This window comes from Flavonifractor sp. DFI.6.63, from assembly GCF_024462255.1.
Taxonomy (GTDB): Bacteria; Bacillota; Clostridia; order Oscillospirales; family Oscillospiraceae; genus Lawsonibacter_A; species Lawsonibacter_A hominis.
The window spans coordinates 1-57004 of record NZ_JANGBE010000017.1 but is presented as its reverse complement, the minus strand read 5'-3'; the positions used below and the strand labels follow the sequence as shown (position 1 = coordinate 57004).

Below are 57004 nucleotides of genomic sequence, written 5' to 3'. Positions count from 1 at the left end.
CAGTTGCCGTCCGCCGCCGCGGGCGCCGCATGCCCGGTCAGATAGTCGGAGATCAGCGCGCCCAGCGTCTGCCGGCTGGACCAGTCATATTCGCCGGAGATCAGAGACTGTCCCTTGAGCTGTACGGCATAGCGCTCGCTGCTTACGACCAGCTTCAGCTGCTGATCGTCGCTGAGGGGCGCGCCCCGGAAGCGGACGTTTTGCACCCGCTCGCCCGCGGGCTTGGACAGGTCCAGCTCGTAGTCCACGCCGGCAAACACGTCCCGGGTATGGGCGGGGCGCTCCGGTTGGAAGGAGATGCCGATATCGCCGCTTTTCCACTGGTTGTAGCACGCGGCGGCCCACTCCAGATAGGCCTTCAGCTCCGCCCCGGTGACGGTGACGCGCACCAGGGTATCGTTGGCGGAGCAGACGCCGGCCAGGTCGTCGGCGCTCAGGGACTGGGGCAGCGCGTCGCCGGTCAGGGCGGCGGCGGACACGTCCGCCCCGGCGGCGGAGAGCTGCACCTGGTTGATCAGGTCCAGCGCGGCGGTGTCGGTCAGGCTGGCCTGGGGCAGGCCGGGCACGTCCTCCCCCACGGCCAGGGCGGCGGGGGCCGTCAGCAGCGCCAGCGCCAGCAGAAGCGGCAGGAACCGGGAAACATGTTTGCGCATTGGAATCGCTCCTTTTCAAACGGTGTATAAGAGTATCATAGCACAGCTTGCCGGAAATGTCGATTCCCACTTGAAGCCCGGCCCATTCAGCGCGTCAGGGCCGCCAGACCGGCTTCCACGGCTTCGGTGACGGCCTCGGAAAAGGTGGGGTGCGGCCGTACCGGGCGCAGCAGCTGCTCCGCCGTCAGGCCCAGGGTCACCGCGAGGGTCAGCTCGGAAATCAGATCGGTGGCCCGGCAGCAGTACAGACAGGCCCCCAGCAGGGCGTGGGTCTGCGCGTGAAACACCAGCTTGAGAAAGGCCCGTTTGCCGCCCGCGATGAGGGTGCGGCCATTGCCGCCCATGACGCATTTGCCCGCAGCGAAAGGGATGCCCCGCGCCTTGCAGTCGTCGGCGGTCAGGCCCACCTGGGCGATCTCCGGATCGGTATACACGCAGGCGGGGACGGGAGACACGCCGCGGACGGGGGCCCGGCCCAGCAGCAGGTCGGCCGCCGCGCACCCCTCCGCCTCCGCCTTGTGGGCCAGCATGGCCCCGCCGATGGCGTCCCCGATGGCGTAGAGGGAGGGGATCGAGGTCTGGAAGCGCTCGTTGACCTGGAGGAAGCCCCGCTCCATGGCGGGCTCCACGCCTGCGAACAATCCCGCCGTGGCGGGGACGCGGCCCATGGCGGCCAGCACGGTCTCCGCCTGAGCGGTCTGCTCCGCGCCCTTGTGGGTAAAGTGCACGGTAAGGCCGGGGGAGATGCGCGTCACGTGCGCCCCGGTCAAAAGCTCCACACCGTCCCGTTTCAGCTGCAGGGTCAGGCTCTGGGACAGTTCCCGGTCCAGGTTGGCCAGGATGCGCTCCAGAGCTTCCAAAATGGTCACCCGGCACCCGGCGGCGGCCCACACGCAGGCCAGCTCCACCCCGATGACGCCGCCCCCCAGGATGATCATACGCTCCCGGGGGCGCAGGTCTTCCAGCAGCTCGTCGCTGGTGACCACGCCGGGCAGGTCCAGTCCGGGAATGGGCGGGCGGGCGGGAACAGAGCCAACGGCCGCGAGGATGGCTTCCCCCTCATAGCGCACGCCCCCCGCCGCGACGGTGTGGGCCCCGGTGACCGTCGCCGGGTGGGGGATGAGCGTTACCTTGGCGGAGGCGAGCTGGCGCTCCATGCCGGTGCGCAGGGTATCCACCACCCGCGCCTTCTCTGCGGCCAGGGCCGCGAAATCGCAGCCGGGCCCGGCGCCGTGGAGCAGCGCCTTGGTGGGGATGCACCCACGGTTCAGACAGGTGCCGCCGATGGCCCGGGGCTCGAAGAGGGCGACCGATTTGCCGGCCTGGGCCGCCCGGCGGGCGGCCGCCGCGCCGCCGGGGCCGCCGCCGAGGACCAACAGATCGTACATATCAGCCCTCCTCAAAGCCGTAACGCACCACCGGACGGCGGGCGGCGGCGGTCTCGTCCGGACGGCCGATCACAGTGGTGACCGGAGCGGCGTGGAGCGCCTGGGGATTTTCCCGGGCGGTCTTCAAAAGCGCTTCCAGAGCCTGGGCCGCCCGATCCAGCGTTTCGGGGGTCTCGGTCTCGGTGGGCTCGAACATCAGCGCCTCGTGGACAATGAGCGGGAAGTACATGGTGGGCGGGTGCATGCCCTGATCCAGCATGGCCTTGGCAAGGTCCAGAGCAGATACGCCGGTCTGCTTTTTCAGCTGCTCCAGGGTGAGCACGAATTCGTGCATGCAAAGCCCCGGATAGGCGGAGGAATAGCCCGCAGCCTCCAGCCGGTGCTTGAGGTAGTTGGCATTGAGCACCGCGCCCTCGGCGGCCTGGCGCACCCCGGTATTGCCCAGGGTGAGCAGGTAGGCCAGCGCCCGCACCACCACCAGGAAATTGGCGTGGAAGGCGCGCACCTGGCCGATGGACTGCGCCCCGCCGCCGCCGCCCAGCGCGGAGCCGGGCAGATAGGGCGCCAGAAGCGCCTTGCAGCCCACCGCGCCGCTGCCGGGGCCGCCGCCGCCGTGGGGGGTGGCGAAGGTTTTGTGCAGGTTCAGGTGGCACACGTCGAAGCCCATGTCGCCGGGCCGGGCCACCCCCATGATGGCGTTGAGGTTGGCCCCGTCATAGTACACCAGACCGCCCGCCGCATGGACGATCTCGGTCATAGCCAGGATATCCCGCTCGAAGAGGCCCACGGTGTTGGGATTGGTGAGCATCAGACCCGCGGTATCGGCGCCGCAGGCGGCGCGCAGCGCCTCCAGGTCCACCAGGCCCTCCGCGGTGGAGGGGATGCTCCTGACCGTGAAGCCGGCCATGGCGGCGGAGGCCGGGTTGGTGCCGTGGGCGGAGTCGGGCACCAGGATCACGGTGCGCCCGGTATCTCCGCGGTGGACATGGTAGGCCTTGATGAGCAGCAGCCCGGTAAACTCCCCATGGGCTCCGGCGGCGGGCTGAAAGGTCATTTCGTCCATGCCCGTGATCTGACACAGGTATGCGCCGGCACGGTCCAGCACCGAGCGGCAGCCCCGCGCCGTGTGCTCCGGCTGGAGCGGGTGGATCCCGGTAAAGCCGGGCAGGGCGGCCAGGTCTTCGCCCAGCTTGGGGTTATACTTCATGGTACAGGAGCCCAGAGGATAGAACCCGTCGCACACGCCGAAGGCATGGCGGGCCATGGCTTGATAGTGGCGGGACACCTCGCTCTCCGCCACCTCCGGCAGGCGGGGCGCGGCGGCGCGGCGGTGCGCCTCGGGCAGGGGGGAGGCGGGCACGTCCGGCGGGGGAAGAAGATCGCTGCCCCGGCCGGGACGACTGCGTTCAAAAATGAGTTCCATCAGCCCAGCACCTCCTTTACAATGGCGACGGCCTCATCCAGCTCAGACCTGCTGCACTTCTCGGTGACGCACCACAGCAGGCCGCCCTCCACGGGGAGGCCGCCCAGAATGCCCTTTGCCTCCAGGGCGGCGAGCACCTGAGGCGCGCGGGGCAGTTCCGTGACGAACTCGTGGAAGAAGGGACCGGGGAAGCGGAGCGAGACGCCGGGGAGCGCACACAGCGCCCCGGCCAGGTAGTGGGCCTTGGCGCAGCTCTGCTCGCCTACCTGCCGCAGGCCTTCCGGCCCCAGAAGAGACAGGTAGATCGAGGCGGTGAGCGCGCACAAAGCCTCATTGGAGCACACGTTGGACGAGGCCTTTTCCCGGCGGATGTGCTGTTCACGGGCCTGCATGGTGAGCACGAAGGCGCGTTTCCCCTGCGCATCGACCGTTTCCCCGACGATGCGGCCGGGCAGCTTGCGCATCAGGGGCGCAGTGGCGGCCATAAAGCCCAGGTAGGGCCCGCCCCAGGCCAGCGGGAGCCCCAGCGGCTGCCCCTCCCCCACGGCGATATCCGCACCGTAGTCGGCGGGGGCGCGCAGCACCCCCAGCGTGGCGGGGTTCACGCCCAGGATCAGCTTGGCCCCGGCGCCGTGGGCGGCTCCGGCCAGCTCGGAGCAGTCCTCCAGCTGGCCGTAGAAATTGGGGTGCTGCACGTAGACGCAGGCGGTGGTCTCGTCCAGCAGGCCGGTCAGGTCGGTGACGCCGTCCCGCACGGGGGCCACGGCCAGCTCCATCCCGGAGCCGAAACAATAGGTCCTGATTGTGGCGATCACGTCCGGATGGGCCGCGCCGGAAATCACCGCCCGCGTCCGCTTCCGGTCCCGGCACATGGCCAGCGCCTCGGCGGCGGCGGACGCGCCGTCGTATACCGAGGCGTTGGCGGCGTCCATGCCGGTCAGCTCGCAGATCATGGTCTGAAACTCGAAAATCGACTGCAGGATGCCCTGACTGATCTCCGCCTGATAGGGGGTGTAGGCGGTGACGAACTCCTCCTTGGCGGCGATGCGCCCCACGGCGGCGGGGATGTAGTGGTCATAGGCGCCCGCGCCCCGCAGAATGGTGGAAAACCGGGTGTTTTGCCCGGAGAGCGCCTCCAGGGTCCGGCGCACCTCCAGCTCGCTCATGGGGGCGGGCAGCTCCAGCGCTCCGCCGACGCGCACGGACGCAGGCACGTCGGCATACAGATCCGCCGGGCCGCTCAGACCGAGGGCGGCGTACAGACCGGCGCGCTCGGCCGCGGTGGAGGGCAGAAAGCTTCCCATGCCGGTCAGCCCTCCCCTGCGCAGTGGGCCTCATAGGCCCCGGCATCCAGCAGCGCTTCGGTATCGGTGACGGACTCCACCTGGATGAACCAGGCGCCGTAGGGATCGGCGTTCACCTGGGCGGGGTCGTCCAGCAGGGCGTCGTTGACCGCCTTTACCACGCCGGTGACGGGGGAAATGACGTCAGAGACGGCTTTGACGGACTCCACGTCCCCAAAGGCCTCCCCGGCGGTGACCGCGTCCCCCGCCTGGGGCAGGTTGACGAAGACGATGTCCCCCAGAGAATCCTGGGCAAAATCGGTGAGGCCTACGGTACAGACCCCGTCTTCCTCCTTCAGCCACTCGTGGCTCTTGGCATAGCGCAGCTCGGTGGGAATGTTCATAAGAATGACCTCCTGATGATAATATCGGATTGGAATACATACCGTATTGGGATCACGCTCGTTGATAAAACGGGGTTTTGACGACCTCGGCCTCTACCCGGCGGCCCCGTACGTCCACCTGGACCTTGGCGCCCGGTTCCTGGAAGGCCGCATCCACCAGAGCCATGGCCACGGCGTGGCCCAGATAGGGACAGTGGGTGCCGGAGGTGACCAGGCCGATCTGCCGGTCGCCGCCGTACACCGGGCACTGCTCCCGCGCGATGCCGCGGCCGGTCATCCGCAGGCCTACCCGGCGGCGGGACACGGGGCGGGCGGCCTGCAGGGCGGCTTTTCCGATGAAGTCCGGCTTATCCAGCTTCACAAAGATACCGAGCCCTGCCTCGTAGGGGTTGATCTCCGGGGAGAGCTCGTGGCCGTAGAGGGGCATGGCCGCCTCCAGCCGCAGGGTGTCCCGGGCGCCCAGACCACAGGGGATCAGGCCGTAGTCCGCGCCCGCTGAAAGCAGTTTATCCCATAGCAGGGGAGCGTCGCCGGAGGCGCAGTAGAGCTCGAAGCCATCCTCCCCGGTATAGCCGGTACGGGAGATGAGACAGGGGATGCCATCCACCGCGCCCTGAAGCACGGCCGAGTAACTTTTCTCCGGCAGCTCCCCGGCAAGAGGGCGCAGGATCGCCTGCGCGCGGGGGCCCTGGAGGGCCAGCTGGGCGATGGAGTCGGAGCGGTCCTCCATCGTACACGCCCCGGTAAGATGGGCGGCGATCCAGGCGGCGTCCTTGTCCTTGTTGGCGGCGTTGACCACGATGAGGTAGGCCGTATCGGTGCATTTGTAGACGATCAGGTCGTCCACCACGCCGCCGTTTTCGTAGCACATGGGGGAATAGCGGGCCTGACCGGCGTACATGCCGGTAAAGTCGTTGGTCATCAGGCGGTTCACGTTTGCCAGAGCGTCCGCGCCCCGGAGCACCAGCTCTCCCATATGGGATACGTCGAACAGTCCGCAGGCCTGGCGTACCGCCATATGCTCGGCAATCACGCCGGAATACTGCACCGGCAGCAGCCAGCCCGCGAAGGGCACGATCTTGCCGAGCGCCGTTACATGGCGGTCGTAGAGCGGGGTCTTTTTTTCCATCGGTTGCTCCTCCTTCGTCGTTCCGTGCCGCCGCATGCGGCGGCACGGAACGCTGTTTTGGACGCAAAAAAGCGCATGGCAAATAAGCCATGCGCCTCTGTCCCATAACCTGAAAGTTTTCCCCCAAGCGGTGCGGTACCTGCCGGAAATCAGGCGCCATACGCTGGGATTGCCTCTTCGGCGCGGAGCGGAACTCCGCTTTCCAGAGCTTCGTCGGGGGCCGATCCTGATGCCTGAGAGATCACTGCGCTTCCCCTTCGGCGGCGAATCAAATCGCACTCTCCCGGCCCCGTCATCCGACCATATTTTGTTATACCCACAGTATATGTGCCTGCAGCGGAAAAGTCAACCGCTATTTTTCCCCGGCACGGCGGCCGGCGCAACGGCATAGTATGGGACGGCGGAACCAGCGGTCCGTCAAGAAATGCCGCGCCAGGCGCGGCCACCACCAAGCGAAAGGAGCTTTTTGCCTCTTATGAATATTTATCGGCCCAACGACAGTGGGGACAACGGCTGCTGCTGCTGTTGCTGTTGTACGCAGTTCTGTCCTGTGCCGGGCCCCACGGGCCCCACCGGCCCCACCGGCCCCACCGGCCCCACCGGCCCCACTGGCCGCACGGGCCCCACCGGTCCCACGGGCCCCACGGGCCCCACGGGCCCCACTGGCCGCACGGGCCCCACCGGTCCCACGGGCCCCACGGGCCCCACCGGCCCCACCGGCCCCACGGGCCCCACGGGCCCCACGGGCCCCACCGGCCCCATGGGCCTCACCGGCCCCACTGCCCCGTCAATATATGCACAACAAGGAAAATGCCGTAACCATGCGGCTTTCAGCACATTAAAGACAATTAAACAACCCCTATAATTACACCTAAAACGCCGTAGCAAGGTTGGACAAGCCTTGATATGGCGTTTTTAAGTGAATAGGATATGTCGCCGCAGCTTGAAAAGAGTTGCGGTTTTTTATGCCCGAAAACAGGCGGTAACGTGGAACGTTAGGCGCGAAAAAGCCCTTGTAATACAAGGCTTTTCAGACGCAAAAACGGCAAAGGCATACTGCAATACCAAAACCGCCCAAAACGGCTTTCTAATATTCCACGCAAACCGAGAAAGGAAGTGATAAAAAATGGCAGTTTTCCGAGTTGAGAGAAATACGGGCTATACCGTTATGAGCAACCACCACTTGCGCAATAAGGAACTCACCTTAAAGGCAAAAGGCTTGCTTTCGCAAATGCTGTCCTTGCCCGAAGATTGGGATTATACCCTTGCGGGCTTATCTCACATCAACCGCGAGAAGATCGACGCAATCCGCGAAGCGGTCAAAGAACTTGAAAAAGCCGGATATATCGTCCGCAGCCGGGAACGCGACGAGAAAGGACGTTTGCGCGGCGCGGATTATGTCATATATGAGCAGCCGCAGCCCAAAGAGCCGGAAGCAGCTACCAGCAGCGAAAAGCCGCCTACATCGGATTTACCTACATTGGAAAATCCAACATTGGAAAATCCAACGTTGGAAAAACCTACGCAGGAAAAACCTACGTTGGAAAATCCAACGCAATTAAATAAAGATATATCAAGTAAAGAACAATCAATTACTGATCTATCAAGTACCCATTCCATTCCTTTCCATTCCCTAAATCCCTTGCCTTATGAGCAGGACGAAGCGGCTACGCCGCCGGAAAGGAAAAGAACGGAAGCGAAAACAAACAGTGCAATAGAGATTTATCGGGAAATCATCAAAGAAAACATCGACTATGACATTCTCATTCAAGACCCCAAAATGGATAAAGACCGTTTGGACGAGATTGTAGAAATCATGCTGGAAACCGTCTGCACAGCCCGAAAGACAATCCGTATCGCCGGGGACGACTACCCCGCCGAACTTGTCAAATCAAAGTTTATGAAGCTGAACAGCAGCCACGTTGAGTTTGTTTTGGACTGCATGAGGGAGAACACAACCAAAATCCGCAACATCAAGCAGTATCTAAAAGCGGTGCTGTTCAACGCGCCGAGTACCATTGACAGCTACTATACCGCCCTTGTCAATCACGACTTTTACGGCAGCAAATGAGCATAGCCGCAGTTTACCGGGAAAGGAGTTGATACCTTGCAGGAGGAAGTAACCCAAAAAACGATTGCCCTATCCGTCAACGTGGGAAAAGGCGCGGCAAGGCTTACCGAACAGGCGTTACAGAAAGCAATCAAGAAGTTTTTGGAGCAGAAAAGCAAAGCCCCGCATGGGAAACAGACCATGCGGCAGCTTATGAAGCAAAATGCGGGTGTTTCCAACATCGAGATCACCGACAGCAATATCAAAGCCTTTGAGAGTACCGCGAAGAAATACAACATAGATTTTTCGCTGAAAAAGGTTAAGGGCGAACAGACCCGTTACCTTGTGTTTTTCAAAGGCAGGGACGCGGACGTTATGACCGCAGCGTTTCAAGAGTTTTCCGCAAAGAAGCTGAACAGGGATAAAAAGCCCTCTATCCGCAAAGCCCTTGCCGCAGCAAAGGACAAGGCGAAGCAGCTTAACGCCGCCCGCGACAAGGTAAAGAAAATAGACAGGGGGCGCGAGATATGAAGCAGATAAACTACAAAAAGCTGATAATCTCGAATATCCCGTATGTGTTCTTTGTCTATCTCTTTGATAAGGTGGGACAGGCGGTGCGGCTTGCCCCCGGCGCGGATATTTCCGAAAAGATACTCAATATCACACAGGGATTTTCCGAAGCGTTTTCAAATGCCTTGCCGAGCGTTCACCCGTTGGATTTGCTTATTGGCATTGTGGGCGCGGTGGTTATCCGTCTGATTGTCTATTTCAAAGGGAAAAATGCCCGCAAATACCGCAAGGGCGCAGAATACGGCAGCGCACGTTGGGGCAACGCCGAAGATATAAAGCCCTATATCGACCCGGATTTTCAGAACAACATCATTTTGACGCAGACCGAACGCCTTACCATGAACAGCCGCCCGAAGCAGCCGAAATACGCGAGAAATAAAAACGTCGTGGTGATCGGCGGCAGCGGCAGCGGAAAAACAAGGTTTTTTGTAAAGCCTAATTTAATGCAGCTTCATTCTTCCTACGTCTTGACCGACCCGAAAGGCACCGTCCTAATCGAGTGCGGAAAGCTGCTGCAACGGGCAGGCTACCGCATTAAGGTACTGAACACGATAAACTTTCGGAAAAGTATGCACTATAACCCCTTTGTCTATATCCGCAGCGAAAAGGACGTGTTAAAGGTTGTCAATACCCTTATCGTGAATACCAAAGGCGAGGGAGAAAAAAGCGCGGAAGATTTTTGGGTGAAAGCCGAGAGATTATTATATTGTGCGCTGATCGGCTACATTTGGTATGAAGCCCCCGCCGAGGAAATGAACTTTACAACGCTGCTTGAACTTATCAATGCAAGCGAAGCACGCGAGGACGACGAGGAATACCAAAGCCCCGTTGATCTGCTCTTTGCCGATTTGGAAGAACGCAGCCCCGACCATTTCGCGGTAAAGCAATATAAAAAATACAAATTGGCGGCGGGTGTTGTATGCTCTAAAAGACTTCTTAATCAAGCGGTTGGGAAGTCTCTTAGAACACACAACCTAAAACCGAAGAAAGGAGCGCAAGTTATGAGAAAAAATGAGAAAATCACAGCTCTGTACGAACGACTGAGCCGTGATGACTTTGGCAAAGATGATGACCAACAGCGTGAGAGCAATTCCATATCCAATCAAAAGGCAATGTTGGAGGAGTTCGCCGCACGGCAGGGCTTTACAAACATTGTCCATTTCACGGACGATGGCATTAGTGGTACTTGCTTTGACCGTCCCGGATTTTTAGCAATGATGAAAGAAGTGGAAGCCGGGAATGTGGAGTATTTGTGCATCAAGGACATGAGCCGCATGGGTCGTGACTATCTGAAAGTCGGTCAGATTATGGAAATCCTGCGTCAGCGTGGCGTTCGCCTTATCGCCATCAATGACGGCGTGGACAGTGCCAGAGGGGACGATGATTTTACCCCTTTCCGCAACATTATGAACGAATACTACGCCAGAGACACCAGCCGTAAAATCCGTTCCACTTTCCAGTCCAAAGGCAAGTCCGGCAAGCACCTCACAGGCACGGTCATTTACGGCTATCTCTGGAATGAAGCCAGAGACCAATGGTTGGTTGACCCCGAAGCCGCCGAAGTGGTAAAGCGTATCTTTTCCATGACGATTGACGGCTACGGTCCGTATCAGATCGCCAGCAAACTGAAATCGGAAAAAGTCCTCATTCCGTCCGCTTACCTTGCCCGGCACGGCGAGGGCGTGAACAAAAATAAGACCTTCAAAGATGTGTACGGCTGGGGTTCTTCCACCATCTGCAACATTCTTGAAAAGCGTGAATATCTGGGACACACCATCAACTTCAAGACCCGAAAGCACTTCAAGGACAAGAAAAGCCATTATGTCCCGGAGGACGAATGGACGATTTTTGAGAATACGCACGAAGCCATTATTGACCAGCAGACCTTTGACCTTGTGCAGAAAATCCGTGGGAATGTCAGACGCTACCCGGACGGCTGGGGCGAAGCAGCTCCCCTCACAGGCTTGCTTTATTGTGCCGATTGCGGCGGCAAGATGTATGTCCACCGCACCAACAACGGCAAGCGCATTTCTCAATATACCTGTTCCCAATACAGCAAAGTCCCAGTTGGAAAGCTCTGCACGACACAGCACCGTATCAATGAAGATGTGGTACTGTCCCTTGTTTCCGAAATGCTCAAAGCTATTGCCGAGTATGCCAAGCATGACCGAGCTGAGTTTGTCCGTGTGGTGCAGGAAGCGCAGTCCAGCCAGCAGACGGCAGAGGTCAGAAAACAGCGCACACGCCTTGCCACAGCAAAGCAGAGAGTTTCCGAGCTGGAAGTCCTGCTCTGCAAAATCTATGAGGACAACATTTTAGGCAAGCTGTCCGACAGCAGATACGCCACTCTGGACGCTCAATACGAAAAGGAACAGTCCGAGCTTACCGCTGAAATCTCTGTTCTGGAAAAGGCTGTCAAGAGCTATGAGAAGCACGAAAAGGACGCTGATCGTTTTATCGCTCTGATTGACAAGTATGAGAACTTCGACAAGCTGACCATTGCTATGCTCAACGAGTTTATCGAGAAAATCCTTGTGCATGAGCGTGACCGTAAAGGCAGTATACAGACCACACAGGAGGTCGAGATTTACTTCAATTTTGTTGGGCGATTCGTTCCCCCGGCGTTTGGAGAAGCGGAGCTTACCCCGGAGGAATTAGAGGAAATCCGCAAGCGTGAGGAACGCAAGGACAGGCTTCATCAGAACTACTTGAAGCGGAAAGCCAGCGGAGCGCAGAAGCGATACGAGGACAAAATCAAGAAGCGGAAAAAGGCAGAAATTGAAGCTAAGAAAGCCGCCATTCGTGCGGAGGACATTGCAAAGGGCGTGTTCGTCCCTGTCAGCAGTTTACCGCAGAGAGAGCCGATGAAAGGAGTACAAACAGCATGAATATCACTTACACACAGAACGGAGATTATCTTATCCCGAACATCATTATCCGCAAGACAAAGCCCCTCGGACACTACGGCAGACTCCGCAAGGCGTATCTGGAAATGCACCGCCCGATACTGTTCAATGAGCTGGTGCTATCCGACAAGCTCTTTGAACATTGCGCCGAGATTGAAGAAGCGGCACGAAACCGCATGGAGCTGATCGTGCCGAAGCTGGCAAAGCAGTACGGCGTGACCGAGCAACTGAAAGCCGATAATCAAATGGAATGGGTGCGGCAGATGAACGCTTGCAAGGCACAGGCAGAGGAGATTGTGAAAGCAGAATTGATTTATGATTGAGCGAGGAAGTCCGGGCAGAAAACTGTTCGGACTTTTCTCATATATTCCAAAGTTGCGGTTGAATTGTTCATGGATTTTATGATATGATTTAAATACGAAAATTGAGCAACAAATCAGGATTTGAAAGGGGACTGACAGATGAAAAAAGTGATTGCTGCAATGGCTGCAATGTTTATTGCTGTGGTGCTATTAGGCGGGCTATGGGGAATCTTACTCAAACCAATCATGGGCGGTGGTGGTGCAGACCTAAGTTTTATTTACCCTATCTATATCGGGTTAATCCTTTTGGCAGGGCTGATTGTTGGTGCTGCGGTAGTGCTTTACGAGGAAATCAAAAAGCTTCAGGAAGAAATAAAAAATATCAGTGAAAAAACAACAGAGGAAAAACAAGAATAACTTACCAATTCCTGTTTACTGAACCAATAAAATCCCTTTAGGAACTAAAGGGCGCACTTCTATACTCTCTGTCGAGAGTAGTGCGTCCTGCGGAGCTTCATTCCCGGTCAGCAGAAGAAAACTGCCCGACCGAGCATGTTTCGTCACTTCGTTCCGTCAAGGTGGCTACACCCCCTTGCGCCGCTTATGCGGCTATCCCTTGTGGACTTGCCGTCTGCAAACAGCATAAAATGCTGTTCGCCGCCAGCAAGTAAAAACACAGCGTAAAGTTATGTTGCGGAAATGTAAACTTGAAGTGGTGGTGGCTGAAAGCGTTCATTGCTATAATGAAATCACCAAATCAAAGGAGGATTTCATTATGAAATTATCAGATAAGATTGTTAGGTTGAGAAAGTCCAATGGAATGTCACAGGAAGAGTTAGCTGATAAGCTGGGCGTATCAAGGCAAGCCATTTCCCGTTGGGAAATGGGAACGGCTATGCCAGATGCAACAAACATTCTTCAACTCAGTAGGCTGTTTCAGGTTACAACAGACTACTTGCTAAATGATGAATACCAAAGCGACAATGACCTGCCGAAAGTTAAGGAAGTCAAAACGGACGGCGTCCACCAGATCATGATTTTTTTGCTCACTCTTGAAGTGATGGTGTTGATCATTCAATTCATGTCTGTTGTTATCCTGCAAAACATTTTCTTTGGTGTCCTGAGTTTTATTCCTTTTATTGCTATGGTTGGAGGCTTTGAATACGCATATCAAAAAAAGGCAAATGAGCAGAATGAGAGAACAATACAATTCCGCAAGCGGTTTTATAAAGTCTCTGCATGGTTAGGCACATATTTCCCGATTAGACTGTTGGCAATGGCGTTAGTACATTTTTATCCTCGCCCTATCAATTCGCTTGCTTTGGAATGTGTCATAGCCGTCCTCTATCTAATGACTGCTACCCTCATAACATTAGAGATTGAAAAACGCCATCTTTCAAAGAACTGATTTTAGAACATAACGAATACCGAAAAACTGACCGTTGACTGGTCGCACTATGCGAAAAGTTGACGGTCTTTTTTTATCCCCAAAATCAAAAAAGGAGGTCAATCACAATGACAAAACCGAAAACCCTTGAACAGCTCCGAACCGAAAAGGAACGAGCCGAGACGCAGCTTGCACAGGAACAGCACAAGCTGGAGCGTCTGGAGAACAGAAAGAAGTATCTGGAGAAAGGCGAACGCACCAAGCGCACCCACCGCCTTTGCAATCTGGGCGGCACGATTGAGAGCCTTGCCCCGGAGGTCAAAGATCTCACACGCACCGAAATGACAGAGCTGATGGAACAAATCTTTTCTCTGTCCGAAGTCCAGCAAGCCGTCCGTCACATGGCGATTACCCATATCAGCCAAGCAAACAGAGAAAAGGAGTTGAAAGCCGATGGCACTATTTCATCTGAGCGTCACGCAGACTAAGCGAAGCGCAGGACAGTCCGCTATTGCTTCTGCCGCCTACCGTGCCGGGGAGCGATTGTATAGCGAGTATTACGGCGAATACAGCGACTACACCCGCAAGGGCGGCGTGATCTGCTCCGATATTCTCCTGCCGTCCCATGCACCGCCCGAATACGCAGACCGCCAGACCCTATGGAACGCCGTGGAAAAAGCCGAGCGTGGAAAGAACGCCCAGCTTGCATACAGCTTTGACATTGCCTTGCAGAATGAATTTTCCCTTGAGGAAAACATCGCTCTTGCAAGGCAATTTTTGTTGGAGAACTTTGTGAGCCGTGGCATGGTGGTTGACTTCGCCGTACACCAGCCAGACCGGGAGGACGGCGGCATACCAAACCCGCATTTTCATGTGCTTTGCCCCATCCGCCCCATCGAGCAGAACGGCAAATGGGGACTAAAGCAACGCCGGGTGTATGAGCTGGACGAGGACGGCAACCGTATCCGAGACGGAGACGGAAAGTTTGTGTTCAACGCCGTTCCCACTACCGACTGGGGCAGTCCCGAAACGCTGGAACATTGGCGGCAGACATGGGCGGAACTATGCAACGCCAAGTTTGCGGAGAAAGGGCTTGATGTTCGTATCGACCACCGAAGCTATGAGCGTCAGGGCGTGGAGCTTCTTCCCACCGTCCATGAGGGCGCAACCGTCCGGGCAATGGAGAAGAAAGGCATACGCACCGAGAAAGGCGAGTTCAACCGCTGGATCAGAGCCACCAATGCCGTTATCCGGGACATCAAGAAGAAAATCGCTCTCCTGTTTGATTGGATTGCCGAAGCAAAAGCGGAGCTTGCCAAGCCGCAGGCACCCGACCTTGTTTCTCTGCTGAACGCCTATTACACCCAGCGCAGAGCCGGGGCATATTCGCAGAAAGGCAAGGTCAGCAATCTAAAGGAGATGAACGAGACTTTCAATTATCTCCGGGCAAACGGCATTTACTCCCTTGAGGATTTGGAACGCCGTGTCAGCGAACACAGTGCTGCCACAGAGAGCTTGAAGAAAACGCTGGACGAACAGACCGCCCGAATGAAAGCAATTAAGCAGCTCTATGACAGCTCCGCTGCTTTCCAGAGCTTGAAGCCTGTCTATGACGGCTTGCAGAAAATCAAGTTTGAGAAGCCCAGAGCCAAGTACAAGGCAGAGCATGAAGCGGAACTGAAACAGTTCTACGCCGCCAGACGCAAGCTGACCGGAGAGTTCCCGGACGGCAAGGTGGATATGAAAAAGCTGACCGAAGAGTATGACGAGCTGGAACAGGCGCACAACACCACCTATGGCGAGTTTAAGACCGTCAGAGACGATTTACACCGTCTTTGGAAGGTCAAGTCATGTGTAGATACTGCCGCCCGATTTAACGAGCGTACAGAGGAACAAATGCACCAAAATCGACCCCAAACACGACACAAAAAGGAGGAACTATCCCGATGAATTACACCCAAGCACAGATTGACCGGGCAAACGCCGTCAGTCTGGAAGATTTTCTCCGCACACAGGGAGAGACGCTTATCAAAAGCGGACGGGAATACCGCTGGAAAGAACATGACAGCCTGACCGTCCGGGGAAACAAGTGGTTTCGCCACAGCCAGAGCAAGGGCGGCTATCCCATTGATTTTGTCATGGAGTTTTACGGCAAGTCCTTTCCCGAAGCAGTCCAGCTCTTAACCGGCGAAAGCGCCGAGGGACAGAGCGAAGCCAGCACAGCACCGCCCACAGCGTTTCACTTGCCCTTGCACAACAGAACAGCCGACAGAGCAATTCAATATCTTTGCGAAAGCCGAGGTCTCAACAAAACGCTTGTTGAGGCTTTTCTTCTTTCCGGGGATATTTACGAGGACGCAAAGCGGCACAATGTTGTGTTTGTCGGCAGAGACCGAAGCGGTACGCCGAGATACGCCCATGTGCGAGGAACGGCAGACCCATTCAGACAGGACATTGCCGGGTCTGACAAATCCTATCCGTTCCACTATGAGGGAAACGGCAACCAGCTCTTTGTCTTTGAAGCACCGATTGACCTTTTGTCCTTTATCTGCCTTTATCCGCAGGACTGGCAGACAAGGAGCTACCTTGCCCTGGGCGGCGTTTCAGGCAAAGCCCTTGACCGTTTTCTTTCTGAACGCAAGGACACCCGAAAAGTGTTCCTCTGCCTTGACAGCGACACCGCAGGAAGTGAAGCCTGCACCCGACTGGCACAGGACATTCCCGGTGAGATCGCCGTCATTCGCCTTGTCCCGGCAAGGAAAGACTGGAACGATGTTCTCCGTCAGCAAGGGGACATTCCCAGCCGCAAATTCATAGCCGAGACAATCACGCTGCGAGAGCTGCCCACCGCCCAGCCTGTTCCCATGCTCCGCATGGCAGATGTGGAGCTTACGAGCGTGGATTGGCTATGGTTTCCCTATATCCCCTTTGGAAAGCTGACGATTATACAGGGCAACCCCGGCGAGGGTAAGACCTACTTTGCCATGCGTCTTGCGGCGGCTTGCACCAACCGAAAGCCTTTACCTGGTATGGAGACCCTTGAGCCTTTCAACATCATCTATCAGACCGCCGAGGACGGTTTGGGCGATACCGTTAAGCCCCGGCTGATGGAAGCTGACGCAGACCTTGAACGAGTGCTTGTCATTGACGATAGGGACACACCGCTGACCCTTGCCGATGAGCGCATCGCAAGGGCAATCCGGGAAAACAACGCAAGGCTGGTTATCATTGACCCGGTACAGGCGTTTCTGGGCGCAGATGTGGACATGAACAGAGCAAACGAGGTGCGCCCGATACTCCGCAGTTTGGGAGACATTGCACAGGCTACCGGGTGCGCTATCGTGCTGATTGGACACCTGAACAAAGCCGCAGGAACGCAAAGCACCTACCGGGGATTGGGGTCTATCGACATTACGGCGGCAGTCCGCAGTCTGCTGTTTATTGGTAAGCTGAAGGACAGTCCCACAACGAGGGTGCTTATCCATGAGAAAAGCTCCCTTGCGCCGCCCGGTCAGTCTCTTGCCTTTTCTCTGGGAGACGAGAAAGGTTTTGAATGGATAGGGGCTTATGACATTACCGCTGACGAGCTTCTTGCCGGGACGGACACCGCTAAGACCGAGAGCAAGACCGCACAGGCGCAAATGCTCATTCTGGAACTGCTTGCGGACGGAAAGCGTATGCCGAGCGCAGAGCTGGAAAAGACGGTCAATGAGCGTGGGATTTCCTCACGCACCATGAGAACGGCAAAGAGCCGTATCGGGGACAGACTTGTGACCGAGAAAGACGGCACAGCATGGGTCTGCTATCTCCGAGACTGACAACAGGAACACGGCAAGCGTGGCAAAGACGGCAAGGGTTTTATAGATACCTTAATGTTGCCGCCTTGCCTTGTTCCCTCATACTGACACCGCTCGATGATGAACAGTCACCGGGCATTTTTCATTTACAGGAGGATTTTGAATGAACAATACCGCAACCAACAGTACCCCTTGCCCGACTGTGAGAAAGCAGATCGGCAAAACAACCTATATCGTCCGTGTGCATTTCAGCCAGACTGCAAAAGAAACGATGGAGGACAAAATCAAGCGTCTGCTCCGTGAGGAAGTCCGCAAAATGTGACTTCTTTTTTGAATTTGATGAAAAAGTCCTTGACTTTTTGTCTCTGGCAAAACGGCAAAGTCAATCCTTATTTCTTGCGGTGCGCGGCTTGCCCCTTTTGATATAGAGGAACTCCGGGAACTCATGTCCTATGATGAATTGGAACTTGACACATTGGGCGACCGGAAAACCGCGCTTTTCCTCATAATGAGCGATACCGACGACACTTTTAATTTTGTTATCGCTATTTTGCAATCACAGCTTTTCAACTTGCTTTGTGATAAAGCAGACGACGAATACAACGGCAAATTGCCTGTTCACGTCCGCTTTTTGCTTGACGAGTTTGCGAACATCGGACAGATACCCCGCTTCGATAAATTGATTGCTACAATCCGCAGTAGGGAAATGTCCGCTTCTATCATTCTGCAATCGCAGAGCCAGCTAAAAGCCATTTACAGGGACGCGGCAGAAATCATACTTGATAATGCCGACAGCACCTTGTTTTTGGGAGGACGTGGGAAAAATGCAAAAGAGATTTCGGATAACTTGGGACGGGAAACAATCGACAGTTTCAACACTTCCGAAAATCGCGGCACGCAGGTTTCTCATGGACTTACTTATCAAAAATTAGGAAAGGAGTTGATGACACAGGACGAAATAGCAGTTATGGACGGTGGGAAATGTATTTTGCAGCTACGCGGTGTACGTCCCTTTTTAAGCGACAAATACGACATCACGAAACACCCGAACTACAAATACCTTTCCGACTTCGACAAGAAAAACGCTTTTGACGTTGAACGGTATATGTCTACCCGTCCGGCAATCGTAAAGCCCGATGAAGCCTTTGACATATACGAAATAGATTTGTCCGACGAGGACGCAGCCGCCGAGGAATAACGGCGGCATTTTCATTTTCAACAACATTTTTTGAGCCGCAAAGCGGCAGAAAGCGAGGTTTATATGGATTTCTTTAACAGCGCAGTTGGTGTATTGCAGACTTTGGTTATCGCGCTTGGCGCAGGTCTTGGCATTTGGGGGGCTATCAACCTCATGGAGGGTTACGGCAATGACAATCCGGGCGCAAAGAGCCAGGGCATGAAGCAGCTTATGGCGGGCGGTGGCGTCGCCTTGATCGGCGGCACCCTTGTTCCGCTTCTTTCCAAACTTTTTGGATAATGCCTAAAACAAATACCACCCGCCGCGCCCTCTCGGAAACGGGAGGGCGCGGGAAAGGAGGGATTAACTTTTGATATGGCAGATGATTGAAGATTGGTTTCGCGGCATTTTGACAGACGGGATTTTATCGAACCTCTCCGGCTTGTTTGACAGCGTAAATACAGAGGTTGGAGAAATTGCAACGCAAGTCGGCACGACCCCCGCCGGGTGGAACGCGGGCATATTCAACATGATACGCAGCCTTTCGGAAAACGTCATTGTACCGATTGCGGGCGTTATCATTACCTTTGTCATGTGTTATGAACTAATCCAGCTTGTAATTGAAAAAAACAATCTGCACGATCTCGACACTTGGATTTTTTTCAAATGGATTTTCAAAACCTTTGTTGCGGTGCTGCTGGTAACAAATACTTGGAATATCGTCATGGGAGTTTTTGACGTTACGCAGAGCGTCGTCAATCAGAGCGCGGGGGTTATCATATCCGATACAAGCATAGACGTTACCACCGTCATTACCGACATTGAAGCAAAACTCGACGCTATGAGCGTGGGCGGTCTTTTGGGGTTATGGTTTCAATCCCTCTTTGTAGGGCTTACCATGAAAGCCCTGTCAATCTGCATTATGCTTGTGGTGTATGGGCGCATGATTGAAATATATCTTGTAACGAGCGTTGCCCCTATCCCGATGGCAACAATGGTAAATCACGAATGGGGCAGCATGGGACAGAATTACTTAAAATCTTTGCTTGCGCTTGGTTTTCAAGCGTTTTTGATTTTGGTGTGTGTCGGCATTTATGCGGTGTTGATACAGACAATCGCAGCGACCGACGACATATCCGGCGCGATCTGGGCTTGCATGGGCTATACCGTCCTCTTGTGCTTTACCCTTTTCAAAACAGGGAGCCTTGCAAAGAGCGTCTTTTCGGCACATTAAGGGGGTGAGTTATGATTTGAAAATCGGCTTAATCGACGTTGACAGCCATAACTTCCCCAACCTCTGCTTGATGAAGCTATCCGCGTATCATAAAGCAAAGGGGCATACGGTGGAATGGTGGAACACAAAGGAGCGGTACGACCTTGTATATAAAAGCCGCGTCTTTACGGACACCTATTCCAAAGACACGATAACCGTTACCAACGCGGAACAGGTCATTTTCGGCGGTACGGGCTACGACACGAAAAACCGCTTGCCGCCGGAAGTGGAACACAGTTGCCCGGATTATTCAATCTACCCGCAGTTTTTCGGGATTGCTTACGGCTTTTTAAGCCGGGGTTGTCCGAGAAATTGCGGGTTTTGCATTGTCAGCGGTAAAGAGGGACGCAAAAGCGTTAAGGTTGCGGATTTGTCCGAGTTTTGGAAATGGCAGCCGGAAATAAAAATCATGGACGCTAATCTGCTTGCCTGTCCCGACCATGAAAATCTCATTGAGCAGCTTATACGAAGCCGCGCATGGGTGGATTTTTCGCAAGGGCTGGATATTCGCCTTGTGAACAGGGATAATGTCAGCCTGTTAAATCGGGTACGGATAAAAGCGGTACATTTTGCATGGGATAATCCCGACGAGGACTTGACCGGGTATTTCCAACGTTTTTTGGATTTGACAGCTATTAAGAGCAGCCGCCAGCGGCGCGTGTATGTTCTTACCAACTACGGCAGCACTCACGAACAGGATTTATACCGCGTGAACACCTTGCGGGCTATGGGCTTTGACCCGTATGTGATGATTTACGAGCGTCCAACCGCCCCGCCTGTTACCCGCCATTTGCAACGGTGGGTAAACAACAAGCGGCTTTTCTATGCTGTTCCCCGCTTTGAAGATTACATTCCGGGCAGAAAGGAGGTTTGAAATGGCGTATGTAACCGTCCCAAAGGACTTAACAAAAATCAAAAGCAAGGTAATGTTCAACCTTACCAAACGACAGCTAATTTGTTTCAGCGCGGCGGTAGCAATCGGACTGCCGCTGTTCTTTTTGGTAAAAGGCAGCGTTGGAACGAGCGCAGCGGCATTGTGCATGGTGCTTGCCATGCTGCCTATGTTTTTGCTTGCCATGTACGAGAAAAACGGGCAACCGCTGGAAGTGATTATTCGGCAATTTGTGGAAGTGAAGTTTCTTCGCCCCAAAGAGCGACCTTATCAGACCAACAATTTTTATGCCGCCCTTGCGCGGCAAGAGCAATTAGATAAGGAGGTACGGGCGATTGTCAAAGGAAAAGAAAAACACCCAAAACGAAAAGCGTAAACTTTCCCGACAGGAAAGAAAACAGATAGATACCCTTATCCGACAGGCAAAGGGCGACGGGAAGCCCCATACGGCGCAGGACAGCATACCGTTTGAGCGAATGTATAAGGACGGGATTTGCCGCCTTGCAAACGGGCGGTATTCCAAGTGCATTGAGTTTGAGGATATAAATTATCAGCTTGCGCAGCCGGACGACAAAACCGCCATTTTTGAAGCCCTTTGCGATATGTATAACTCGTTCGACGCTTCTATCAGCGTGCAGCTTTCCCTAATCAGCCGCCATGCGAACAAGGACGATTTTAAGAACAGTATCACGATTGCACCGCAGAATGACGACTTCGACAGTATCAGAGCAGAATACACCGAAATGCTTAGGACGCAGCTTGAACGCGGAAACAACGGGCTTATCAAAACCAAGTTTCTCACCTTTACCGTTGAAGCAAAGGACATTAGATCGGCGCGGGCGCGTCTTGCCCGCATTGAAACGGACACCCTCAACCATTTTAAGGTGATCGGCGCGGCGGCGCGGGTATTGGACGGGAAACAGCGTCTTGAAGTGCTGCATGGGATTTTTCACCCGGACGGGGAACGCTTTAACTTTGCGTGGGAATGGCTACCCGCAAGCGGGCTTTCCGTCAAGGACTTTATCGCCCCGTCCTCTTTCCGATTTGGCGACGGGCGAATGTTTCAAATGGGCGGCAAGTTTGGTGCGGTTTCCTTTTTGCAGATCGTCGCGCCGGAACTCTCCGACCGTATGCTTGCCGACTTCATGGACGCGGAAAACGGGATTATCGTTAATCTGCACATTCAGAGTATCGACCACAACGAAGCAATCAAGACGATTAAGCGCAAGATCACCGACCTTGACCGCATGAAGATTGAGGAACAAAAGAAAGCAATCCGCAGCGGCTACGACATGGATATTATTCCGTCTGACCTTGCCACCTACGGCGGGGAAGCAAAAAACCTACTCCGCGATTTGCAGAGCCGCAACGAAAGAATGTTTCTGCTCACGCTGCTTGTCTTAAACCTTGCAGATACCAAGCAGAAATTGGATAACGAAGTATTTGGGGCGGCGGCAATCGCACAGAAATACAACTGCATTTTGACCCGCCTTGACTACCGGCAGGAACAGGGGCTTATGTCCTCTATCCCGTTGGGGGAAAACCTTATCCATATCCAGCGCGGCTTGACGACCAGCAGCACCGCCGTTTTCGTTCCCTTTACGGTGCAAGAGCTGTTCCAAAGCGGCGAAGCATTGTATTACGGCTTAAACGCCCTTTCCAACAACATGATTTTGTGCGACCGAAAGAAGCTGAAAAACCCCAACGGCTTGATACTCGGCACACCGGGCAGCGGCAAAAGTTTTTCTGCAAAACGCGAAATCACAAACGCTTTTCTTATCACGTCCGACGACATTATCATTTGCGACCCCGAAGCCGAATATTATCCCCTTGTCGGACGTTTGAAAGGACAGGTTATCAAGGTTTCGCAGAACAGCACGCAGTACATTAACCCTATGGATATTAACCTCAATTACAGCGAGGGCGACACGCCCATAGCCTTAAAGAGCGATTTTATCCTTTCCTTTTGTGAGTTGATTATGGGAGGTAAAAACGGGCTGGAAGCTGTTGAAAAGACCTTGATTGACCGCGCTGTTATCAGCGTGTACCGCAACTACCTTGCCGACCCGAAGCCTAAAAATATGCCGATTTTGGGCGACCTCTACGACGAAATCAAGAAGCAGCCGGAAAAGGAAGCGCAGCGTATCGCGGCGGCATTGGAACTCTATGTAAACGGCAGCTTGAACATTTTTAACCACAGGACAAACGTTGACATTCATAACCGCCTTGTCTGCTTTGATATTAAGGAACTCGGTACGCAGCTTAAAAAAGTCGGTATGCTTATCGTCCAAGACCAAGTATGGAACAGAGTAACGGTAAACCGCAGCGAGGGCAAGGCGACGCGGTATTACATCGACGAGTTTCATTTGCTCTTGAAAGAGGAACAGACCGCCGCCTATTCCGTCGAGATTTGGAAGCGTTTTCGCAAGTGGGGCGGTATTCCGACAGGTATCACGCAGAACGTCAAAGACCTTTTGACGAGCAGAGAAGTTTCAAACGTTTTTGAAAACAGCGATTTTGTCTATATGCTCAACCAAGCCCAGGGCGACCGGGAAATCCTTGCCAAGCAGCTTAACATTTCGCAGCAGCAAATGACCTATGTAACCCATTCCGAAGCGGGCGAGGGACTTATCTTCTATGGCAACGTGATTTTGCCCTTTATTGACCGTTTCCCGAAAGATACGGAACTCTACCGCGTGATGACGACCAAGCCCGGCGAGGTGTCGGCATGAGGATAGAAACGGATAAAATCTATTGCGGCGACAGCTTGCAGGTGCTTCAAACCTTGCCGGATAACTGTTTGGATTGTTGCGTAACGTCCCCGCCCTACTATGCTTTGCGCGATTACGGCACAGACGGGCAGATCGGGCGGGAAGCAACGCCGGAGGAATATGTTTCCCGCATTACGGCGGTTTTCCATGAGGTAAAGCGGGTGCTTACGCCGGAGGGTACTTGTTGGCTGAATATCGCGGACACTTATTGCGGCACAGGCAGCAAAGCCGACCACCAAGACCCGAAATACCCCAAAGGCAGGAACGGGCAGCAAGTGGCGGTAAACCACCGCGCCCCCGGCTGCAAGCCGAAAGACCTAATCGGTATTCCGTGGCTTGTAGCCCTTGCCTTGCGGGGCGACGGTTGGTATTTGCGCAGTTCTATCATTTGGCACAAGGGAAACGCCATGCCGGAAAGCACGCGGGACAGACCGACGCGCTGCTATGAATATGTGTTTCTGCTTACCAAGTCAAAGAAATATTACTATGATTGGCAAGCAGTAGCCGAGCCGATAGCCCCCACAACGGCGGTACGGCTGAAAAGCGGAGTTGGGAAAGGCAACAAATATGCCGCTACCGTTCCGGGGCAAAACCAGCCGCAGAAAATCAACCGTCCCCGCAGGAAAGGCGCATACACCGACGAAATGATTTCCCCCGTCCGCAGCCGCCGCAACGTTTGGCAGATCAACACAGCTTCCTATCGCGGCGGGCATTTTGCAGCGTTCCCGCCCAAACTTGCGGAAACGTGCATTTTGGCGGGCTGTCCTGTCGGCGGGATTGTGCTTGACCCGTTTTTAGGCAGCGGCACGACCGCAGCGGCGGCAAAAAGCCTTTCCCGCCGCTATGTGGGTATAGAGATCAACCCCGAATACTGCACCCTTGCAAAACAGCGTATTGGAGGTGATGAACATTGAGCAAGGAATTAAAAGCCCCCGACAAGGTAACGCAGAAAATGACCCGCGACGGGGCGATTGCGGAAAACCTTACGACGGGCGAAACAACGAGTATCAGCGAAAGACCGCCGGAGGAAAACTATTCAGCACCCGCAGCGGGAGCAGCAGAAAAGACAACCCAACGTATCAGCACAGAGGTTAGCCGCCATTTTGAAAAGGGCGCGGAGAAAAAGACCCTTGACGCAGCACAGCTTAAAACCCATACGTCCCGCTTGCAGTTTTCCGAAGCGGAACGGGCAACGCCGGAACTGCAAAAGGCAATCAAAAAATCCGATACGGCGGCTGACCGTTTAGACAAAGCGCGGGCGGCTATCCCCAAACAGACCAAAATCACAAAAGAGCGCGTTTTTGACGAAGCCAAAGGCAAAGCAAAGACGCGCCTTGCTTTTGAAAAGACGGATAAGCCCCCAAACGGCAAGTTGCGTCATAACCCGTTATCCCGTCCGGCGCAGGAATTGGACGCCGCCGTACATGGAAAAATCTATGAGGTGGAGAAAGAAAACGTCGGTGTGGAAAGCGGACACAGGATAGAACTTGTGGGCGAGAAAGCGGGCGGCATGACGACGCGGGCAGTAAAACGCGGCATACGCAGCCATAAGCTGAAACCCTACCGGGCGGCGGCAGCAGCCGAGAAAAAGGCAGCAAAGGCAAACGCCGATTTTCTCTATCAAAAGGCGCTGCATGATAACCCCGCCCTTGCGCACTCTAACCCGATTTCCCGTTTTTGGCAAAAGCAGCGCATTAAAAAGCAGTATGCAAAGGCGTTGAAAACGGGCGGCAAGGTGAAAAAGACCGCCGAAGCCACCGCAAAGGCAGCAAAGAAAACGGCGCAGGAAACCAAACGGGCGACGTTCTTTGTCGTCCGGCATTGGAAAGGCTGTTTGATCGTGGGCGGGATTGCCTTTATCGTGCTTCTGTTTTTCGGCGGTTTGTCCTCTTGTTCCCTGTTCGGCGGCAACAGCGGAAGCGGCTTGATTGCGTCGTCCTATCTCTCCGAGGACGCGGATATTACAGGCGCAGAAAGCGCGTATGTCGCTATGGAAGCCGAGTTACAGGATATGCTGGATAACATCGAAAGCGAATACCCCGGCTATGACGAATACCGGGTAACGGCTGACGAGATCGAGCATGACCCGTATGTGCTAATCTCTATCCTCTCCGCTTGGCATGAGGGCGTGTTTACTCTCGATGAAGCGCAAAGCACCCTTGAAATGCTCTTTGATAAACAGTATATCTTGACGGTTACGGAGGAAGTCGAGGTACGCTACCGCACCGAAACGCGGACGGACAGCGAGGGCAACGAATACGACGTTGAAGTACCCTATAACTATTACATTCTCAATGTGGATTTGGAAAACTTCAACCTCTCCCATGTTCCCGTTTACATTATGGGCGAGGAACAGCTATCCATGTACGCTATGTATATGTCGTCGCTTGGGAACAGACCCGATCTTTTCCCACAATCCGGCTATATCTCAAAATACTATGAAAACCCGCCAGCGGATTATGAAATCCCGCCCGCCTATCTGGAAGATGAACAGTTTGCGCGATTGATTGAAGAAGCTGAAAAGTATGTCGGTTTTCCCTATGTGTGGGGCGGCAGCAGCCCGGAAACCTCTTTTGATTGCAGCGGTTTTGTTAGCTATGTGCTGACGAACAGCGGCTTATACAATACGGGCAGACTTGGGGCGCAGGGGCTTTACAACATTTCAACCCGCGTTTCCAACCCGCAGCCGGGGGATTTGGTTTTCTTTACGGGTACATACGACACGCCGGGGGTATCTCATGTGGGTATCTACGTTGGCGAGGACGGGGACGGAAGCCCTGTCATGCTGCATTGTGGCGACCCGATACAATACGCAAAACTTGATACAAGCTATTGGCAATCCCATTTTTACGTCTATGGGCGGCTACATTACAACTGACTTTGAAAGGAGTTTATTTCTATGGCAAACACGAAACTTGACCGTATCGAAAGGGATATTGAGAAAACGAGGGCGAAAATCCTTGAATACCAAAAAAGGCTGAAAGACCTTGAAGCGCAGAAAACCGAGGAAGAAAACGCGCAGATCGTTCAAATGGTGAAAGCGGTACACCTCGACGGGGCGCAGCTTGCCGCGTTCCTCTCCGCTTACGCCAGCGGCGAAATTGCCTTGCCGCAGCCGGACGCAGACTATACCGACGAACAGGAGGAAACCGAAGATGAAGCATAAAAAACTGTTCCGCAGCGTTACCGCTTTGCTTGCCGCCCTTGTACTCATGGGCGGCTTTTCTGTTACCGCTTTTGCGGGCGGCGGTGATGTGAGCGACGAGCCGCCTACCCCCGTAACCGAAACCGAGCCGGAAGAAACGACGGGCGGCTATGAGCCGCAGCCCTTAACGCCGGAGGGCAACATGAGCCTTGTGGACGACATAACGGGCGAAGCGTCCGGCGATAAACAATTTATTACCGTCGTTACGAAAAACGGAAACTATTTTTACATCATCATTGACCGCGCCGAGGACGGAGAAAACACCGTCCATTTCCTCAATCAAGTTGATGAAAAAGACCTTTTGCAGCTTATGGAGGACGAACAGACCGAAACCCCCGCTTGTAGCTGTACTGAAAAATGCGTTGCCGGAAGCGTCAACACCGATTGCCCCGTTTGCAGCGTCAACATGAGCGAGTGCGCGGGCAAGGAAGCCGAGCCGGAGCCGGAAGAAACCGAGCAGCCGGAGCCGGAGGAAGATAAAGGCGGCGACATGGGCGGTGCTATTCTGCTTGTCGTGCTGCTTCTTGCCGCAGCGGGCGGCGGCGCGTTCTATTACTTTAAGATTATGAAGCCTAAAAAGGACGCGGCAAAAGGCAGCAGCAACCTTGACGATCTCGACTTTGACGAGGACGACGAGGAAGAATTAGAAACCGAGCAGGAGGACGAGGAAGTATGAAACTTGTAATTGCAGAGAAACCGAGCGTCGGGGCGGCGATTGCCGCCGTACTTGGCGCGAATGAAAAGCGCAGCGGATATTTTGAGGGCAGCGGCTACCTTGTGTCCTGGTGTATCGGGCATTTGATTAGCCTTGCGGACGCGGCGACCTACAATGAGCAGTACCGAAAATGGAAGTATGATGATCTCCCCATTGTCCCGCAGGATTGGCAGTTTACCGTTGCCAGCGGCAAGGAGCAGCAGTTTTCCGTACTCAAAGACCTTATGCACCGCAGCGACGTTTCCGAGATTGTCAATGCGTGCGACAGCGGGCGCGAGGGAGAACTCATTTTTCGATTTGTCTACGAACAGGCAAATTGCAAAAAGCCCTTTTCCCGCCTTTGGATTAGCAGCATGGAAGAAAGCGCAATCCGCGAGGGCTTTTCAAACCTCAAAGACGGGCGCAGCTATGACGACCTCTATCAATCCGCGCTTTGCAGAGCAAAGGCAGATTGGCTTGTCGGGATTAACGCGACCCGCCTTTTCTCTATCCTCTATCACAAAACGCTGAATGTCGGCAGAGTGCAAACGCCCACCCTTACCATGCTGGTAAACCGCGACTATGCGATCAGCAGCTTTAAGAAAGAAAAATATCATGTTGTCCGTCTGAACGCGGGCGGTGTTTCGGCTTTGTCCGAAAGGCTGAACGACGAAGCGGCAGCGCAGCAGATGAAAGCGGCTTGCGAGAAATCGCAAGCCGTTTGTACTTCCCTCAAAAAAGAGAAAAAGACCGTTTCCCCGCCGAAGCTGTTTGACCTTACCGCGTTGCAGCGCGAAGCTAACCGCCTGTATGGATTTACGGCGAAACAGACCCTTGATTATGCGCAAGCCCTCTATGAAAAGCGGCTTTTGACCTATCCCCGCACCGACAGCAAATATATCACTTCCGATATGCAGGATAGCACAAAGGAACTCATTACCGGGCTTTGTTCGCTGCTTCCCTTTATGCGGGACGTGAAGCTGCAAGCAGACCTTACAAGGGTTTGCGACAACAGCAAAGTAACCGACCACCACGCTATTTTGCCGACAGCCGAGTTTTTGAAAGCGGGCTTTTCTTCCCTTGCCGACAGCGAAACAAAACTTATGACCCTTGTGTGCGCGAAGCTGCTTTGCGCCGCAGCCGCGCCCTATGAATATGAAGCGGTTACAGCGGCTATCTCTTGCGGAGGCTATACCTTTACCGCAAAGGGAAAGACGACGCTTTGCGAGGGGTGGTGCGAGATTGAAAAGCTGTCCCGCGCCGCGTCCGAGGAACAGGACGAGGACGCAGAGCCGGAAACCGTTTTGCCGCCGCTTGCCGAGGGGCAGACCTTTGACAATCCGGCAGCGGAGATCTCCGAGCGTTACACGCAGCCCCCGAAAGCATATACCGAAGATACGCTTCTGTCCGCTATGGAGAACGCGGGCAAGGAAGAAACGCCGGAGGACGCAGAGCGCAAAGGGTTAGGCACTACCGCGACGCGGGCGGGTATCATTGAAAAACTCATTAGCGCGGGTTTTGCCGAGCGCAAGGGCAAAAAGCTAATCCCCACAAAAGACGGGTATAACCTTGCCGCTATTCTGCCCGAAGTCCTTACGTCCCCGCAGCTTACGGCAGAATGGGAAACCCGCCTTACCGGGATTGCCAAAGGCAGCGACAGCCCGGACGACTTCATGCGCAGCATTGAGGAAATGACAGCGGGGCTTGTCAAAACCTATTCCGCGATTTCCGAAGATAAAGCGAAGCTGTTTACCCCGCAGCGGGAAGCAATCGGCACTTGTCCCCGTTGCGGCGCGGCGGTTTATGAGGGCAAGAAAAACTACTACTGTTCCGACAGGGCTTGCGGCTTTGTCATGTGGAAAAATGACTTGTTCTTTCAGCAGCGCAAAAAGACTTTCACAAAGGCGATTGCCGCCGCCCTTTTGAAAGACAGAAAGGTAAAAATCAAGGGTATGTACTCCACCAAAACAGGAAAGACCTTTGACGGGGTTGTGCTGCTTGCCGACACAGGCGGCAAGTATGTAAACTTCCGCGTCGAGCAGAACCGAAAATGATTAGGCTTGATGAAAAGCAGTATCGAGCCGTTAAGAAAATGACCCGCGCCGCGTGCGCCAACAACGATTGCGGGAACTGTCTGCTATTGGACGACGGGGAACCTTGCGTTTGTGTGCAGAGTATCAGCTATTCGCTGTTATGCCGTTATTTCCGCGAAGCGGTTTTACCCGCAGACAGGCAGCTATGCGAACAGATCACCCGCAGCGGGGAAACCGATTTGAAGCGTTGCGCGGTATGCGGCAGCACATTTGCGGCGGGCAGCAATCGGGCGAAATACTGTCCCGATTGTGCGGCAAAGATACGCCGCAGACAGAAAGCGGAAAGCGAGAGAAACAGGCGTTTACGGATAAAAACAACTACATAGCAAGCACAGCAAACGAGTACCCGTTTGCGAGAAATGCCCGCGCTGCTCTATGGGAAGCGCGGGCATTTTGCTTGTTGGGATAGTCCCAAACCCTTAAAAATCGAGAAAGGACGTGATGAAACAATATGCCGTATTCTTCATACGACCATGACAAATTGGAAACCGCCGAAACCATGCGGATAGAACGCCGGATATATTTTGAAGCAAAGGACGGGGATATTGCCCCCTATGTTTCCTTGCCACCGGAGCAGCTACACGCCATGCGCGAGGAAAGCGCGGCAGCGGAACAGGCGATTTTTAACGATCTCTCAAGCCGCGCCGCCGCATGGGAGGAACAGGCGGGCAAAACGCTTTTGCTTGACAAAGCGATTGAATACACAAGGACAACCGTTGTGCAGCACACTTCTAACGAGTGGCAGAAAGGCGAATATGACCGATATACCCGCAGCAACCGGGTATATCAGATGAACTACCACATTTACGAGAACACCCGTTACGACAGGGAGAAGCAGCAAAGCGTCCCTTACTCTTATTCTCTCACATGGGGCGTTTATACCAACAGCCCGAACAGAAACGGGCAAGCGAAGATTGCCGGACAGGACAGAAAGGTTTTTTCCGACAAGGCGGCTATGGAAAAGTATCTGAATGGACGTATCAAAGCATACGACCGTCTGTTTACGGAAATCTCCCCACCTATCCCGCAGGAGTACGCCGAGCATTTCAAAGTAAACGGTATGCTTTTACCGGGCTATACCATTGAGGGCGAGGAACCCCCGCAGCAGCAGCCACAGACGGCAGCTATCCCCGAAACTACCGGGCAGCAAAAGGAGCGTGAACATATGAGCGAACAGTTTTCTATTATGATAGGCAACCGCAGCCGCTTTGAAGCGGGCGACCCCGACGGTTATTGGCTGGATATGCCCGCCACAAAGGAGCAGCTTCACGAAGCCATGCAGAGCGTCGGCATTACCGCCGACAACCCGCAGGATTTTTCCATTCGCGGCTTTTCCGACGACCCGGAAAAACATATTGCCTTGCCTTATGACATGGTATGCGCCGCCAGCGTGGACGAACTCAATTTTCTTGCGGCGCGGATTGAGCAGCTGGACCCCGCCGAGATCGGCAAGCTGAACGCAGCCTTGCAGCAGAAAAACGGCTTTGAGAACATCGGACAGGTAATCGACTTCACCTACAACGTGGATTTTTACGTCCATATTCCCGAAGTACATACCTACCGCGATTTGGGCGACTACTACTTAAATCAATCCGGCATGGTACAAATGCCCGAAGAATGGAAAGGCGGGATTGACCTTGCCGCTTTTGGCAGGAACGCCGCCGAGCATGAAAAGGGCGCGTTTACTGAATATGGCTATATCGTCGAAAGCGGCGACGAGTGGGAGCGTCAGTTTGAGGGGCGCGAAGTGCCGGAGGAATACCGCATTATGAGTTACCCGCAGCAGGAGCGCGGCGAACAGGATAAAGTCTTTATGGACGCAGCCGAAGCGCAGCAGATAGAAACACCTACCGCCGAGCCGCCGCAGCCCCGCCCCGTCGTGCCGATTATCCTTTCTTCTGAAAAACCCGGCGACAAGGTAAAGGAGATCACCGCACGTCTGGAACAGGGCATACAGGCGGTTTTTGACAGCGACCGTTACAAAGAGTTTCTTACTGCCATGTCGAAGTTTCACGATTACAGCTTGAATAACACTATCCTAATTGCCATGCAGGGCGGCAATTTGGTAAAGGGCTATTCACAATGGCAGAAAGAGTTTGACCGCCATGTGAAAAGCGGTGAGAAAGGTATTAAAATCTTTGCCCCCGCGCCCTACAAGGTAAAAAAGCTGGTGGATAAAATCGACCCCGACACAAGAAAGCCCATACTTGACAGCGAGGGAAAGACGGTTAAGGAAGAAAAGGAAGTTACCGTTCCCGCCTTTAAGGTTGTAACCGTCTTTGACATTTCGCAGACCGAGGGTAAGGAGTTTCCCGACCTCTCCGTGAAACCGCTGCTTGCCGATGTGGAACAGTACGAGGACTTTTTCGCTGCCCTTGAAAAAGCGTCTCCCGTTCCGATTGCTTTTGAGCAGATCGGCGGCAGCGCAAACGGATATTTCAGTTTGACCGATAAGCGAATTGCTATCAAAGAGGGCGTGAGTGAGTTACAGGCGGTAAAGACCGCCATTCACGAAATCGCCCATGCGAAGCTGCATGACGTGGACTTAAACGCCCCGCTGGAGGAACAAAACCGCGTTGACCGACGCAGCCGCGAGGTACAGGCTGAAAGCGTTGCCTATACGGTGTGTCAGCATTTCGGGCTTGATACGTCGGATTACTCTTTCGGGTATGTTGCCGGGTGGAGCAGCGGCAAGGAAATGACCGAATTAAAAGCGTCCCTTGAAACGATACAGGCGACCGCAAAGGAACTCATTACCGAGATTGAGGGGCATTTTACCGAATTGCAGCAGCAGCGGCAAACCGAGCAGGAGCAGGAAGCGAAAACAAAAGAAACCTTGCTTCTCAACGGCAAGGAGGACAGCTACGGGATTTATCAGTTAGCCCGCAGAGAGGAAACTATGGATTTGCGATTTGAGCCTTTCGACCGTCTGCAAGCAACGGGGCATACCGTTGACCGGGCAAATTATGAACTCGTCTATACCGCGCCGCTTACAAAGGATATGACGCTTGGCGGCATTTGGGAAAAGTTTAATATCGACCACCCCGCCGATTTCAAGGGGCATAGCCTTTCCGTTTCCGACATTGTTGTGCTTCATCAGAACGGCGAGAATACCGCCCACTATGTAGACAGCATAGGTTTTCAGCAGGTGCCGGAGTTTTTACAGGAGCAAGCGCAGCAGACCCCCGTATTTGATAAGCTATCTCCCGAACAGCAGCAAGCCCTATCCGATACCGTAAAAGATACGCTGCAACTGCTTGTAGACGCAGACAATCGGATTTATGGCGACGTTACGGGCAAGACCCTTGAAGCAATCGCGGCGCAAGGATATTCCTACAAGGACGGGCAGATTGAAAAGCAGCAGCCGGAAGCGACCCCCGACAGCCTTTTGACGGGCGAAACCGTTAGAACGCCGAGGGGCAATTTTCATATTACCGATATGAGCCGCGAACAGATCGAAGCGGCGGGCTTTGGTTTTCACCATGCGTCGGAGGACGGGAAGTATCTTGTTATGGGGAATGGCACACAGGCGTTTGCCATAGCAGCCGAGCAGCCGCAGCGTGATAATCCCTTAAAGCACGTCGAGGACACCATAGAGCAAAACGACAACAATTTTGACGGGCTTATCAATAACACGCCGCAAACGCCTACCGTCGCAGATTTTGAGCAGCGGGCAAAGGCGGGGGAAGCGATTTCCGTTACCGACCTTGCGAAAGCGGTAAAAGCCGAGAAACGGGAACAGCCGCAGAAAAAACCGTCCATTTTGAAGAAGCTGGACGAGTACAAGAAACAGGCGGCGCAGCAGACGAAAGATAAACAGAAAGAGCATAAAAAGGATTTGGAGGTTTGATAGCATGAATATCCGCTTTACCATTGAGGAAGAAAATATTGTTGCGATCTACGCCGAGGACAGCCGGGAAACGACGCTTGAAAATATCCTTGCCGCCATGCCCTACATGGACGAGGATATACGCCAGCTTGCCGCCGCAGCGGTGAACAAGCTGCAAGCCATGACGGACAGCGAGTTTTCCGAAAGGAAGTTTATCTTGACCGACGAGGAATAGCCCATAGAAAACAGGGGCGCGGTTGCCGACTTCCGGCACCGCGCCCCTGTTTTTTTTTGCCCTTGCGTGGACAATTAGAAAGCCGTTTTTGCGGGTTTGAATATAAAGTATCGTCTACGCTGTTTCCCCGCGCTGGAAGCCGCAGAAACACAGGCGTTTTCAGCCCTTAACATTCCACTTGCCACCCCATGTTTTGCGCCTTATCGCTCCTGCTCCCGCGCCCTGCTTTGGGACGGGTAAAGAATACTATCGACGTTCTTTTTGACAACGCCGTATTCCTGCATTTGCTTCTTGGCTTGCCGATAATCTTCATACAATTTGGTTTTCCTGTCGTTTAAGCTTCTATACTCCTTGCGCAGCGCGGCGAGATCGGGCAGCTTCTTTATCTGCATTTCCTTTAATGCCCTTGCCGCAGCTTCAAACAGGATAATTTCGCTTTCATGCCCCCGCAGATACTTTTCCTTGTCCGGCGATTTTCGGTATTCATCGTAAATCGGTTTTAACTGTCGGTATGTGGTGGTGTGCTTGATAAGCAGCGACAAATCAGACATACGCTGTTCCACTTCCTTAACCGCCTTTGCCGCCGCGTCATGAGCGGTCATAATATCGGCTATCTTGCTTTCAAGTTCGCTATAATACTCAATCTTGTTTTCGGTTAGGAAGTTCATGCTTTTAGCAGCCTGTTTCAGATTATGGATTTTTGCCCACCGTTCATAGCCCGCCGACTGTTGGGCTTTGATACTGTTTTCAAGATCGACGACAAGCCGGATTTTCTTATCTTCCCGCAGCGTTTTTGTTTTGGCAACATACACGCCCTTGATACGCTCCTTTATCGCTTCTTCCGTATAGGCCGCGCCGAGCGTCTTTGTGCGGGTAAACCGTTCCTGTCCGGCAGCGCGAAAGGAAATGTATTTGCCCTGTTTGATTTCATACCCCATTTCCTGCAAGCGGCGCAGCAGTTCGTCAAAATCTTTCACTTGGGGAATGAGAGTATCTATCGCCGTTTTCAGCTTTGCTTTGTAGCTTGTCCCTTGCTTTTCGGCGGTGTATTCTGCATAGCTTTTTCCCTTGTCCTGTCCCGGTACGACGACGGATAGCCCATGCTCTTTACATATCCTGTCGCTGGTGCGCCGGATAAAGTGATAGCTTTGCTTGTTGGAATGGTACTTTTTGTAGTCAACGAAGCTAACCGCGTTGAAAATCAAGTGATTATGCAGATGGTCTTTATCGACGTGAGTTGTCAAAACAAACTCATACTTGCCGCCTAATACCGCCCCGGCAAGTTCCATGCCGATTTTGTGCGCTTCTTCCGGTGTGGTTTCTCCCACCGCAAAGGATTGTATCAAGTGCCGCCCTAAATGTGTGCCGCGATCTCCGGCAGCTTCCCGCGTCCATGCAAACTCAATATCGGCGGTTTCCAGCCCGCAGCCGAAAGAGGACGCAAGCAGCTTCCCGTCTGTCTTTTCGGGATTTAAGATATAGTCTATCGCAGCCTTTAAGGTTGATTTAATAGGGTGCGTCTTTGTAACCGCCATATCTCGTCCACCGCCTTTTTAATGTCCTCTATATCCTGCCTGTAAACCGTCCCCGTCGCATTGGCGCGTTTTGCAATTTGGTTGATGTTCCGGCTCACCGCTTGCAGTTCCCGGATATATGCTTTTGTGTCGCTTCGGTCAACGACAAGAATATACCCGTCTATCGCCATTTTACGGAAGTATGCCCCATACTGCTTTATGGGAAGCTGCTTCATCTTCTCGTCGATCAGCCGCTTTTCTTCTTCCGTAACGTAAAACTTCATCTGTATATTTCTCTTTCGGTTTTCCATTTCCGCACCGCCTTTCGGTATAAGGGTTTGGGATTATCCCAACAAGCATTTTCCGCAAACGGGTACTCGTTTGCTGTGCTTGCTATCTACTCCATACCCCCACCGAAAGGCGGTATTTGTTGCGCGTTCCTTTGATTTTGGACGCAAAAAAAGATTGCAGCCGCCATGCGCTGCAATCTCCCGATTTCTCATATTGTGAGGTTAATCCTCTGCTTTTTCGACTTCCGTTATCTCCCTTGCTGTTGCGGTTACAATCCGTATGCCTTTATCGCTCATACCGTCCAGCAGCGCGTCAAGCTGCCGCCGCCCGGTGGATTTCTCCGCATTGCTGTTCGGGAAGAAAAATTGATCTACCGAAATATGATACCGGGTTACAAGGTCATAGAATACCTGTAAACTCGGCTGTTGTCCCTTGTTCTCGATATTCGCAAGGTAGCGCGGGGAAATATATAACTCGTCGCTTACCTTTTTGCGGCTCTCGCCGTATTCATTTCTCGCGGCTTTTATAGCTGCCCCGAAAGCCTTAAAGTCGTACAATGGTACGGGTCTTTTTGCCATTTTCATTCACCCTGTTACATTTTACAGTTCACCTTTCTTTTTGGATATGTCCACACAATTCATATCATTAGGTTAAATACTTCCTGTTGTGTATTGACAGTAGACTGATTTTCTGATAAAATAAAATTTATGTAAAAGGAGGCGGCGTTTATGTTGCATAGCATGCGTATTAGATAAGCATTGAAAAAAAGGATTTTCCCATTTTCAACATGGGCTTTTTTGTCATGCTTATTTTGCGGATGCTATACAAAAAACTAACGACGTATAGATATAGTATAGACATAGTGCAAGCTATGCCTTAGTTTTGTTGTACTGCTCTGTGCATTATAAATGCAGGTCAATGCTCATGTTGAGGATTGACCTGCATTTTTTTGTGTAAAAAGGACGAGTGAAATATAATGCTTAAAAAATATTGGATAAAATGTCCGATTTGTAACGGAAAGACGAGAGTTCAAGTATTTCATAATACTGTATTAAAAGATTTTCCTCTTTTCTGCCCTAAATGCAAATTGACGCATATCATTGATGTAGAAAAATTAGAGATTGTAATCAAAAATACAGAAAAACAAACTTTTATTATTTAGAAGAAAGGATATAAAAATGAAACGTTTACCTAAATATACGCCTGCGGAAGTACGGAATGATCCATACGGATTTACTTACAAAGAAATGTCGGAAGTTATTGGCGAGAATGAAGCAAAAGCCTTATATGAAGAATTATATAAGCAATTACCACGCAAAAAAAATCTATCAATGTTGGTAAAAAATATTTGCAAAAGCAGTGATACTGAAAAGTATGTTTACGAACTGAAAGACAACAAATACATTGAAACGGTTTTTATCAAGCGGCGAGATGGTGGAACTGTTTGCGTGAGCACACAAGTCGGTTGTCCTGTTGGTTGTATTTTTTGTGAGTCCGGGCGAAATGGCTTTGTTCGTAATCTAACATCGTCAGAAATCGTACAACAGATTATATTGTTGCGTCGAAAAGTAAACCGTATCGTTTTTATGGGTATGGGAGAGCCTTTATTCAATTATGACAACTTGATAAAAGCAATCCATATTCTCCGAGATAGATATGGGCTCAACTTTCCAACCGACGGCATTACCATATCAACAGTTGGTCCGGTCGATCAATTAAAAAAATTGCGCGAGGAACATCTTAAAATTCAGTTGACAATATCTTTACACGCAGCAACACAATCTGCAAGAAATCGTATTATTCCTCACATGCGCATATATGCTATTGAAGATGTTGTTAAGCAAGCCTTATCCTATTCTGAAAGGCATAATCGCAAAATTGTCTTTGCGTATTTGCTTTTACCGGGTATAAATGACCGGCCCTCAGATGTAAGACAACTTGCAAAATGGTTTCGGGGCAAAAAAGTTATGATTAACGTGTTACAATACAACCCAACAAGCAATTCAAGAATTAAAGCACCACAGAAACGGGAAATAGTTGCATTCAAACATCAATTAGAGCAAGCAGGACTTGAAGTTACTATGAGAGTTTCTCATGGCAGAGAGATTAACGCGGCTTGTGGACAGTTAGCTAACACATATAATAAATTCAAAAAAAATGATTAAAAGTGCCAGACGCATAGACGCAGAGCCGATAACGCATTAGGTCAAAAAACCTATGTGTTATCGGCTTTTTTATTTAATATTGCGCAAAAGCCGCTGTTCCCTATTATAGAATGGATTGCGGGTAGTGTATTAAAGTCGCCCTTTTTTAAGGATACGGCGGTATCGGGGAGGTATCGCCGTGTCCATTTTTATTTACTGTAACCCGCCTAATGCTTTGCGGTCAAAAAAAGCTATGCTCCGCAAGCGGGATATTCCGGCTATGAATGTGAACTGTCAATACATTTAGCTACTGCTTACATTTCCTTTGCGCCCGTCCGCGTCTTGCGGACGGGCGCATTTTGCTTTTTTCAACTTTTTTCTGAAAAGCGCACTCAAGAGCCATCTCCCGAACGGGTACGGAGCGAAAGGGGCAGAGAGGACAAGCCCTTAACTCCCGTCCTCTACTCCACGCGGGAAGGAGGTGAACTCTATGGAGCTATCTTCTTCCGACAAGGAAAGAATACAACATCAGTACGACGCATTAGCAAAGAAAACTTTGGTCGGCGAAGCGAAAAGCCACCGCCGCACTCTTGCGAAACGCGCAGCACGCGAAGTTACTTTTTCGGATTTGAGCGAAAGCGAACTCGCGCAGCTTTTCACAACGGACGAATACGAAAGCGATTATTTCCGTTTTCAAGTGTCCGGCTTTGATGTACTCGTCAAAAATGAACTGCTTGCCGAAGCCCTTAACGCTTTGCCCGAAAGGAAACGCGACATTATCCTTTTGTCCTACTTCTTGGATATGAGCGACGCGGAAATTGGCGAACTGCTGAATGTTGTACGCACGACGGTTTTCCGGCACAGGAAATCCGCGCTTGCGAAAATCAAACAGTATTTGGAGGGAAAAGCAGATGATGAATACCGTTAGGAAGTCTGAAAATCTGTTGCCGTTCCCTGTCATTTCCGCAGCGGCAAACGGCGACACAACCGCCATGTGCGCGATCTTGAAGCATTACGAGGGTTACATAGCGAAACTTTGTACCCGCACGCTGAAAGACGACGCGGGCAATACCTATTCCTATGTGGACGAGGAAATGCGTAACAGGCTGCAAGTGCGCCTTATTACCCGCACCCTTGCTTTTCATGTAGGATAATCTTTTAGCCCATGCGGGGAGCGTGTCCCCTTTCCACGCTTCCCGTTATGGGCTATTTGTCGTTCCGCAAAAGCATATCCGCTGTTGATGTGCTTTTGCAGGCCGACAAAGCCTATTGTTCTTTGACAAAGAAAGCGGCCTTTGGTGCGCAGCATAACAGGCAAACGGGTACATTCCGTCTGTACCGAGCCAGTCGGCGGGTACGCCATGACAGCTTTTCCCCATAGGGGAAAAGCCGAGCGAGAACTACCGCGCCGTAAAACAGGTTTAGCAGCTTGTGGGCGACGACATATAGGCGGGACGAAACGCCTTTATAGCCATAGTCCGAGCGTTAAGAGCGTCGCAGGCATTGGGTAAAGCTGCCTTAAATGAGCAGGGGTGAAACTCCCGCGGTGCTGCCGCTGACAGCCGTTCGTTTCTGCCTTATTTCTCATATCGTACAAGCCGGAGCGCATATTCTGTATTATGTCGCTATACCGGGAGGGAAAGAAGATGATTAACAAGGTACAGCTTCAACAAATGAGAAGCGTTGATATAACACAGGTAGACCGCAGCACTTTGGTTGACATTCGGAATATCCATATCGACAGTTCTTTGCCAGCGGCAAAGAAAATGCAAAGTTACTTTGAGCAGATCGTAAATCCTTACTGTTTTCTTTGCGGCGACATACCCGTAAAAATACGGTTTGTGGCAGAGGATAAAACATTGAAACAATCATTGTGCGACTACTTTTTAAGTCTGAAATGACTTGCCTACTTTCCCTACCCCAAAGGGTAAAGACCTTGTGATTATGGGGCTAAAATGGTATAATAGACCCGTAATTATAGGGGGAAAGGAGGTATTATGCCCCGCATACGCAAAGACAAAACGGCACGCAGCTACGCAGAGCCGTTTTGGAAAATCGGGCTATACATTCGACTATCCAAAGAGGACGATAACGAGGACGAAAGCGAGAGTGTTATCAATCAAGAAAAGATACTCCGCGACTTTGTAGACAGCTATTTTGAGCCGGGTACTTTTGTCATTGTAGACGTGTTTGCCGACGACGGATTGACAGGCACAGACACAGCGCGACCAAACTTCAAACGGCTTGAGGGCTGCATTGTCCGTAAAGAAGTAAACTGCATGATTATCAAATCCCTTGCACGCGGTTTCCGCAACCTTGCCGACCAGCAGAAGTTTCTGGAAGAGTTCATACCGATTAACGGCGCAAGGTTTATTTGCACAGGCACCCCATTTATTGATACCTACGCTAACCCCCATTCGGCAAGCGGGCTTGAAGTACCTATAAGGGGAATGTTCAATGAACAGTTTGCCGCCACCACTTCCGAAGAAATCCGCAAAACTTTCAAGATGAAACGGGAGCGCGGCGAGTTCATCGGTGCATTTGCCACCTATGGTTATAAAAAAGACCCGAACGACAAAAACAGCCTATTGGTAGATGAAGAAGCAGCGGAAGTTGTGAAAAGCATTTATCATTGGTTTGTGAATGAGGGGTACAGCAAAATGGGGATTGCCAAAAGGCTTAATCAAATGGGAGAGCCTAACCCCGAAGCCTACAAAAAGAAAAAAGGATTGAAGTACAACAATCCTAATTCCGGCAAAAATGACGGGTTGTGGTCTGCCAGCACGATTGCAAGGATATTGCAGAACGAAATCTATACGGGCGTAATGGTACAGGGCAGACACCGCGTTATCAGCTACAAAGTACACAAGCAGATCAGCGTCCCGGAAGATGAATGGTTTGTCGTCCCCAACACACACGAAGCGATCATTGACCGAGAAACATTCGAGAAAGCGCAAGCCCTACATAAGCGCGATACAAGAACGGCACCGGGCAAACAGGAAGTCTATTTAATGTCCGGCTTTGTCCGTTGTGCGGACTGTCAAAAAGCCATGCGGCGAAAAACCGCCCGCAATATTGCCTACTATTCTTGCCGCAGCTACACAGACAAAAAGATTTGCAGCAAACATTCTATCCGGCAGGATAAATTGGAAAACGCGGTTTTGGCAGCTTTGCAAATGCAAATTGCCCTTGTAGATCAGCTTGCAGAAGAAATTGAACGTATCAACAACGCGCCTGTAATCAATAGGGAAAACAAACGGTTATCCTATTCATTGAAACAGGCAGAAAAGCAACTAAAACAGTACAATGACGCTTCCGACAGCTTGTACCTCGATTGGAAAAGCGGCGAAATCACAAAAGAGGAATACCGCCGCTTGAAAGGCAAGATTGCAGAACAGATACAGCAGCTTGAAGCGAATATCTCTTATCTGAAAGAGGAAATGCAAATCATGGCTGACGGTATCGGAGCCGACGACCCGTATCTAACCGCCTTTCTGAAATACAAAAACATTCAGAGCCTAAACCGGGGAATTGTAGTTGAACTTATCAAAGCGGTTTGGGTGCATGAGAACGGGGAAATAACGGTTGACTTCAATTTTGCCGACGAGTACCAGCGAATTATTGATTACATCGAGAACAACCACAACATCATTACGGTGATTGAGAGCAAGGCGATATGACGGGCTTTCTACTCACCGCAAAACAAAAGTTAATGTTGTGCATAAATAAACGGCTCTACGGGCCCCACCGGTCCCACGGGTCCCACCGGCCCCACGGGCCCCACCGGTCCCACGGGTCCCACCGGCCCCACGGGCCCCACCGGTCCCACGGGTCCCACCGGCCCCACGGGCCCTACCGGCCCCACTGGCCCAACGGGTCCGACCGGCCCGACGGGCACCTGTACCTGCGCGTGCCGCTCCAGAGGAGAGATGGCCGTAAATGGCGGCATGGAGGCCTTTACGGGCAGCGTCCCGACCGGCTGGACGGCAAATGACGACAGCCTGGTGTCCAGAGTCGGCCTGCAGGGACGGGTGCACTCCGGAAATTGGGCGGTCAACCTGGCGGATGAGGCTGTCCTTTTCCAGGAGATAGCTGTGGAGGCCGGATGCTTCCATCAGCTGTCCTTCTTCGCAAGGGGAGAGGGCAGCCAGGTAGGCGTCACGGCCAGAGTACTCTATCTGAACGCCCAAGACCAGCCCACCCAGGCCCTGCTGATCCAGGTGCGGCAGCAGGATATGGTCAACAGCAACCGGGTGTTCGCCCACTATCAGGGGATCACGTCCGCCGCACCGGCGGGAACGGTCCGGGCGAGGATCGAATTTACCGTGACCGCGGAGGGCGGACAGAGCATGGACCTCGACGACGTGTCCTTCTCCGTGGCCTGAGGCGATACGGAGGAACGGCGGCCCGGGTAAACCGGGCCGCCGTTGTACCGAGAGGAAAGGAGTCTGTGTATGCCGAGCATCAGTTTGTGTATGATCGTAAAAAATGAGGAACGCAACCTGCCCCGCTGCCTGGATTCCGTGCAGGATCTGGTGGACGAGATCGTCATCGTGGATACCGGCAGCAGCGACGCCACCAGGGCGGCAGCCCTGCGCTATACGCACCGGGTATACGACTTCACCTGGCGGGACGACTTTGCCGCTGCCCGCAATTTTGCCTTTGACCAGGGGACGATGGACTATCTGATGTGGCTGGACGCCGACGACGTGCTGGAGGAGGCCGACCGGGAGCGCTTCCGCCGGGAAAAGGCGGGTCTGGACCCGGCGGTAGATGTGGTGATGATGCCCTATCACACGGCCTTTGACGGCACAGGCGCGCCCGCCTTTACCTGTGAGCGGGAGCGCCTTGTCCGCCGGGAAGCGGGCCTGCGGTGGGAGGGAGAGGTTCACGAGGTCATCGCCCCCACAGGACGGGTGGCCCACTGGACGGCGGCGGTGAGCCACCGCAAGACCGGCCCCGGCGATCCGGACCGGAACCTGCGTATCTATGAGGGACTGTTAGCGGCGGGGAAGGCGCTCTCGCCCAGGGCGCGGTTTTACTATGCGCGGGAACTGTCCGCCCACGGCCGGGAGGAGGAAGCCGCCGCCCAACTGGAGCTGTTTTTATCGGATGGCCGCGGCTGGGTGGAAAACGCGCTTCAGGCATGCCTGGATCTGGCGGGCTGCTATGAGCGGCTGGGGCGGGAGGAAGACGCCTTTTCCGCCCTGGTCCGGGGCCTGTGGTACGGGCCGCCCAGGCCGGAAGCATGCTGTGAACTGGGACGTTTTTTCTTCCGAAGGGAGGACTGGCTCAGCGCCGCCTACTGGTACGGACGGGCGCTGGACGCCCCGGACTGGGGGGAGCCCGGCGGCTTTAAACAGCCCGGCTGCCGGGACTATATCCCGCTGCTGCAGCTGTGCGTGTGCCACTACCACCTGGGGGATCGGGCGCTGGCGGCGGAATACAATGAGCGGGCGGGGGCGGTCCAGCCCGACAGTGCCGCCGTAGCCTTTAACCGGGGGTTCTTCGCCGGGGTATAAGCAAATGCGCTCCGCCCATGGGCGGAGCGCACAGGACAGCGCCCAAAGCGGCGAAGCCGCTGTTTCGGGAAAGCTGCGGCCCGCTGCGCGCACTTACGGTCCGGACGGGCCGCTTTACGACGTACACGCCGCCCGAAAAAAGGGGCAAACGGTATTCCGCCGCTCCGGCAGGGGGGAGCTGTCCGGGCGGGAGGCGGCCCGCTGCGCGCACCCGGTCAGTCGGCCGCCAAAAAGGCCTCGGCCCCATAGCGCAGGCAGCGCTGGAGCCTGCGCTCCCCCCGCTTGATGGTGCGGGAGACGGTGGACTTGTCCACCCCCAGCCGGGTCCCGATCTGACGCATGTTCAGCTGCTCGCCGTAATAGAGCAGCAGCATCTCCCGCTGGCGGGGCGTCACATCCTCCCGCAGGGCCCGCAGCAGATTGCGCTTGACCCGGCTCATCTGGGCGGAATTGTCGGACGCCATGGCCCGGGCGTAGACCGCCATATCGGCGGCGTAGGCGCCGCCCTTTCTATAGCGTGTATCTGGCATTGCGCCGGTACCCCCTGTCATAGTAATGTTCGCACAGGACGGCCAGGTCCCTGGTCTCCCGCCACATGATGCCCAGCGTGCGGATGCGGTCTGTGAGCATCAGACGCTCCGCTTCGTCCCGGCTCTGCTCCAGCTGCTGCTCCAGCAGGGCCGTGCGCTCCCGCAGGGCCGCGGCGCTGGCGCGGTAGTCCACCGATAATTCCAATAAAGTCATGGCTTTTGTGTATCCTCCTGTTGTTCCTCGTTCCCGTTTGGCCGCCGGCACTGGGGACAGCGTCCCGCTTCCTCCCCATAGAGCTCCGCCCCGCAGACCGGGCAGCGGCCGCACGGCGGCAGGCGCTGCATGTCCCGCAGCGGATCCGTCCAGACCGTTGGCCGAAGCAAAGTACCCTCCTCTAAATTTCTGTCAAAAAGCGCGCAAGTTTTCCTTGACAAGATACCTCCCATCTGTTAAACTAACATCTGCTGTGGACGAGCTGGTATGCTGGTGTAGCTCAGTTGGTAGAGCAGCTGATTTGTAATCAGCAGGTCGGGGGTTCGAGTCCGTCCACCAGCTCCACAAGTTCATATGGAGGAGTTCCCGAGTGGCCAAAGGGGGCAGACTGTAAATCTGTTGCGATAGCTTCGGTGGTTCGAATCCACCCTCCTCCACCAAAATGTCTCGCCAACCGGCGGGGCATTTTTTATGCCCTGACATCTCCGAATGGTGATAAAAGCACAAAAAAGAAATGCGCTACGCCAAATATAGAACTTACGTTCGATTACGGGAGTATAATAACACCGTTCGGAGATATTTGTCAATGAAATTTTTGAAATTTATATTGCAAATGGTGATAAAACGTGATAGGATGGTCCCAAAAATGGGACAAGAGGGGGAGCGTCCATGGAGCTGGAGAGCACCTTCGGCGCCCGGCTGCGGGAGCTGATGGAGGAGCGGGGCGATACCTATGAGCAGCTGGGAGAACGGCTGCATATGACGCCCCAGACCTTGAACCGCTATGTGCTGGGCCGGCGGGAGCCCAAGGTGAGCACCGCCACGGCCATCGCCATGACGCTGGGCGTGGACCCCCTGTGGCTTCAGGGCTACAGCGTGCCCCGGCGGCGGGGAGCGCCGGAGGAGGCCGCTTGGGGAACGCGGGAGCACACGATCCCCATCCTGGGCGTCATCCGTGCGGGCGCCCCGATCCTGGCGGTGGAGGACATCGAGGGTTATGCCGCCGCCGATGTGGCCCAGCCGGAGGAGTATTTCTATCTGCGGGTCACGGGAGACAGCATGATCAACGCCGGTATCCGCGACGGAGACCTGGTGCTGCTGCGGCGGCAGGAGAGCGCGGAAAACGGCCAGATCGTGGCCTGCCTGCTGGACGGAGCGGACGCCACGCTCAAGCGTCTGCGGGTGCAGAGGGATATGGCGATCCTCCAGCCGGAGAATCCCGCCTATGAGCCCCGGATCATCCCCCTCCGCGATTTTGGCACCGGAGCGGCCCGTATTGTGGGCGTGGCCGTCCGGTTGGTGCGCGATCTGTAATCAACGCGGCCCCGGGCCTTTTGCCCGGGGCCGCGTTGATTTTTACAGGGAAAAATCCTCGTCCCGCAGCCGGCTGAAATCTGGGGCGGCCGGAACGGGAGGCACCCGCTTGAGCGGGTCATATCGGAAGCTGCGGCAGTGTTCACCGGGGGAGACCAATCCCCGCTTGGGGCAGAGAATCTTCTCTTCATCCAGCCGGGTGCCGCGGCTGCAATAGGTGCAGCGGGGCTCGATGTCCTTTTGAAACAGCATGGCGCGCCCTCCCTTTCGTTCAAGAGGATTATAACACAGGCCGGCGCCGCTTGCCAAGGCCTTTTCGCGCGGCGGCGCAGGCCACAAACAGGAAAAAGAGGAAGAGGACCCAGGCGCATACGGTAGAGATGGTCAGGGCGGTGTGGAACTCCAGGGCGGCAATGCCGGCCACCTGTTCGGCCAGATAGTCGGAGACGGGGGCGCGGAGGGGAAACAGGCGCACCAGCCCGGAGACGAACAGGGCGGAGAGCCCGCCGTGGAGCAGCTTGCCGATCAGATAGGTCTTCACCGAAAGACCGCTGCCCCCAAGGAAGGAGAGCACCTGACAGTGCACGGAAAAGCCTGCCCACCCGAGCATAAAGGCCGCCATGGACATGCGTCCGGCCATGGTGCCGTCCCCAGACAGGGTCCATACGCCGGAAGAGATCTCGATAAGGCCGGTGAGCAGCCGCTCGGTCCAGGCCTGGGTCATGCCCAGAGGAGCCAGGACGCCCCCCAGCACACGGGCCAGCGCCGGAAGGAAACCGGAGAGAAAGAGCAGCTTGATGGCTACGGTGAAGAAGACCACAAAGGCGCAGATGTTCAGGGTGGACCGAAAGGAATTCTGGATGGAGCCGGTAAAGGCTGCGGTAAAGCGCCGGGCCTCGAACCGGGGCTGGGGGCGCATCTCCCCGGCGGCGCTGCGGGGGCCTGCTTTATAGAAGCGGAAAAGCACGCCGATGCAGACCGAGGCGGCGGCATGAGCCAGATAGAGCAGCACGCCCACCCGGCTGCTGGCGAACACCCCGGCGCCCACCACGCCGAGGATGAAGGCGGGACCGGAGTTATTGCAGAAGGCGAGCAGCCGTTCGGCCTCCGTCTTGGTACACATCCCCGTCTCGTAGAGGCGGATGGCCGTTTTGGCCCCTACGGGATAGCCTCCGATGAAGCCCAGGGCAAAGGCGCAGGCGCAGGCGCCGCTGACGTTGAACACCGGGCGCATGATCCCCTCCAGCAGCCGCCCCAGATAGCCCGCCAGGCCCAGCTCCACCACCAGAGAGGAGAGAACGAAAAAGGGGAACAGGGAGGGAATGATGACGTTATAGCACAGCAGCAGCCCGTCTTTGGCGGCCTGTATGGCGTCGCTGGGATAGAGCAGCAGCGCCAGCGTGGCACACAGCAGGGCCGCGCCCAGCAGCACTTCCCGCACCCGCTGCCGGCAAAGCAGTCGGGACATGAGACTCACCTCCTTCTTCACAAATGAGTATGTAAAGGGGAGGGAAAACTTGCCTGTCCGTCCGGGAGGGATTATAATCAAAGCGAGGAAACAAGCCGTGAGGAGGGATCGGAATGCAGCATGAGATCACCCGGCCCATCCCCCTGCTGGACGCGCAGGGGAACCTGACCGAGCCCGGCTGGGCCCGGCGGCTGCTGCCGGCGTACGACCGCAGCGCGGTCCGGGGCGGCAGGACCCGGCGGAAGGAGTGGGACTACTATCTGGTGATGGGGGAGGGCTTTGCCCTGGCCCTGACCATCGCGGACAATTCCTATATGGGGCTGGACTCCATCTCTCTGCTGGATTTCCGCGAGGGCTGGCAGGTGACGAAAAGCCCCATGCGCGCCCTTCCCATGGGGCGCACCGGCCTGCCGGAAACCTCCGAGCGGGGGAATACGGTCAGCGTCGGGCGGGGGTATGGGCTCCTCTTCCAAAACGATGGGGAAACACGTACCCTCACCGCACATATGGACGCCTTCCGGGCGGGTGCGGCGCTGGACGCCCGCGTGGCGCTGACCCAGGCGCCGGAGGAGTCCATCGTTATCTGTACGCCCTTTGCCAAGCCGGGGCACTTCTACTACAACCAAAAGATCAACTGCATGCGGGCCTCCGGTACGGTGGCCCTGGGGAAGCGCGTCTATCGCTTCGACCCTTCCAACAGTTTTGGTACGCTGGACTGGGGCCGGGGGGTCTGGACCTATCACAATACCTGGTACTGGGGCTCTGCCTCCGGGCTGGCGGGCGGCGTGCCCTTCGGCTTCAATATCGGGTATGGCTTTGGGGACACCTCCGCCGCCAGTGAAAACGCCCTGTTTTACAATGGCAGGCTCCACAAGCTCGACCAGGCGGCCTTCCACATCCCGGACCGGGGCGGAAAGCCGGACTATCTGGCGCCCTGGAGCGTTACCAGCGACGACGGGCGCTTTGCGATGGACTTTCTCCCCGTGCTGGACCGCGCGGCCCGCACCGGCGCCCTGGTGATCCAATCCGACCAGCATCAGGTCTTCGGGGCCTTCACCGGGCGGGCGGTGCTGGACGACGGCACGGTGCTGGAGGTGCGGGATCTGATGGGATTTGCCGAGCGGGTGGAAAATCGCTGGTGAAAGGGCGGGCCCCCCGGGCCAACCGGCCCGGGGGGCGTTCGTCATACCTGAAAAATGTTCTGAAACAGAGCGTAATCCTGCTCCAGCCTGGGTAGTAATGAATAGGAACCCCGGTGAAGCACCCAGTCCACCACCACACCCCGGAAGTGGCGGAAGAAAAAATCCGCCGTCCACTCCACCGACTGCCCCGGCAGCAGGATGCCCTGAGCCTCGGCCTGGTGCAGGCAATCCAGCATGGCGCGCAGGGTGTAGCGGGTAGGGTCCATGGAGGAGGCGTCGTCCGGGCTGTCCAGACGGCGCTGGTAATAGCGGGCCACCAACTCCCAGCCCAGAGCCTCAATAAAGGCGGCATAGCTGGACAGAATGCGCCAGAGCTGCTCCGGCGGCGCATCGGCCCCGTGCCCGGCCAGCGCCTGTTCCATGTAGAGGTCCAGCGGGGCAAAGCCCCGGGAGAGCAGGTCCTCCTTGGAACGGAAATGATGGTAAAAGGCCCCGGTAGTGATGCCGGAGCGCTGGCAGATGTCCCGGACGGAGACCTTGTCAAAACTGTGTTCCCGGGCAAGAGCCAAGGCGGCCTGCAAGATGGCCTGCTCCGTTTGGCGGGCCTGCTCTTTCCGCCGCTGACGATAGTCCATGTTTCTTTCCTCCCCTCCCCTTGACGCAGCCGCGGAAGACCGATATAATAACAGCATAACGGCGTTATGTGACGTCACTTCAATTATAGAGTAGGATGATTGTCTTGTCAAACCCCCACAAGATCGCGCTGCTGACCGACTCTACCGCCGACCTGCCCCCCGCGATGCGTGCGGGAAAACCCATCTATGTGGTGCCCCTGAAGATCCTGTGCGGCGACGGGGATTATTCCGACGGCGTGGACATTTTCGCCGGAGATATCTACGACCGGCTCCACCGGGGAGAAGTGCCCAGGACCTCGCTGCCGGAGGGCGGCGTGGTCAGCGATGCCTTTGACCAGATCCGCGCCGATGGGTACGAAAAGGTCGTCGCCCTCATGCTCTCCTCCGGATTGTCGGGTACCTATAATATGGTGCGCATACAGGGGGAACAGCGGGAGGACCTGGAGGTGGCGGTCTTCGACTCCAAGAGCGGCGCGCTGGGGATGGGCATCACGGTGCTCCAGCTCTGGGAGGAGATTCAGGCCGGGCTGGACTGGGAGACGCTGGTGAAGGTGCGGGCCCCCCACATCATCGCCAACACGTTTCCGTTCTTTTCTGTGGACACGCTGGAGTATCTGTACAAGGGAGGGCGCATCGGGAAGATCACCGCCATGGCGGGTACCATGCTCAAGATCAAGCCCATCATCACCTTCTCCCAGGACGGGCAGCTCCAGAGCATCGCCAAAGTACGGGGACGGCGGCAGGTGCAGGACAAGATCATCGAGCTGATGCACAAGCACCTGAACGGGCGGAAGCGGCGGTATAACCTGGGCGTGGCCAACGGAGGCGCGCCGGAGGAGATGGCGGAGTTCTCCGCCCGCCTGCGCGCGGAATTTCCGGACTACGAGCATTGCTGGGAGGGCGCCCTGGACGCCACCCTGAGCGTCTACATCGGGGACGGTGTGTTGGGCGGCGGCATCCAGTTTCTCGACTGACCCGCCCGCGCAAAACGGAAAACAGGTGCAAGGAAGCGCCGTATACGCTTGCGGCGGAAACAAATCACGGACGGGAGCGCCAAAGCGGCGCTCCCGTCCGTTCTGTTTGCCGAAAACCCTTCACAGGGTTCGGCCGTGTTCCGCCGCGGCAGGTACGTGGCGAAGCCGCTTTTTCGACAGCCGCTACACAGGCTGCATCTCATGGAGATACAGCCCCGCCTGAAAGGCGGCGGTGGCGCCGTCGGCCGCGGCGGTGACCAGCTGGCGCAGCTGCTTGGAACGGGTATCCCCCGCGGCGAAGACCCCGGGCAGCGGCGTGCGGCAGTCGCAGCCGGCCTGGAGATAGCCGTATGCGTCCAGCTCCAGGGGCGGGGCGAAGGCCTCGTTGTCGGGGATGAGGCCCACGGCGGCAAACACACCGGAGACGGGGAGAATATGCGCCCCGCGGGGGCCCTCCAGACGCAGGGCGGACACCGACGCCTCCCCCTGGATCTCCAGCACGCGGGTATCCATGCAGCGGCGGATATTGGCCACATCCCGCACACTGTCCACCAGATGCGCGTCGCCCGTGAAGCGTTCCCGCCGGTGGATGAGATGGACCTTGGGACACAGGGCGGCCAGATAGAGGGCGTCCTCCAGCGCGGTGTTGCCGCCGCCTACCACGGCCACCTCCTTGCCCCGGAAAAAGTTTCCGTCGCAGGTGGCGCAATAGCTCACCCCCCGGCCCGCCAGCCGCTCCTCCCCGGGCACGCCCAGCTTCCGGCGCTTGACGCCGTTGGCGAGGATGACGCAGCGGGCCTCGTAGCGCCCGGCGGAAGTGGACACCCGGCGCAGCGCGCCTTCCGCCTCCAGCGCCGTGGCGGCCTCCAATCGGAGCTCGGCCCCCAGCGCCCTGGACTGCTCGTAGAGATTGGCGGCGAAGTCGCTGCCCGAGATATGGCGGGTGCCCGGCCAGTTTTCGATGTCGGGTGTGGTGGCCGCCTGACCGCCCAGAACTCCGCCCTCCAACAGCAGGGTGGAAAAGCCGGCCCGTTTGGCGTACAGTGCCGCCGTCAGGCCGGCCGGGCCGCCGCCCACGATAATGATGTCGTACATAACCTACTCCTTACTGGTAATCGTCGTTGCCCGTTTGCCGGAGCGCTTTTTGCGGAGCAGCGGCAAAAGCTCCGGCCTGGGATAGGCTTAGTATCCCGGGCCGGAGCAAAGTCATGCGTTTTATGCAGGCGGACTGCAATCCTCCGGGAAGGAGAGGGCGGCCTTGAACAGGTCCCCGTCGATATCCAGACGGAAGACGCCGCCCTGAAGCTCCGTCAGGCTGCGGGCGATGGACAGACCCAGACCGGAGCCCTCGGTACTGCGGGATTCCTCCCCCCGCACAAAACGTTCCATCAGCTGCTCGGCGGGGATATTGAGCTGCTGCTGGGAAATGTTTTTCACCGACAGGGTCACCGTTCCGTCCCACTTCATCACGTCCAGATAGACCCGGGTGCCCTCCATGGCGTACTTGTTGCAGTTGGAGAGCAGGTTGTCGATGATGCGCCACAGATGCCGCCCGTCGGCCTGAATGTAGGCCTCCTCCGCAGGGAAGGAGGAGATCAGCTGCAGGCCGCGCTGGGCAAACTTTTCCTCGAACTCCCCGATGGCCTGCTGCACCAGCTGCACCATGCCCAGCCGTTCCCGGTTCACCGCCAGGTTTCCGGTGGACGCCTTGGAGGCCTCCACCAGGTCCTCGGTGAGCTTTTTCAGCCGCTGGCTCTTCCGGTCCAGCACCTCGATATACTCGGCTGCCCTGGGATTCTGGATCTCCTCTTTTTTCAGCAGGTCCACATAGTTGATGATGGAGGTGAGCGGAGTTTTGAGGTCGTGGGAGACGTTGGTGATGAGTTCCGCCTTAAAACGCTCGCTCTTGAGCTGCCGGTCCACAGCGGTGCGGATGGCGCCGCCCAGATCGTTGAGCTGTTCGGCATGCTCCCGCAGGTCGGGATACATCTTGCCGCCGGTATCGATCTTGCAGCTGGGGTCGCCCCCCACGATGCGCGCCGCGCCCTCCCGCACACGCCGCCACTGGATGGTCCAGCGGCAAAGGAAGTAGAGCGCCAGCCCCTGATACACGGGGATCAGGAAAACCGTCAGCGCAGTCAGGACGCTCCCCAGCAGATAGAGCAGGAAGAGCACGACCACCCGCCAGGTCAGCGGCCAGGAGCGGCCGAGCGCCCGGCAGAGCCGGCCGATGGACCGGCACAGCAGCCAGGTCAGGGTGTTGGAGAAGACGGTGCGCGTTTTGATGCGGGTAGCCAGGGTGAGCAGAAAGGCCAGCAGGCATCCGCTGATGCCCAGGGAGAGCACGCCCAGCCCCACCGCCGTTTCCAAATTCGGCATACCGGAATTCAGGGCCAAGGCCATGGAATCCCCGAGCGCAAACAGGGCCGCCAGGGCCCAGAACTCCAGAAAGATCAGCAGGTCCAGCGGGATGCGGTCAAAGTGGTTGAGAAGCACGCCCTCCCGGTCCCGCCGCCGGCCGGCGCCCAGGCAGAGGAACACCACCAGCAGGACGGTCAGCACATCCAGCGCCAAGGACAGAAGGGCCACGCCGGGCAGGTATTGGGCGTACTCCAGGTAGTCCTGCGCGCCCTCGGTAAACTCATCCGTCACGGTCTGGGGGTTGGTTACGCCGTATTCCACCGCCAGCACACGGGAGAGGACCCGGCGGTCCAGTCCCTCATCGTAATCCCAGCTGCTTCCGTTGAAAAGCCAGCCGTATTGGTTGGCCACGGATTCCTCCTCCGGAAGGCAGAGCAGCGTGCTCCCGTCGCTCTGGATGATATGCAGCCGATAATAGTCCATCTCCTGATCCCAGGTTTGGTAGTCGTCCTCATGCCCGCCGTTGTAGCGCTGCAGTTCCAGGGAATCGGACAGGACCCGGTAGACGGCCCCCTCCATCGTCTGGCCGCCGGGCAGATTGCCGTACACCGGCTCGCCGGTGGCGTTGTCCACCAGACGGAAACGGAAATTGGTCTGTTCCGGGGAGAGCGCCTCCTGCAGAGCCTCCAGCCGCTGCTGGTCCAGATAGGACAGGGAGCCGTCCCAGGTGCGGTTCTGCATCAGCCGGGCCAGCTCCCCCACCTGAGCGAGGCGGTGATACAAATTGGAGTAGCAATTGCTGCTCTCGTAATACCCCGTTCCGGTCCAAATATCGTCCCACTGGCTCAGGGTGAACAGGCTGGCCCAGAAGCCGCCTGCCCCCAGCACAAGGGCCAGGATCACGGCCAAGGCTTTGAGGGCGGGATGGGTGCGCAGCTGTTTTTTCATGAGATCACGTCTCCTTGTCAAGGGGCGGATATGGGGGAAAGGCGTCACAGCTTCTCCATCTTATAGCCCAGCCCCCACACCACCTTGAGATAGCGGGGATTTGCCGGGTCGATCTCGAGCTTCTCCCGCAGGTGGCGGATATGCACGGCTACCGTGTTCTCCGAGCCCAGGGCGGGGTCGTTCCATACCAGTTCGTAGATCTGTCCGGTGGAGTATACCCGTCCCGGATTCTGCATGAGCAGCAGCAGGATGTTGTACTCAATGGGCGTGAGGCTCACCGTCTCTCCGTCCACCGTCACCGCCTTGGCGGTGTCGTCCAGACGGATGCCTCCGTTGGTGAGCACCGCCGGTCCCCCGGCATGCTGCTGGCCGCCCAGGGTGGTGTACCGGCGCAGCTGGCTTTTGACCCGGGCGATGACCTCGATGGGATTGAAGGGTTTGGTCACATAGTCGTCCGCGCCGATATTCAGGCCCAGCACCTTGTCGGAATCCTCACTTTTCGCGGTGAGCAGGATGATGGGGATATTCCGCTTTTCCCGCAGCTTGGCGGTGGTGCGGATGCCGTCCAGACCCGGCATCATCACGTCCAGGAGAATGAGGTGCACCTCGTGTTCCTCCACCAGCTTCAGACACTCCAGCCCGTCATAGGCCTTGAGCGTGCGATACCCCTCGCTGGTCAGGTAGATGTCCAGAGCGGATACGATGTCCTTATCGTCGTCGCAGATGAGCACAGTGTACAAAAAGATCACCTCATTGCCGCTATCTTAGCACGGCAGATTTAAGCCCAAGGGGGGAAAAGGATTAAGAAGTATTTAAGACGCAGGAACATTTTACCCCAAAGAGCGTCTAAAAAGCAAATCCGATTGGGAGGGAAGCCAATGAAACGAACGCTGTTATCTCTTGCACTGACGATGGCCCTGCTGTTGAGCGCCTGCTCGGCAGGCGTCACGGCGCTCCAGCCCGGCCGGGCGGCCCCGGAGGCTCCGGCCCGCCGCGACGCGGCGCTGGATACGGCCCTGGGCGACTTTGGGCTGGAACTGCTGCGGCAGACCCGCACGGCGGGCGAGAACACCTTCGTCTCGCCCCTGAGCGCGGCGCTGTGCCTGTCCATGGCCGCCAACGGCGCGGCGGGCGGGACGTTGGCGCAGTTCGAAGCGGTACTGGCCGGGGACGGGAGCCTGGAAACGCTCAACGCCAACTGCGCCTCGCTGCTCTCGGAGTACGCCGCGCTGGAAGGGGAGACCACGCTTTCCATTGCCGACGGCCTCTGGCTGGACGAGGGGGCGCAGGTGGAGGACGCTTTTCTGAGCCGCTGCACCGGCGCCTATCAGGCCGATGCCTTCGCCGCCGACTTTTCCAACCCCGGCACCCGGAAGCAGATCAACGCCTGGATCGAGCGGAATACCGGCGGACACATTCAAAACGCGCTGAAGGAGATCGACTCCGCCACCGTCCTGGCCCTGGCCAACGCCGTTTACTTTGAAGGCAAATGGGCGGAGGAATTTGACCCGGACGACACCTGGGAGGCTCGTCCCTTCTATCCGGAGGGCGGTGGGGAGGCCACGGTAGATCTGATGAGCAGCGGCGGACGGGAGGACCGGTATATCGGTACCGACGCGGAACAGGGCGTGCTGCTGCCCTACCGGGACGGCCGGCTGGCGTTTCTGGCCCTGATGCCCAGCCAGGGCACGCCGCTGGGGGAGTACCTGGATACCCTGGACGGCGCGGCCCTGGCCGGATTGATCGCCGGGGCCGGGACGGAGTATTTTACGCTGCGCCTGCCCAAATTCAAGATGATGTGGAGCGGCTCCCTGGTCGGGGCCCTCCAGGCGATGGGCCTGACCGACGCCTTTGACCCGGACGCGGCGGACTTTGCCCCCATGGGGCGGGATGCGCACGGCAATCCCCTGTATATCAGCGCCGTAGAGCACGGGGCCGGGATCGAAGTGGATGAACAGGGTACCCGGGCCTTTTCCTTCACCTTCATCGGCATGAGCGGCGCAGGCGCGGCGCCCCCGGAGGAGCTGGTCTTTGACCGGCCCTTCGTCTACGGCATCGTGGATCTGGAGCGGGGCGTGCCCCTGTTCCTGGGTACCTTTGAGACGGGCTGACGGAAAGGAGAGAAACGAATGAAGCGGATCCGATTCTTATCCCTGGGTCTGGCGCTGCTCCTGCTGGGCGGCTGCGCCGCCGCCGGGGGCGGGCGGGGCCCCACCCCCCCCCCCCCCGGGGGCGGGACCCCGGCCGGGGGCCCCCCCCCCCCCCCCCCGGGGGGGGCCGGTACCGCTCCGGTGCGCCCCGCCCCTTCGGCGGAGGTAGACTATGCCCTGGGCGCCTTCGGCGCGGCGCTGCTGGCGCAGGTGCGGCAGGAGGGGGAAAACACCCTCGTCTCGCCCCTGTCCGCCCTTTTGTGCCTGTCCATGACCGCCAACGGGGCCGCCGGGGAGACGCTGGAGGCCTTTTTGGAAGTGCTGGGGGGCGGCGTGAGCCTGGAGGAGCTCAACGCCAGCTGCGCCGCCCTGATGGAGGATTACCGTGGCCTGGAGGGAACGACCCGGTGCAACATCGCAAACGGACTGTGGATCGGTACGGGCTGGACGGCGGACGACGGCTTTCTCCGCCGCTGCGCCGACACGTATGGGGCCGGACTTTATCAGGCCGACCTGACCGCCATGGAGACGGTGAAACAGGTCAACGCCTGGGTGAAGGAGCAGACCATGGGCCTGATCGACGGCGTGCTGGACCAGCCTCTGGACGCGCAGGCGGTGCTTTTGCTGGTCAACGCCCTTTATCTGAAAAATGCCTGGGCCGCGCCCTTTGATCCGGCCAAAACCACCGCGCTCCCCTTCCGCTCCGCCGCAGGAACGCGGCAGACCGAATTTCTGGGCAACGGCGTGCGGCAGGAGCGGTACCTCCAAACGGAGCGGGAGAGCGGCGTGGTGCTGCCCTATGACGACGGGCGGCTGGGCTTTCTGGCGGTGCTGCCGAAGGAGGGGACGGACCTGACGGAATATCTGTCCGGCTGGGATGGCGGCACGGTGCCCGCCCTGCTCGCGGCGGCGGAGCAGACGCGCCTTTCCCTGCGCCTGCCCAAATTTGAAGCGGAGTGGGGCGGGATGCTGAACGACGCGCTCTCCACGCTGGGGCTGGGGGCGGCGTTTGATCCGGATGCCGCTGATTTTTCCGCTATGGGGACGGCCGACGGCCCTATCTATATCGGCAGCGTGATGCAGAAGACCCGCATCCAGGTCAACGAGAAGGGGACGGAGGCCGCTGCCGTAACGGCGGCGGTCATGGAGGCGATGAGTATGCCGGCAGAAGAGGCTGCGGTGCTGATCCTGGACCGGCCCTTCGTCTACGGAATTGTGGATCTGGAGCGGGGCGTGCCGCTGTTCCTGGGGACGTTTGAGGCGCCGTAAGAACCGAAAAGGGCATGCGTCCGCTGTGAGCGGCACAGCTGCCAACGGCTGTCCGGCACAGGCGAGAACGATCTGTTATCTCCGGCCTGAACCAGCCGAGACGCCCGGCTCCTTTTGTGCTATAATTAGGGCATCACCGCACAATTCCCCACGCACATTTTGGCGGCCGATTTGCCCCACAAATGCGTTGCAAAACCTTGCAATACAAAAAGTATTCCTGCGGTTTTGCGCCTTTTTGCGGCACAAATTTTCGCGCCGATCCGCACGCGTTGAATGATGCGGTAATGCCTTAGAAAAAAGGGAGGCGGGGAACATGGTGCTGCGGCTGGGGACCGGGGACGCCTATGCGCTGCTGGAAGCGCTGCTGCGAACGGAATACGGTCTGGAGCGCCTGCCCGCACTGGCGCGGGACGGCGGGGGCAAGCCCTTTTTTCCGGCCCGGCCGGAGCTGCGCTTCAACGTCAGCCACAGCGGCGGACTGATCCTGTGCGGCGCGGGCGCGGCGGCGGTGGGGGTGGATGTGGAGCGCATCCGGCCCCGGAGGACGGGGCTGCCCCGGCACGTGCTCTCCCCGGAGGAATACGCCTGGTTTGTCCGGCAGGGCGGAGGCTGGGAGCGCTTTTATACCCTCTGGACCCTGAAGGAAGCGCGGGTGAAATGCACCGGCGCGGGGCTTTCCGGCCCGGCCCGGGCGATCGCCGTGCCGCTGCTGGCGCCGGGACAGGGGGGGACGCTGGACGGACTGCGGTTTCGCGCCTACGGAGGAGACGGCTGGCGGGCGGCGGTCTGCTGCGCGCCGCCGGAGCAGCCGCCCGAGGAGGTTCCGGGGCAGAGTGAAAAAAACGTTTCTTTTTCTTAGGGCTTGTTTGAAAAATAAAAGTTGCACAACAAACCAAGTTATGCGAAGCTAAGGGCATGAAACGATATGAATTAACAAAAGAACAATGGGAACGAATCAAGCCGCTGCTGCCACGGGAAGAAACGGGGAAGCGGGGCCGTCCCCGGAAGGATAACCGGACCATGCTCAACGGGATGCTCTGGATTGTCCGGAGCGGTGCTCAGTGGCG

Annotated in this window: 55 protein-coding genes, 2 tRNA genes, 2 pseudogenes and 1 riboswitch (1 of these 60 cut by a window edge); of the genes and pseudogenes, 42 read left to right on the top strand and 17 right to left on the bottom strand. The window is 55.9% G+C overall.

The window, feature by feature from the left end; genetic code table 11:
• The 6 genes from NE547_RS10430 to gcvT all read right to left on the bottom strand — a co-directional run.
• On the bottom strand, window positions 1-653 hold the 5' portion of the coding sequence (locus tag NE547_RS10430; RefSeq protein WP_256175827.1) for a 5'-nucleotidase C-terminal domain-containing protein. Its footprint begins 517 nt before the window's first position; the window shows 653 of its 1170 coding nt (coding positions 1-653); it begins with the start codon at window positions 651-653; the stop codon falls past the left edge of the window.
• Window positions 654-739: 86 nt separating this feature from the next.
• Window positions 740-2041 carry an NAD(P)/FAD-dependent oxidoreductase gene (locus NE547_RS10425; protein ID WP_256175825.1) on the bottom strand — a complete coding sequence of 434 codons (1302 nt, stop codon included), beginning with the start codon at window positions 2039-2041 and terminating at the stop codon, window positions 740-742.
• Window position 2042: 1 nt separating this feature from the next.
• The gene (gene gcvPB, locus NE547_RS10420) at window positions 2043-3464 is read right to left on the bottom strand and encodes an aminomethyl-transferring glycine dehydrogenase subunit GcvPB (RefSeq protein WP_186908032.1); all 1422 of its coding nucleotides are present in this window, start codon (window positions 3462-3464) and stop codon (window positions 2043-2045) included.
• Window positions 3464-4768 carry an aminomethyl-transferring glycine dehydrogenase subunit GcvPA gene (gcvPA, locus tag NE547_RS10415; RefSeq protein WP_186908031.1) on the bottom strand — a complete coding sequence of 435 codons (1305 nt, stop codon included), beginning with the start codon at window positions 4766-4768 and terminating at the stop codon, window positions 3464-3466. The genes gcvPB and gcvPA overlap by 1 nt, the downstream gene beginning before the upstream one ends.
• Window positions 4769-4773: 5 nt before the next feature.
• Entirely contained in the window at window positions 4774-5151 is a 378-nt protein-coding gene (gene gcvH, locus NE547_RS10410) for a glycine cleavage system protein GcvH (protein ID WP_256175822.1), read from the bottom strand.
• Window positions 5152-5203: 52 nt separating this feature from the next.
• Complete coding sequence (gene gcvT, locus NE547_RS10405; RefSeq protein ID WP_256175820.1) at window positions 5204-6280, bottom strand: glycine cleavage system aminomethyltransferase GcvT; 1077 nt, start codon at window positions 6278-6280, stop codon at window positions 5204-5206.
• 211 nt (window positions 6281-6491) lie between these two features.
• A riboswitch (glycine riboswitch) is annotated at window positions 6492-6576 on the bottom strand.
• An 830-nt stretch (window positions 6577-7406) separates the two neighbouring features.
• On the opposite strand from gcvT, the gene NE547_RS10400 reads away from it, so the two are divergent.
• The 25 genes and pseudogenes from NE547_RS10400 to NE547_RS10285 all read left to right on the top strand — a co-directional run bounded on the left by NE547_RS10400 (window position 7407) and on the right by NE547_RS10285 (window position 33461).
• The gene (locus NE547_RS10400; RefSeq protein ID WP_006775666.1) at window positions 7407-8351 is read left to right on the top strand and encodes a DUF6017 domain-containing protein; all 945 of its coding nucleotides are present in this window, start codon (window positions 7407-7409) and stop codon (window positions 8349-8351) included.
• Window positions 8352-8387: 36 nt separating this feature from the next.
• Window positions 8388-8861 carry a PcfB family protein gene (locus tag NE547_RS10395; protein ID WP_006775667.1) on the top strand — a complete coding sequence of 158 codons (474 nt, stop codon included), beginning with the start codon at window positions 8388-8390 and terminating at the stop codon, window positions 8859-8861.
• A pseudogene (locus NE547_RS18625) lies at window positions 8858-9841 on the top strand (type IV secretory system conjugative DNA transfer family protein); the annotation flags it as partial. The gene NE547_RS10395 and the pseudogene NE547_RS18625, both read left to right, overlap by 4 nt.
• A 60-nt stretch (window positions 9842-9901) precedes the next feature.
• Window positions 9902-11788, top strand: a complete 1887-nt coding sequence (locus tag NE547_RS18620) for a DUF4368 domain-containing protein (protein ID WP_370866842.1) — start codon at window positions 9902-9904, stop codon at window positions 11786-11788.
• Window positions 11785-12129: a TnpV protein gene (locus tag NE547_RS10385; RefSeq protein WP_227152366.1), complete on the top strand. Its 345-nt coding sequence runs from the start codon at window positions 11785-11787 to the stop codon at window positions 12127-12129. Before NE547_RS18620 ends, NE547_RS10385 begins: the two co-directional genes overlap by 4 nt.
• 138 nt (window positions 12130-12267) lie before the next feature.
• Window positions 12268-12525, top strand: a complete 258-nt coding sequence (locus tag NE547_RS10380) for a hypothetical protein (protein WP_046415454.1) — start codon at window positions 12268-12270, stop codon at window positions 12523-12525.
• A 358-nt stretch (window positions 12526-12883) separates the two neighbouring features.
• Window positions 12884-13516, top strand: a complete 633-nt coding sequence (locus NE547_RS10375; RefSeq protein ID WP_235228032.1) for a helix-turn-helix domain-containing protein — start codon at window positions 12884-12886, stop codon at window positions 13514-13516.
• Between the two features lie 107 nt (window positions 13517-13623).
• On the top strand, window positions 13624-13983 hold the full coding sequence (locus tag NE547_RS10370; RefSeq protein WP_256175813.1) for a DUF3847 domain-containing protein: 360 nt from the start codon (window positions 13624-13626) through the stop codon (window positions 13981-13983).
• Window positions 13949-15445, top strand: a complete 1497-nt coding sequence (gene mobQ, locus NE547_RS10365) for a MobQ family relaxase (RefSeq protein ID WP_256175811.1) — start codon at window positions 13949-13951, stop codon at window positions 15443-15445. The genes NE547_RS10370 and mobQ overlap by 35 nt, the downstream gene beginning before the upstream one ends.
• Window positions 15442-17313 (top strand): AAA family ATPase, encoded by a 1872-nt coding sequence (locus NE547_RS10360; RefSeq protein WP_256175809.1) that lies wholly within the window; start codon window positions 15442-15444, stop codon window positions 17311-17313. Before mobQ ends, NE547_RS10360 begins: the two co-directional genes overlap by 4 nt.
• Window positions 17314-17455: 142 nt before the next feature.
• Complete coding sequence (locus NE547_RS10355; protein WP_081731980.1) at window positions 17456-17614, top strand: transposon-encoded TnpW family protein; 159 nt, start codon at window positions 17456-17458, stop codon at window positions 17612-17614.
• A 33-nt stretch (window positions 17615-17647) separates the two neighbouring features.
• Window positions 17648-18490, top strand: a pseudogene (locus tag NE547_RS10350) (VirD4-like conjugal transfer protein, CD1115 family); the annotation flags it as partial.
• Window positions 18491-18553: 63 nt separating this feature from the next.
• Window positions 18554-18769, top strand: coding sequence for a Maff2 family mobile element protein (locus NE547_RS10345; RefSeq protein ID WP_003508243.1), 216 nt, complete (start codon window positions 18554-18556; stop codon window positions 18767-18769).
• Window positions 18770-18839: 70 nt separating this feature from the next.
• Window positions 18840-19703 (top strand): VirB6/TrbL-like conjugal transfer protein, CD1112 family, encoded by an 864-nt coding sequence (locus tag NE547_RS10340; RefSeq protein ID WP_007860210.1) that lies wholly within the window; start codon window positions 18840-18842, stop codon window positions 19701-19703.
• Window positions 19704-19707: 4 nt separating this feature from the next.
• Complete coding sequence (locus NE547_RS10335; protein WP_006774461.1) at window positions 19708-20616, top strand: hypothetical protein; 909 nt, start codon at window positions 19708-19710, stop codon at window positions 20614-20616.
• A gap of 1 nt (window position 20617) precedes the next feature.
• Complete coding sequence (locus tag NE547_RS10330; protein WP_006774460.1) at window positions 20618-21010, top strand: PrgI family protein; 393 nt, start codon at window positions 20618-20620, stop codon at window positions 21008-21010.
• Window positions 20970-23366, top strand: coding sequence for a VirB4-like conjugal transfer ATPase, CD1110 family (locus NE547_RS10325; RefSeq protein WP_006774459.1), 2397 nt, complete (start codon window positions 20970-20972; stop codon window positions 23364-23366). Before NE547_RS10330 ends, NE547_RS10325 begins: the two co-directional genes overlap by 41 nt.
• A complete protein-coding gene (locus NE547_RS10320; protein WP_006774458.1) occupies window positions 23363-24319 on the top strand; it encodes a site-specific DNA-methyltransferase in 957 nt (318 codons plus the stop codon). The genes NE547_RS10325 and NE547_RS10320 overlap by 4 nt, the downstream gene beginning before the upstream one ends.
• Window positions 24316-26283 carry a C40 family peptidase gene (locus NE547_RS10315; protein ID WP_256175804.1) on the top strand — a complete coding sequence of 656 codons (1968 nt, stop codon included), beginning with the start codon at window positions 24316-24318 and terminating at the stop codon, window positions 26281-26283. The genes NE547_RS10320 and NE547_RS10315 overlap by 4 nt, the downstream gene beginning before the upstream one ends.
• A gap of 21 nt (window positions 26284-26304) precedes the next feature.
• The gene (locus NE547_RS10310) at window positions 26305-26571 is read left to right on the top strand and encodes a DUF4315 family protein (protein ID WP_006774456.1); all 267 of its coding nucleotides are present in this window, start codon (window positions 26305-26307) and stop codon (window positions 26569-26571) included.
• Window positions 26561-27286 carry a DUF4366 domain-containing protein gene (locus NE547_RS10305; RefSeq protein ID WP_006774455.1) on the top strand — a complete coding sequence of 242 codons (726 nt, stop codon included), beginning with the start codon at window positions 26561-26563 and terminating at the stop codon, window positions 27284-27286. The genes NE547_RS10310 and NE547_RS10305 overlap by 11 nt, the downstream gene beginning before the upstream one ends.
• Window positions 27283-29358, top strand: coding sequence for a type IA DNA topoisomerase (locus NE547_RS10300; protein ID WP_006774454.1), 2076 nt, complete (start codon window positions 27283-27285; stop codon window positions 29356-29358). Before NE547_RS10305 ends, NE547_RS10300 begins: the two co-directional genes overlap by 4 nt.
• Window positions 29355-29723 (top strand): cysteine-rich VLP domain-containing protein, encoded by a 369-nt coding sequence (locus NE547_RS10295; RefSeq protein ID WP_006774453.1) that lies wholly within the window; start codon window positions 29355-29357, stop codon window positions 29721-29723. Before NE547_RS10300 ends, NE547_RS10295 begins: the two co-directional genes overlap by 4 nt.
• Window positions 29724-29848: 125 nt before the next feature.
• Window positions 29849-33247, top strand: a complete 3399-nt coding sequence (locus tag NE547_RS10290; RefSeq protein ID WP_006774452.1) for a YodL domain-containing protein — start codon at window positions 29849-29851, stop codon at window positions 33245-33247.
• A gap of 4 nt (window positions 33248-33251) precedes the next feature.
• Window positions 33252-33461: a transposon-transfer assisting family protein gene (locus tag NE547_RS10285; RefSeq protein WP_006774451.1), complete on the top strand. Its 210-nt coding sequence runs from the start codon at window positions 33252-33254 to the stop codon at window positions 33459-33461.
• 200 nt (window positions 33462-33661) lie between these two features.
• On the opposite strand, the gene NE547_RS10280 is transcribed toward NE547_RS10285, so the two are convergent.
• The 3 genes from NE547_RS10280 to NE547_RS10270 form a co-directional block, all read right to left on the bottom strand.
• Entirely contained in the window at window positions 33662-34996 is a 1335-nt protein-coding gene (locus tag NE547_RS10280; protein WP_002584959.1) for a relaxase/mobilization nuclease domain-containing protein, read from the bottom strand.
• On the bottom strand, window positions 34957-35286 hold the full coding sequence (gene mobC / locus NE547_RS10275; RefSeq protein WP_002584958.1) for a plasmid mobilization relaxosome protein MobC: 330 nt from the start codon (window positions 35284-35286) through the stop codon (window positions 34957-34959). The genes NE547_RS10280 and mobC overlap by 40 nt, the downstream gene beginning before the upstream one ends.
• 201 nt (window positions 35287-35487) lie before the next feature.
• Window positions 35488-35844 carry a helix-turn-helix transcriptional regulator gene (locus NE547_RS10270; protein ID WP_002584957.1) on the bottom strand — a complete coding sequence of 119 codons (357 nt, stop codon included), beginning with the start codon at window positions 35842-35844 and terminating at the stop codon, window positions 35488-35490.
• Between the two features lie 398 nt (window positions 35845-36242).
• Between NE547_RS10270 and NE547_RS10265 the strand changes: the two genes are divergently transcribed.
• From NE547_RS10265 to NE547_RS10230, 8 genes are all read left to right on the top strand, one after another.
• Complete coding sequence (locus tag NE547_RS10265; protein WP_003431289.1) at window positions 36243-36428, top strand: cysteine-rich KTR domain-containing protein; 186 nt, start codon at window positions 36243-36245, stop codon at window positions 36426-36428.
• 16 nt (window positions 36429-36444) lie between these two features.
• Window positions 36445-37431: a 23S rRNA (adenine(2503)-C(2))-methyltransferase RlmN gene (gene rlmN / locus NE547_RS10260; RefSeq protein ID WP_006774449.1), complete on the top strand. Its 987-nt coding sequence runs from the start codon at window positions 36445-36447 to the stop codon at window positions 37429-37431.
• Between the two features lie 469 nt (window positions 37432-37900).
• Complete coding sequence (locus NE547_RS10255; protein ID WP_002604474.1) at window positions 37901-38338, top strand: sigma-70 family RNA polymerase sigma factor; 438 nt, start codon at window positions 37901-37903, stop codon at window positions 38336-38338.
• Window positions 38322-38564, top strand: coding sequence for a helix-turn-helix domain-containing protein (locus tag NE547_RS10250; RefSeq protein ID WP_002604473.1), 243 nt, complete (start codon window positions 38322-38324; stop codon window positions 38562-38564). Before NE547_RS10255 ends, NE547_RS10250 begins: the two co-directional genes overlap by 17 nt.
• Window positions 38565-39056: 492 nt before the next feature.
• Window positions 39057-39311: a DUF6870 family protein gene (locus tag NE547_RS10245; RefSeq protein ID WP_039891933.1), complete on the top strand. Its 255-nt coding sequence runs from the start codon at window positions 39057-39059 to the stop codon at window positions 39309-39311.
• Between the two features lie 96 nt (window positions 39312-39407).
• A complete protein-coding gene (locus tag NE547_RS10240; RefSeq protein ID WP_006774445.1) occupies window positions 39408-41090 on the top strand; it encodes a recombinase family protein in 1683 nt (560 codons plus the stop codon).
• A 249-nt stretch (window positions 41091-41339) separates the two neighbouring features.
• Entirely contained in the window at window positions 41340-41795 is a 456-nt protein-coding gene (locus NE547_RS10235) for a hypothetical protein (RefSeq protein WP_256175796.1), read from the top strand.
• Window positions 41796-41864: 69 nt separating this feature from the next.
• Window positions 41865-42932, top strand: coding sequence for a glycosyltransferase (locus tag NE547_RS10230; RefSeq protein WP_186908027.1), 1068 nt, complete (start codon window positions 41865-41867; stop codon window positions 42930-42932).
• 215 nt (window positions 42933-43147) lie between these two features.
• Here the strand turns inward: NE547_RS10230 and NE547_RS10225 are convergent, their stop codons facing one another.
• Together NE547_RS10225 and NE547_RS10220 are read right to left on the bottom strand one after the other, a co-directional pair.
• Window positions 43148-43462 (bottom strand): sigma-70 family RNA polymerase sigma factor, encoded by a 315-nt coding sequence (locus NE547_RS10225; RefSeq protein ID WP_243204784.1) that lies wholly within the window; start codon window positions 43460-43462, stop codon window positions 43148-43150.
• The gene (locus NE547_RS10220) at window positions 43443-43676 is read right to left on the bottom strand and encodes a hypothetical protein (RefSeq protein WP_186908026.1); all 234 of its coding nucleotides are present in this window, start codon (window positions 43674-43676) and stop codon (window positions 43443-43445) included. Before NE547_RS10220 ends, NE547_RS10225 begins: the two co-directional genes overlap by 20 nt.
• Before the next feature lie 269 nt (window positions 43677-43945).
• Between NE547_RS10220 and NE547_RS10215 the strand changes: the two genes are divergently transcribed.
• From NE547_RS10215 to NE547_RS10205, 3 genes are all read left to right on the top strand, one after another.
• Window positions 43946-44021: transfer RNA gene (locus NE547_RS10215), tRNA-Thr, on the top strand.
• An 11-nt stretch (window positions 44022-44032) separates the two neighbouring features.
• Window positions 44033-44116: transfer RNA gene (locus tag NE547_RS10210), tRNA-Tyr, on the top strand.
• A 229-nt stretch (window positions 44117-44345) separates the two neighbouring features.
• Window positions 44346-44990, top strand: a complete 645-nt coding sequence (locus tag NE547_RS10205; protein WP_186908025.1) for a LexA family transcriptional regulator — start codon at window positions 44346-44348, stop codon at window positions 44988-44990.
• A 42-nt stretch (window positions 44991-45032) separates the two neighbouring features.
• Here NE547_RS10205 and NE547_RS10200 read toward each other — a convergent pair whose 3' ends face one another.
• Window positions 45033-45242 carry a hypothetical protein gene (locus NE547_RS10200; protein ID WP_186908024.1) on the bottom strand — a complete coding sequence of 70 codons (210 nt, stop codon included), beginning with the start codon at window positions 45240-45242 and terminating at the stop codon, window positions 45033-45035.
• Between the two features lie 28 nt (window positions 45243-45270).
• Entirely contained in the window at window positions 45271-46458 is a 1188-nt protein-coding gene (locus NE547_RS10195) for a nucleoside recognition domain-containing protein (protein ID WP_256175793.1), read from the bottom strand.
• 113 nt (window positions 46459-46571) lie between these two features.
• Between NE547_RS10195 and NE547_RS10190 the strand changes: the two genes are divergently transcribed.
• A complete protein-coding gene (locus tag NE547_RS10190) occupies window positions 46572-47600 on the top strand; it encodes a DUF2804 domain-containing protein (protein WP_256175791.1) in 1029 nt (342 codons plus the stop codon).
• Between the two features lie 41 nt (window positions 47601-47641).
• Here the strand turns inward: NE547_RS10190 and NE547_RS10185 are convergent, their stop codons facing one another.
• Entirely contained in the window at window positions 47642-48235 is a 594-nt protein-coding gene (locus NE547_RS10185) for a TetR/AcrR family transcriptional regulator (protein ID WP_256175789.1), read from the bottom strand.
• Window positions 48236-48330: 95 nt separating this feature from the next.
• On the opposite strand from NE547_RS10185, the gene NE547_RS10180 reads away from it, so the two are divergent.
• On the top strand, window positions 48331-49209 hold the full coding sequence (locus NE547_RS10180; protein ID WP_256175787.1) for a DegV family protein: 879 nt from the start codon (window positions 48331-48333) through the stop codon (window positions 49207-49209).
• A 183-nt stretch (window positions 49210-49392) separates the two neighbouring features.
• On the opposite strand, the gene NE547_RS10175 is transcribed toward NE547_RS10180, so the two are convergent.
• From NE547_RS10175 to NE547_RS10165, 3 genes are all read right to left on the bottom strand, one after another.
• On the bottom strand, window positions 49393-50304 hold the full coding sequence (locus NE547_RS10175) for an NAD(P)/FAD-dependent oxidoreductase (protein WP_256175785.1): 912 nt from the start codon (window positions 50302-50304) through the stop codon (window positions 49393-49395).
• 120 nt (window positions 50305-50424) lie between these two features.
• Window positions 50425-52518, bottom strand: a complete 2094-nt coding sequence (locus tag NE547_RS10170) for a sensor histidine kinase KdpD (RefSeq protein ID WP_256175783.1) — start codon at window positions 52516-52518, stop codon at window positions 50425-50427.
• A 44-nt stretch (window positions 52519-52562) separates the two neighbouring features.
• The gene (locus tag NE547_RS10165; protein WP_256175781.1) at window positions 52563-53258 is read right to left on the bottom strand and encodes a response regulator transcription factor; all 696 of its coding nucleotides are present in this window, start codon (window positions 53256-53258) and stop codon (window positions 52563-52565) included.
• A gap of 138 nt (window positions 53259-53396) precedes the next feature.
• On the opposite strand from NE547_RS10165, the gene NE547_RS10160 reads away from it, so the two are divergent.
• From NE547_RS10160 to NE547_RS10145, 4 genes are all read left to right on the top strand, one after another.
• Window positions 53397-54629 (top strand): serpin family protein, encoded by a 1233-nt coding sequence (locus tag NE547_RS10160; RefSeq protein ID WP_256175779.1) that lies wholly within the window; start codon window positions 53397-53399, stop codon window positions 54627-54629.
• An 18-nt stretch (window positions 54630-54647) separates the two neighbouring features.
• The gene (locus NE547_RS10155) at window positions 54648-55937 is read left to right on the top strand and encodes a serpin family protein (protein ID WP_305148501.1); all 1290 of its coding nucleotides are present in this window, start codon (window positions 54648-54650) and stop codon (window positions 55935-55937) included.
• A 313-nt stretch (window positions 55938-56250) separates the two neighbouring features.
• Entirely contained in the window at window positions 56251-56796 is a 546-nt protein-coding gene (locus tag NE547_RS10150; RefSeq protein WP_186908015.1) for a 4'-phosphopantetheinyl transferase superfamily protein, read from the top strand.
• Window positions 56797-56852: 56 nt separating this feature from the next.
• Window positions 56853-57004 (top strand): transposase (locus NE547_RS10145; protein WP_256175850.1); only part of this gene is annotated, 152 nt, incomplete at its 3' end.

What these genes read in the sequence shown, in the direction of transcription:
- NE547_RS10425 (WP_256175825.1), bottom strand. Translation starts at nt 2,041, where the DNA reads ATGTACGATCTGTTGGTCCTCGGCGGCGGCCCCGGCGGCGCGGCGGCC.
- gcvPB (WP_186908032.1), bottom strand. Translation starts at nt 3,464, where the DNA reads ATGGAACTCATTTTTGAACGCAGTCGTCCCGGCCGGGGCAGCGATCTT.
- gcvPA (WP_186908031.1), bottom strand. Translation starts at nt 4,768, where the DNA reads ATGGGAAGCTTTCTGCCCTCCACCGCGGCCGAGCGCGCCGGTCTGTAC.
- gcvH (WP_256175822.1), bottom strand. Translation starts at nt 5,151, where the DNA reads ATGAACATTCCCACCGAGCTGCGCTATGCCAAGAGCCACGAGTGGCTG.
- gcvT (WP_256175820.1), bottom strand. Translation starts at nt 6,280, where the DNA reads ATGGAAAAAAAGACCCCGCTCTACGACCGCCATGTAACGGCGCTCGGC.
- NE547_RS10400 (WP_006775666.1), top strand. Translation starts at nt 7,407, where the DNA reads ATGGCAGTTTTCCGAGTTGAGAGAAATACGGGCTATACCGTTATGAGC.
- NE547_RS18620 (WP_370866842.1), top strand. Translation starts at nt 9,902, where the DNA reads ATGAGAAAAAATGAGAAAATCACAGCTCTGTACGAACGACTGAGCCGT.
- NE547_RS10385 (WP_227152366.1), top strand. Translation starts at nt 11,785, where the DNA reads ATGAATATCACTTACACACAGAACGGAGATTATCTTATCCCGAACATC.
- NE547_RS10380 (WP_046415454.1), top strand. Translation starts at nt 12,268, where the DNA reads ATGAAAAAAGTGATTGCTGCAATGGCTGCAATGTTTATTGCTGTGGTG.
- NE547_RS10375 (WP_235228032.1), top strand. Translation starts at nt 12,884, where the DNA reads ATGAAATTATCAGATAAGATTGTTAGGTTGAGAAAGTCCAATGGAATG.
- NE547_RS10370 (WP_256175813.1), top strand. Translation starts at nt 13,624, where the DNA reads ATGACAAAACCGAAAACCCTTGAACAGCTCCGAACCGAAAAGGAACGA.
- mobQ (WP_256175811.1), top strand. Translation starts at nt 13,949, where the DNA reads ATGGCACTATTTCATCTGAGCGTCACGCAGACTAAGCGAAGCGCAGGA.
- NE547_RS10360 (WP_256175809.1), top strand. Translation starts at nt 15,442, where the DNA reads ATGAATTACACCCAAGCACAGATTGACCGGGCAAACGCCGTCAGTCTG.
- NE547_RS10355 (WP_081731980.1), top strand. Translation starts at nt 17,456, where the DNA reads ATGAACAATACCGCAACCAACAGTACCCCTTGCCCGACTGTGAGAAAG.
- NE547_RS10345 (WP_003508243.1), top strand. Translation starts at nt 18,554, where the DNA reads ATGGATTTCTTTAACAGCGCAGTTGGTGTATTGCAGACTTTGGTTATC.
- NE547_RS10330 (WP_006774460.1), top strand. Translation starts at nt 20,618, where the DNA reads ATGGCGTATGTAACCGTCCCAAAGGACTTAACAAAAATCAAAAGCAAG.
- NE547_RS10320 (WP_006774458.1), top strand. Translation starts at nt 23,363, where the DNA reads ATGAGGATAGAAACGGATAAAATCTATTGCGGCGACAGCTTGCAGGTG.
- NE547_RS10310 (WP_006774456.1), top strand. Translation starts at nt 26,305, where the DNA reads ATGGCAAACACGAAACTTGACCGTATCGAAAGGGATATTGAGAAAACG.
- NE547_RS10305 (WP_006774455.1), top strand. Translation starts at nt 26,561, where the DNA reads ATGAAGCATAAAAAACTGTTCCGCAGCGTTACCGCTTTGCTTGCCGCC.
- NE547_RS10300 (WP_006774454.1), top strand. Translation starts at nt 27,283, where the DNA reads ATGAAACTTGTAATTGCAGAGAAACCGAGCGTCGGGGCGGCGATTGCC.
- NE547_RS10295 (WP_006774453.1), top strand. Translation starts at nt 29,355, where the DNA reads ATGATTAGGCTTGATGAAAAGCAGTATCGAGCCGTTAAGAAAATGACC.
- NE547_RS10290 (WP_006774452.1), top strand. Translation starts at nt 29,849, where the DNA reads ATGCCGTATTCTTCATACGACCATGACAAATTGGAAACCGCCGAAACC.
- NE547_RS10285 (WP_006774451.1), top strand. Translation starts at nt 33,252, where the DNA reads ATGAATATCCGCTTTACCATTGAGGAAGAAAATATTGTTGCGATCTAC.
- NE547_RS10280 (WP_002584959.1), bottom strand. Translation starts at nt 34,996, where the DNA reads ATGGCGGTTACAAAGACGCACCCTATTAAATCAACCTTAAAGGCTGCG.
- mobC (WP_002584958.1), bottom strand. Translation starts at nt 35,286, where the DNA reads ATGGAAAACCGAAAGAGAAATATACAGATGAAGTTTTACGTTACGGAA.
- NE547_RS10270 (WP_002584957.1), bottom strand. Translation starts at nt 35,844, where the DNA reads ATGGCAAAAAGACCCGTACCATTGTACGACTTTAAGGCTTTCGGGGCA.
- NE547_RS10265 (WP_003431289.1), top strand. Translation starts at nt 36,243, where the DNA reads ATGCTTAAAAAATATTGGATAAAATGTCCGATTTGTAACGGAAAGACG.
- rlmN (WP_006774449.1), top strand. Translation starts at nt 36,445, where the DNA reads ATGAAACGTTTACCTAAATATACGCCTGCGGAAGTACGGAATGATCCA.
- NE547_RS10255 (WP_002604474.1), top strand. Translation starts at nt 37,901, where the DNA reads ATGGAGCTATCTTCTTCCGACAAGGAAAGAATACAACATCAGTACGAC.
- NE547_RS10250 (WP_002604473.1), top strand. Translation starts at nt 38,322, where the DNA reads ATGATGAATACCGTTAGGAAGTCTGAAAATCTGTTGCCGTTCCCTGTC.
- NE547_RS10245 (WP_039891933.1), top strand. Translation starts at nt 39,057, where the DNA reads ATGATTAACAAGGTACAGCTTCAACAAATGAGAAGCGTTGATATAACA.
- NE547_RS10240 (WP_006774445.1), top strand. Translation starts at nt 39,408, where the DNA reads ATGCCCCGCATACGCAAAGACAAAACGGCACGCAGCTACGCAGAGCCG.
- NE547_RS10235 (WP_256175796.1), top strand. Translation starts at nt 41,340, where the DNA reads ATGGCCGTAAATGGCGGCATGGAGGCCTTTACGGGCAGCGTCCCGACC.
- NE547_RS10230 (WP_186908027.1), top strand. Translation starts at nt 41,865, where the DNA reads ATGCCGAGCATCAGTTTGTGTATGATCGTAAAAAATGAGGAACGCAAC.
- NE547_RS10225 (WP_243204784.1), bottom strand. Translation starts at nt 43,462, where the DNA reads ATGCCAGATACACGCTATAGAAAGGGCGGCGCCTACGCCGCCGATATG.
- NE547_RS10220 (WP_186908026.1), bottom strand. Translation starts at nt 43,676, where the DNA reads ATGACTTTATTGGAATTATCGGTGGACTACCGCGCCAGCGCCGCGGCC.
- NE547_RS10205 (WP_186908025.1), top strand. Translation starts at nt 44,346, where the DNA reads ATGGAGCTGGAGAGCACCTTCGGCGCCCGGCTGCGGGAGCTGATGGAG.
- NE547_RS10200 (WP_186908024.1), bottom strand. Translation starts at nt 45,242, where the DNA reads ATGCTGTTTCAAAAGGACATCGAGCCCCGCTGCACCTATTGCAGCCGC.
- NE547_RS10195 (WP_256175793.1), bottom strand. Translation starts at nt 46,458, where the DNA reads ATGTCCCGACTGCTTTGCCGGCAGCGGGTGCGGGAAGTGCTGCTGGGC.
- NE547_RS10190 (WP_256175791.1), top strand. Translation starts at nt 46,572, where the DNA reads ATGCAGCATGAGATCACCCGGCCCATCCCCCTGCTGGACGCGCAGGGG.
- NE547_RS10185 (WP_256175789.1), bottom strand. Translation starts at nt 48,235, where the DNA reads ATGGACTATCGTCAGCGGCGGAAAGAGCAGGCCCGCCAAACGGAGCAG.
- NE547_RS10180 (WP_256175787.1), top strand. Translation starts at nt 48,331, where the DNA reads ATGATTGTCTTGTCAAACCCCCACAAGATCGCGCTGCTGACCGACTCT.
- NE547_RS10175 (WP_256175785.1), bottom strand. Translation starts at nt 50,304, where the DNA reads ATGTACGACATCATTATCGTGGGCGGCGGCCCGGCCGGCCTGACGGCG.
- NE547_RS10170 (WP_256175783.1), bottom strand. Translation starts at nt 52,518, where the DNA reads ATGAAAAAACAGCTGCGCACCCATCCCGCCCTCAAAGCCTTGGCCGTG.
- NE547_RS10160 (WP_256175779.1), top strand. Translation starts at nt 53,397, where the DNA reads ATGAAACGAACGCTGTTATCTCTTGCACTGACGATGGCCCTGCTGTTG.
- NE547_RS10155 (WP_305148501.1), top strand. Translation starts at nt 54,648, where the DNA reads ATGAAGCGGATCCGATTCTTATCCCTGGGTCTGGCGCTGCTCCTGCTG.
- NE547_RS10150 (WP_186908015.1), top strand. Translation starts at nt 56,251, where the DNA reads ATGGTGCTGCGGCTGGGGACCGGGGACGCCTATGCGCTGCTGGAAGCG.